Here is a 57,671-nt window from a genome sequence, read left to right as displayed (position 1 = left end):
AATGGATCGAACTGCTGGACCTTACTGTAGAGTATGGCAACAAGAATCCACTCTCGACCGATTATAATACCCAAGTCACAATGGTAGCGAGCGGAGAAGCCGCGATGATGCAGCAGGGCAACTGGACACAAGGACAGATCGACGGCATCGATCCTAATCTAAATCTGGGTATCCTACCGATGCCCATTGACGATACCCCCGAAGACAATGACAAGCTGTATGTAGGCGTGCCAAGCAATTGGGTGATCAATAAAAACTCCCCCGTTAAGGAGGAAGCCAAGGTCTTCCTGGATTGGCTGGTCACCTCCGAGACCGGGAAAAAGTATATCACTAAGGAATTCCAGTTCATCCCTGCGCTCGACAGCATTAAGGGCACCGAAGAAGATCTTGGAGCGCTGGGCGCCGAGGTGCTGGCTTATACCGATAAGAAACAAGCTCTGACCTGGAACTGGACCCGTCTGCCGAACGGGATGCCGCAGGAATTATCCAGCAGCATCCAAGGGTATCTCGGTGGCAAGCTGACCAAAGAAGGCATGCTGAAGGAATTCCAAGTCAACTGGGATAATCTCAGTGTGCAGTGAGTTACCTGCTCTGTACACGATCGTAAAGAAAAAGCCGCGCAGCGATGCACGGCTTTTTCTTTACGATCATATTCATTTGACTAGTTCGCACGCAGCATACTAATTTGTCTGGCAAGATACACTGGTGTATAGGGCATGTCATCTCGAAGCCAAGAAATAACCGTGCCAATTAGGGCTGCTGAACCGTACCAAACAGCAATGTCCTTCTGTATGGGCATCTTGGAATGCTCAGCAGCACCCTCCTTTTTCTCCTGGTGTGCAGAGATGATTTCCGCCATCAAGTTGAACAGACGGTCTGTAAAAATAGGGCTTCTTTTCGATGTGAGTATCACTTTATAGAATTTGGCATTTTCCGCAATATGCTTAAGCAGACTCTCTAGTATCCTCAAATTCTCTTCTTCAACCGATTCGTGATCGTTGTCATCGTTGTTGACCACTTGTAAAATGTCCTCCACCATTTCATCCGCCATCTTTTCCAACATATCCGGGAGATCCCGATAATGCAGATAAAAAGTAACACGATTGATTTTAGCCCGCTCTGCAATACGGTTTACTGATATTTTCTCAATATCCATTTCCTCAAGCAATTCAATCACAGCATCTCTAAGCAATTGACGTGTACGAAGTACCCGGGGATCTGTACGTTGCGTTGTGTTATTCATCTTACTCTCTCCAATCTTTAACTTTCATATCGTAAACTACAATTTTTAAATAATTGTTGTTTTTTAATGAGAAAACACTACAAATTTAAAACGAATGTAAACTATTTTACATTTTTTCGCAAATCGTTGCTTGATTACATGAAAATTTCATTTATAATCTAATTCATGCATTGTAAACTATACAACACACTGTAAATTTAGTCCATGATCAACGATTTGAAAGGATGGAGTGGAGTGAGTACAAAGACAGAAGTAACAAGCAGTTCCGTAAAAAAGGGACCCATCTTATTCATTATGATTTTGGGCGCCTTTCTTGCGACACTGAATCAGACAGTAATGAGCGTTGCCGTTCCCGAGTTAATGAATGATTTTAATATCTCGGCTGCTACCGCTCAGTGGCTGACAACAGGCTATATGCTGGTTAATGGTGTTCTAATCCCAATTACAGCTTATTTGATGCAACGGTTTACGACACGAGAGCTTTTTCAAGCTTCCATGTTTATATTTTTAGCTGGAACGATCGTCTCGGCTCTCGCAACTAACTTCCCTATTCTACTGACCGGGCGTATGATTCAAGCAGCTGGTGCTGGAATTATCATGCCACTGCTCACAAATGTTATCTTGACCCTGTTTCCTCCTGAAAAAAGAGGGGCCGCCATGGGGATGGTAGGGTTAGCTATTATTTTTGCACCCGCGATTGGACCTACTCTGGCCGGATATATTTTGGAACATTATTCTTGGGAGACTATGTTCTATGGCATGATTCCCTTGACCGTCATTGTAATCATATGTGGATTTATTTATTTGAGAAATGTATCGGAGCGCATCTATCCTAAGCTGGATATTGTTGGTGTAGTTCTTTCTACTATCGGTTTTGGCACCTTGCTGTATGGCTTCAGCCGTGCTGCAAGCGCAGGCTGGTCAAGCGCGGAAGTACTGTTGTCTCTGGGCCTCGGTGTCCTTTCCCTTGGCTTATTCGCTTGGAAGCAACTAGCTTCCCAAAACCCGCTGCTTGATCTTCGGGCCTTCAAATACAGTATGTTCTCCTTAACAACTGTCATCAGTATCGCAGTTACAATTGTGATGTATGCAGATATGATGCTGCTGCCTCTGTATCTGCAAAATGCCCGTGGCTTTACAGCGATGGAATCCGGCTTACTGCTGCTTCCTGGTGCGCTCATTATGGGTTTATTGATGCCGGTAACCGGAAAGCTGTTCGACCGGTTCGGGGCAAAGTGGCTCGCTATTATCGGATTACTGATTACAATTGCAACGACTCTAAGCTTTGTAAATTTAACGGACTCAACCAGTTACATGTATCTGGTATATATGTCAACTGGCCGCCGGATCGGTATGGCTCTGCTCCTTATGCCAATACAAACTTTAGGGCTAAATCAATTGCCCTCCAAGCTTAGTGCGCACGGTACAGCAATTTCGAATACCATTCGACAAGTGGCTGGCGCAGTGGGAACTTCCTTACTCGTCACCGTAATGACGAGCCGTACTACAACGCATATGAAGGATATGCTGGCCTCGGGCAGCACACAGAACGGAACACAAGAACATATGATTATGGAAGCTTCCATTCAAGGTATCAATGATTCCTATCTAGTTATTGTTGGTATCGGCATTCTTGGGCTGCTGCTCTCTTTCTTCATTAAACGTGTTGGGCAAGCGCCTGATCCGGAGCAAGAACCCGAAGTGAAGCTCAAAAAAATTATTGCTAAAGAAGCTTAATATATAGAAGCATTTAGCACTATTTAAAGCAACTTGCAAAAGAGATCAGCGATGTTAATCATTGCTGATCTCTTTTTAGTCTGACAACTACCCTGCTTACAAGCTCGGGCGGTTAAATACCCTGCATCCTGAATATAACCCCCACTCACATCTAAAAAATTGCCCATTGCGCAATTTTGCCCTTTGGGCAATAATATAAAAATAGAAAATAGAGCACAGAATGTCCTCTGTACTTAAGAAAGGAGATCGCATAGAACTTGAACCCCAAACAGACGCTGCGCGACAAAAAAAAAGAAGCTACGGCCTATGCCTTAGCCAAATCTGCCTTCGAGCTTGCGCTTGAACTAGGGATGGACGGCTTCATCGTCGACGACGTTGTACAGAAGGCTGGCTACTCCCGGCGGACCTTTGCCAACTACTTCTCGTGCAAAGAAGAGGCGGTAGCAGCATATTTTATCAGCAACTCTTCAAGAGAAGATAAAAGCATGTTATTCGATAACCTGCCACCAGATGCAACACCGCTAGATGCCTTGTACAAATTGTTCAAGCTGCAGTTTACTTCCGAGTTTCTGTATCAATTGCGGCAGTTCGTATCGCTGGCTAATCAGTATCAGTCACTGGAGCCTTATATTCTCAGCGTATTCCGCCGCCTGCAGATTGCCGCTCAGGAAGTGCTCGAACAGTTCACTCATGGACGTTATGCCGACGGGTATACACATCTTCTCGCAGGCGCCGTTTACGGAGCGTTCGTGCCGATTCTGGATGGACGTCTGAATGTCATGCTACCAGGTGAAGCGCAGGATGAACACTCCGATGCCATATCGTTCGATCAATATCTAAATTCCATGTTTACTTACTTACGCAAAGGCTTTTAATTTAGAGATACAAAGGAGAAACCATAATATGTCTACATTTCTGTACCAATTGGGCAAATCTGCATATACCAAGCCCTGGTATTTCCTTACCGTCTGGATTCTGATTCTCGGTGTCATAGGCGCCCTGCTTGGTGTCAATGGCATCCAGTCCAGCTCGGAAATGAAAATTGAAGGCACTGAATCGCAAAAAGTACTGGATATGCTGGTCAAGGAACTTCCAGCAGCTGCTGGCGGTCAGGCGAGCGTTGCCTTCACCGCGCCTGATGGAGAACGGCTAGATACGCCGGAGAGATCAGCACTGATTCTGAAGGCTATAAATGATGTCTACAGCATGGACTATATCATCAATCCTGCTGAACTGGCCGCGCAAGCCGCGGCGGCTGCGGGTCAAGCTGCAGAAGCAGACCCATCAGCAGCTGCCAGTGGCCAAACTGCCACTTCGGACCCTTCGGCGGCTGCGAGTCAGACAGATGCGGCGGTTCAGGCCGTTCCTTACGGGCCACTAATCGTTGATGGTGCTCCGGTTCCCGGCGTCATGCTGTCCGCCGACGGTAGCATCGCCCTGTTCCAATTCCAGTTCACTGTTCAGCAGACATCACTCCCCTCTTCTGTACCAGATAACGTGATTAAGGCTGTAACCGAAGTCGAGCAGGCAGGCTCCGGGATCACAGCCATTCCGAGTGATTCGCTCAAAAGCACACCGTCCATCGGATCTACGGAAGCGATCGGAGTAGCCGTCGCAGCAGTTGTGCTGTTTATTACACTCGGTTCGATTGTTGCAGCCGGACTGCCGCTGATCACCGCGCTCCTTGGCGTCGCGATTAGCGTCGGCGGTGCTTTTGCTCTTTCGAATATTGTGCACATGAATGACATTACACCCATTCTCGCAGTCATGATCGGTCTGGCCGTTGGTATCGACTACTCCTTATTTATCGTGAACCGGCAGCGGCGGTTAATTCTCGATGAGAATTTAAGTGCCAAGGAAGCAGCAAGCCGAGCGGTCGGCACCGCCGGCAGTGCAGTATTCTTCGCCGGACTGACTGTCATCATCGCCCTTTGCGGCATGTTGGTCATCGGCATCGGCTTCTTGTCAACCATGGCTCTCGTTGCTGCTGTCAGCGTGCTGATCACTGTTCTGTTGGCGCTTACCCTACTGCCTGCGCTGCTGGGTCTCGTCGGCGAACGGATCTGCACCGCCAAGGCACGTTCAAAGAACGTAGCTTCCGCGAACAAAGCCCGTCACGGGTTCTCACACCGCTGGGCGAACGCAACGGTAAAATACCGCTGGGCTATCATTGTTCTAGTGGTCTTGGTTCTTGGTACAGCGGCGATTCCAGTAACCAAAATGGAGCTAGGTATTCCGTCTGGCGCTTCGGCAAATCTGGACACTCCAGCACGCCAGAGCTATGACATCATCTCCAAGGGCTTCGGCGAAGGGTTCAACGGTCCGCTACTACTGGTGGCCCAACCAAACAACTCGTCCGACAAGATTTCCATGGAGACGCTTGGTAAGCTGGTTCAAGAGCTGCAAATGCATGATAACGTCACGCTGGTGTCCCCGATGGGTGTCAACGCGACCGGAGATATTGCTATTATCAGTCTAATCCCTAAAACCGGCCCTACAGATACAAAAACGAGAGATCTGGTACAGGATCTGCGCGATCCCGCTTCCAGCCTCGCATCATCAAATGATGTAACACTTGGTGTGACCGGCTTCACTGCGATCAACATCGATATGTCCTCCAAGCTATCCGATGCATTTCCCGTGTATATCGGCATCATCGTAATTCTATCCCTAATTATACTGCTGCTTGTTTTCCGGTCGGTCATCGTTCCGATCAAGGCGACGGTAGGCTTCATTCTCAGTGTGCTCGCTACTTTCGGTCTAACCACGGCCGTATACCAGTGGGGATGGCTGCACTCCCTGTTTGGTTTTGACACAGGAGGACCACTGCTCAGCTTTATGCCAATTCTGGTCACCGGCATTCTGTACGGACTGGCGATGGATTATCAGGTATTCCTCGTCAGCTCCATGCGTGAGGCTTACGTCCATGGACGTCGTGGCAACGACAGTGTCGTTCACGGCTACGATCTCGCCAGCCGCGTCGTACTTGCCGCAGGCGTAATCATGGTTTCCGTCTTCGCTGGCTTCATCTTCGCACCTGATGCGATGATCAAGCAGATCGGATTCGCACTGGCCTTCGGCATCCTGATCGATGCTTTCATCATCCGAATGACGCTCGTTCCGGCGGTAATGGCCGTCTTCGGAGACAAAGCCTGGTGGCTTCCGAAATGGCTAGACCGTCTGCTTCCGAACCTCGACGTCGAGGGCGATAAGCTGATCGCCATGCTCAATGCCAAGGGAGAAGGTAAGGACGGCCATTAAACCATCCTCACCAATCCTCAAATGCAATGTAATTTCCACTGAAGCCAGCTATTATTGAACGATAAACAAGAACAGCGATTCTCCAAGGATGGGAGAATCGCTGTTTTCTGTCGTTTACGGTTTTTTTGATACTTCTTGCAACCGCCTATAAAGACTTTCTCTCCAAGTTAAGCCTAAAGCTTCCAAATGCGGTACAAGATTACTGCCGCTTCAGCACGGGTAAGCGTGTCGTTTGGTGCAATTCTGTCGTTCTTACCGTTCACAACTCCGGCTTTGATCAACAATAATGCGCTGTCTTTCGCATAGCTGGAGATGCTTGCTTCATCCAGATAAGCATTTAAAGTTCCACTCGCCTTAACTTGCTTACCGGATGCCGCCAGAGCGCGAGTTGTCAGCACCATCATATCTTGACGGGAGAGATCACTGTTTGGTCTGAACGTATCATCTGCAAAACCTGTAACGATTCCCAGTTCCTTCGCAATGACCAGTTCATCATAATAATAATCCGTCTTTTGGACATCGCTGAACAATGCTGCACTTTTGCCCGTTCCCTTCAGTTCAAGCGCTCTCACGAGAAGAGCAATGAAATCCGCTCGCTTCATAGAATCTGCAGGTGAGAAGCTATTCACGCTCGTTCCTTGGATGACATCGCGAGCAGCCATAACATCTATGGCTTGTTTTGCCCAAGATACGTTCTGCAGGTCTCCGAAGTTTTTCTTTACAATGGTTACTGCATAAATGCTGAAGTGGGTCGTTTGAAATACAACCGTTTGGGTTGCAGCATCATATCGGCCGTTCGGAACCGGTACTACGTTGCCGTTATCATCGATGTACCAAACAACGATTAAATCCGGATTACTTAGCTCCTCCGCTGTCGGTGTGTAAGGAATGGATACTGTTACAGGCGCGTTATGGTTATTCCATGGAATGACTTTATCGCCTGATACTACGCTTAGATCAATAACCGGATGGCTGCCGATCAAATTGCGGTTAGCTGCACTCAGGCTGTCCGCAGAGACTTTACTTATGCGTATGGACACTTGCTCAGCAAGGTCTGTTAAGTCGGGCAGCATATTGCTTGGAATTTGGATTGTAGCATTTTCCGTCTTAAGCAATAGTTCAAAGTTTTCTTTCCCCATCAAGCTTTGGGTTGGCAATTGTATATCATACACTTTCGCATCCGTTTGCTTTGGTACTTCGATCACGATTTGTTTCTTGCCGTTTGCCGCTGCGGTAGCCTGTTCAAGCGCCTTTTTCATGTTGTCGCTGGAGATCGTACCTATGGCACGCTCTTTATCGGATTTCACCTCCAGTGTAATCGTAACAACACCATCTTTGTATGCAATGGCTACAGGCTGTGGAGTTGTTACTGCACTACCAGTGTTGCTGCTACCAGTTGGTTCATTGGTTGGCGCTGGTGTCGGTGTTGGTGTTGGTGTTGGTGTTGGTGTTGATGTTGGTGTTGGTGTTGGTTCCGTATCAGTTGCTTTCCCCTTGAGGGTAAGTACACCATAAACAGATGTGTCCATATATCCAGTGCCTGTCGTATCGTTCCAAGCCGCAACACTTTGACGTGAGCCGTCCTTAGCATCATTGATCTGTACATCGAAACCAAGCTTCTTATCGTTGTCCGGAGTTATCCCATGAAGCGGAATCTTTACTTCAACTGTGTAGTTTGTTCCGGAAATTTGAGTTGCTGATTCGAAGCCAGCTGCAATACTTGTCGGATTAAATGAGGTCTCGTTATCATAATTAACTCTATACTGCCCGTCATCACTTTGATAGAAGCTTGTTTTTGCATTGTTTTGATCCAAGAAAATTTCAACGGAATCTTGTTCATATTCATTGACACTGCTCTTGTTAAGCTGCGTATCGTTGACTTGGACTAAAAGATAAAGATTTTCATCATCCCAAAGTGCTTTTGCTACACCGTTTGCGCCTTGCCATGCCATCTGATAGCGATTAATCGGCATTGGGGCCGCATCGTTCCAAACGGCATCAACAACCCCGTCAATTACTGGTGTTGCATATTTAGCGGTTGACTGATTAGCATTTACACTTTCTGGTGTATGCTCTGCAATAAATTTATCTGGGTCGATTACACCATAATAAGCTGGTTTAGCCTGCAAGTTAGCATCAAACGGCAATGGATTATTTTCAGATCTCCAGCTTGTGCCATCATTAAGACCCCAGAAGGTCACGCGCGAAATATTTTTTGCATGATCCTTGTAAATTTTAAACAGCTGCGCATACAGATACCCCTGAGCATTCGCTTGCTGCTCGGTTAGCTTAGAGTCACTTCCGGCCATGATATCAAGCTCAGTGATGCTTACTTCTACACCCAAAGATATAAACTTCTCCAATGAAAGTTTCACATTTTCCGGGTTCGTGTTTATATTGTAGTGCGCCTGCATACCAATACCATCGACAAGAAGTTTGCCGGGGTGTTCCAACGCGTACTTATCGTTGATTTCTTTGACCATACTATAAATAGCTTGTGCTTTATTCTGATTATCATCATTGTAATCATTGTAATATAACTTAATGTTCCATTCAGGATGCGAGTCCAATACTTCTCTTGCCGCCAGGAACGCCTGCTCTACATAGTCTGTTCCGATGGCGCTTTTCCAAGGGGCTGTACGCAATGCGGCTTTCCAATCTGTTGGGTTAGATGGGTTATCGTTCATCGCTTCGTTAACAACGTCCCAAGAAATTACCTTGTCGCCGAAATGCTCCATAACGGTTTTGATATGGGTCCTCAGATTCTGGAGAGCTTCCTCCCGGCTTAATGGAGACTTGTTATTATTTACATCTGTTGTTGTATTCAACCAATCAGGAGTCTGCGCATGCCATACCAGTACGTGTCCATGCAGTTTAAGTCCTTCAGACAAAATTTTATCAACAAGCTTATCTTGCGCGGTAAAATCAAATACGCCTGGTGAAGAATAAGCCTGATCCGGCTTCATTGCGTTTTCTGCTGTAACGATATTATGATGCATCTTGAGAAGATCCAATCTAAGACCATCAAGATCTCCACCCGATATTGCGTTTCCAATCAGAAAATCATTTTTATAAGTATCCTTGATCGGGGCTAAGTCTTTTTCAATTTCAATCGTACCTGAACCTGTGTTTTCAAAACGGATATCGTCGATATAAAAAGAGGCTATTGCGTCAGAGCTTTCTACATAGATGGTTAGATATTCTTCACTAACTGAGCTATAACGATAGGTACCTTGTAACTGAACCCAGTCGTCATTATTACTGATGGTCTTTGAGGCAAGTGTATTATAGCTAGCACTCGTATTACCAACTTGTGTGGAAAGCTTAAGCTGTGAGCTTGCTGGCTCGATCAACTTAACCCAGAGTGAGATTTTATATTCTTGTCCCTTATCAACATTTTTCTCCACACGTAATGAAGGACCGTGCCATGTATCCGCTCTGCCCTCTACCTTCAAAGCGTATGAACCACCATCCGTATGATTCGCCTCGTTGGATACGGTCAGCGTTTCAGTACCTGCTCTACCTACAAAACCACCTGCTTTTTGATCCTCAAAAGTAACGGTGGTAAAAGGTAACGCCGGTTCTCTAGTTGGCTCTTCTGTAGTGACCTGTTCGGTAATTAATAGATCACCGATGTAGAATGAAACCTCTTTTCCGCTCGCATTTGATTGAATACGTAGTTTCGTATGTTTGCTCGTATCTACAATAAATTTCCCACTTAAGGTGATTGCTTTACCAGCTTCATAATTCGCGCTTGCAACAACGTCATAGCTGTCTATGCTTTGTAAATAAGCTTGGGCACCGCTAGGGATCGCTATATCAGCATCAACATAAACGGATGCGGTTACCGTATAAGTCTTACCGTTTACAAGCTTCATCCCACTGTAATCGAAATCAGCCGCATCCCAGTCATTAGCTCTGTTGCTAACGTATAATGCTGTGCCGTCCTCATTACCCGCAAAAACCTTGTTCGTGACTGTCGTCAAGCTTGCGTTCCCTGATTGTGTAGCAACTCCCTTACCATTCGAAAAGGATTCGTGATAAACGGTTACCGAAGTAGAAGGTGCTGTCGTATCAGGTGCAGGTCCACCAATCCAATTCGCAATGTCGGATAATGTTGTACCCATTTGTACGTAATAACGTCCACTAGCATGGTCCCCTTGATTCGGATAACCTACTTTAAAGGAGTACTTAATGCCATTCGCCGCAGCTGCAGCCTGAACATCGGAATTGAAGTTCCCATAAGGATAAGCCAAAAGAATAGGATCTTTATTCGTGATTTGTTTAAGATAATTATTGGCCTCAGCTAATTCTGCGGAAGCTTCCGCCTTTGTCATAGTCTTCCATACACCTTCTGCATGGTTAACCGTATGATTCTGGATACTGATATTCGGGTGGTTGGTTGCCAAATCTTGAAGTTGTGCTTGCGACATGCTATAACCTTTACCGATCCATCCAGTGACAATAAATGCAACCGCATTCATATCATATTGATCCAATACCGGAAGAGCTTTGGTAACAAAGTCAGGTGTCCCGTCATCGAAAGTGAGTAAAATCGGTTTGGCAGGAGCTGCCTCGACACCGGCTTTAATGTTCACATATTGATCCGCAGTCAATGTATTATAGCCGTTATCATAAAGATATTTCATAGTGCTCTTGAATTTATCTGCGCTTGTATCTGTCCATTCATTCGTCGCTGTATCGACAATACGATGATACAATAGTACAGGAATTTCAGATGTCGCTGCTTCCGTAACCGGAGCAAACAAACCTGACGGTATAAGTATCGCGATTGCGAGTAAGATCGAGATGACTTGTTTAAGCATTTTGTTCATTTGCAGCATTCCTCCTAATTTTGGTCTTTAACATTAGCGAATTGCCTACAATTCCTTGTAACAGCCCTCAATCCGGTCTAAAAATTACAAAATACGAAACAGCGTTACCCCTTTGCACTCATTGCAGAAACATCTTGTCTTGGTATTAATCACCCCCATTCTGTAAACGCTTACATCTATACTCACATTATTTTACCTTCCGATTCTATCCACTACTATACTGATACTAAAGGTGTTACCCCCCATAATCATAGGAAAACACACGCAAGATCCAGGAATTCCCTATGTCTTCCCATGTATTAAGACTTCTTCATAGGTAATCCAATACTATTCATTAAAAAGATTTCACAATATGGACGATTACGAATGATCTTTTTTTAGATATGCGCATACTAAGCTCCATATTTTGAAACTTGCGTCAAGTTGAATCGTAAGTTTGAAGATAGGTCCTGAAGTCTACTGATTTGACGAACTGATATACCATACTTGTGTAGAACACGCAGTTATGTGCACTTATGCAGTAAATCGAAGCTTATGAGACCTAAAAAAAGACACAGCACAGCGGAGAGGAGCTATCATTAGTGGAGTATTACCGCAAGAATGTAACAGACAGTTTACAGGAAGTGCAGAGTACAACTAACGGGCTTACGTCGGCAGAAGTCGACAAACGACTGGAACGTGATGGTTACAATGAATTAAAAGGAAAGAAAAAAGATCCCCTCTGGAAGCTTTTTCTTGAAAATTTCAAGGACCCTATGGTGGTCGTACTGCTTATTGCGGCCATTGTCCAGATTGTTATGGGTCAAGTTATGGAGTCGCTTATCATTTTCCTCGTGTTGATTCTCAATGCAGTTATAAGTGTCATCCAAACCCGTAAAGCGGAGAGTTCACTTGATGCCCTGCAGCAGATGTCGGCACCCGAGGCTAAAGTGTTGCGGGATGGAGCCTTAAAAACCGTCCCTGCCAGAGAGCTTGTTCGCGGTGACATCGTATTACTGGAGGCTGGAGATTTCGTACCTGCCGACGGCCGTATCATAGAATCTGGAAGCTTAAAGATCAATGAAGGCATGCTGACCGGAGAATCCGAAGCTGTAGAGAAGCATACGGATACCATCGCGAAGGAATCTCCACTCGGGGACCGTCGTAATATGGCGTTTAGCGGTTCTTTGGTTGTATATGGCCGTGGAACTCTTGTAGTGACAGGAACTGCACTGACAACCGAAATCGGCAAAATCGCTGAACTCATTGAGAGCGCCGAAGCCAAGCAGACGCCACTACAGCGTAAGCTCGAAACCTTTAGCAAGCAGCTGGGTGTAGCGATTATCGTGCTGTCCGTTTTGATCTTTGCCATCCAAGCCGGACGTGTTTGGCTGTCGAATGATACAGTGGATACCACGGAAGCCATTCTGAATGCCCTAATGTTTGCAGTCGCTGTGGCAGTCGCCGCTATTCCTGAAGCTCTATCCTCGATCGTAACGATTGTCTTATCCGTAGGTACGAATAAAATGGCTAAGCAACATGCGATTATTCGTAAGCTGCCAGCCGTCGAAGCACTTGGATCAACCAGTGTCATCTGTACGGACAAAACCGGTACTCTGACCCAAAATAAAATGACAGTTGTAGATTACTTTTTACCGGAAGGTGATCGTGATCAATTCAATCAAGAGCCCGAAGAATGGTCTGAGGAAGCCCGGCGCCTCCTACACATTGCCGTGCTTTGTAACGACTCTAACATTAATGAAGATGGTAAAGAACTAGGCGATCCAACTGAGGTGGCACTTATTGCCTTCAGTAACAGCATGAATAAAGATTACAAGGAAATACGCGATAATTTCCCTCGTGAAGCTGAACTTCCTTTTGACTCGGATCGCAAGCTAATGACGACCTTACACACTTTTAACGGACAAAAAGCAATGATTACTAAAGGCGGACCAGATGTACTCTTTAGTCTTTGTACGCATGTACTACTAAGTGGACAAGAAGTGCCGATGACACCGGAAGTTCTTGATCGTTTCATTGAAGCCAATGAGGAATTCTCCAGCAGAGCACTACGTGTACTTGCCTATGCCTACAAAACTGTACCAAATACAGTCACTGAAGTGGGTCTTGAGGATGAACAAAATCTGGTGCTCGTAGGCTTGACAGCTATGATTGATCCCCCTCGGGAAGCTGTCTATGGCGCGATCGCAGAATCCAAGAAGGCTGGAATTCGGACCATCATGATTACTGGTGATCATAAGACAACCGCACAAGCGATCGGACGCGATATCGGTCTTATGACCGAAAAAGAAATTGCCGTAACCGGTCAAGAGCTCGATGCCATGTCCGACGAAGAACTGGATAATAAGCTGGAGCAGATTGGTGTGTACGCCCGAGTCTCCCCAGAGAACAAGATCAGAATTGTCCGTGCATGGCAGCGAAAAGGCAAAATTACAGCCATGACCGGTGATGGTGTAAATGACGCGCCTGCATTGAAGCAAGCAGATATTGGTGTTGCCATGGGCAGTGGAACTGACGTTGCTAAAGATGCGGCTGCCATGATTTTGACCGATGATAATTTTGTATCCATTGTGAATGCTGTGTCTGTAGGCAGAACGGTATTCGACAATATCAAAAAAGCGATCGCCTATTTATTTTCAGGCAACCTGGGTGCGATTATCGCCATTCTGTTTGCCCTGATCTTCGACTGGATTAATCCCTTCACAGCGATTCAGCTTCTATTTATCAATCTGGCGAATGATTCACTGCCCGCCATTGCCCTTGGTATGGAGAAACCTGAACCTAACGTGATGAATAGAAATCCAAGAGAACTGAAGGAAGGTATATTTGCCGGAGGAATGATGCAGGCTATTATTACTCGTGGTCTACTTATAGGTATAGCCGTAATTATATCCCTGTATATCGGACTCCAGCATTCCCCTGATATGGGCGTGGCTATGGCATTTACAACCCTGATTCTGTCTCGTACACTTCAGACCTTTGCCGCTCGCTCGAACAGTCAAACAGCTATTGAAGCTGGGTTTTTCAGCAACAAATACGTCATCGGAGCCGTTTTGGTCTGCTTTGCCTTTTACGGGATTGCGGTTCTGCCAGGAGTTAGAGAAATCTTCTCGATTCCGGCTTCATTCGGAATGTCCGATTGGCTGATTGCAAGCGGTCTGGCACTCGGCGCCGTCATCCTAATGGAATTGACGAAGGTTATTCGTAGAGCGTTTACTCCTAAATCAGCTTCTTAATCACAATTGAACAAAAAATCAAAACAGCGATTCTCCAAGGATGGAGAATCGCTGTTCTTCTGTCATTTACAGATCTGATTCAAACATCCGTAATATGATCGAAATATCACGTAAATTTTAATATTTGACTATGTATTCACAACATTCATCCCCATGAACATTACATTTCACTTCCCGGACGGAAACTCGTTTCCCACGTATTTTGCTAAGTGCTCCTTCGATAATGGCCCCCTCTAGGTCACATACCATTTTCCCTTCCATAATAGGTAACCCTTCGCAGAAACAATCGTGTACTGCAATTGACATTCCCTTGTCATCTTCATGGGTTATTATTGGGATCCCTATCTTCATTTGTTCGAATAACCCGAATAGTTCATTAACTGAGGTAACACCAAACTCTTCCCCAATTTTCCTTCCTATGGTCAACGTTGTGCCCTTACCATTCATGGGTAACGCTTGGTATAATCCAATAAGTCTAATCGTTCTGAAAAGCTCTAAAGGTACAGCATCACCCAAATTTTCTCTCTTTATTTTTTTCATATCTGTAAAAGTAAAATGATCCATGCCCGTAGCCTCCAAATTCTTATGTAATTTATATTTCAAATTTAATTAATATATTGAGTATAAACGTATCCAATAAATGCTTTGTGATCCTACGCACTTCCTATCTCTAATGATTGGAAGAACAAGGGTTAAAAATCATTATTTTATATTCTGACACTTGACTGTTAGCGCTTCATCTACGATAATTACAACCTCACCCAAAAAACTGGGACTGGAAGAAAATTGATTTTGAAAAGAGGCGGTCGTTATTAGCTGGTTAAGTGATCTATATAAATTACAGAAGCGGGAGCTAAAAAAGGACATCGAACCCTCTTTAGTCAATGCCATCTTTCGGATGTATGATAGATTTCCCAGGATTGGACTTAAAGAGCGGATCGGCCAGCAAGATATGTCTCTGGATATCGCTGATGCTTATATTAATGGTAGAAACGCAATGATTGAAGCTGGAGTCGGCATCGGTAAGTCCTTTGCATACCTCATTCCCAGCCTGCTCATTAACCAAGTCTCAAGACAACCGATCATTATTGCAACATCCTCCATACAACTTTCAGAACAGATTCATAAAGATCTGAGATTCATCGGAAGCCGGCTCGGATTTACATTGGTTCGCTCCGTAGTCGGAAAAGGCATGGGGCAATATGCTTGCCGATACAGGGCAACAGACCTGTTACAACCTGATGATTCAAGCTCTCCTCTATCTACGCTTGCCCAGCGTATTGTAAATTATGACATTGATGAGAGAGCAGATATTAAGGGCGGAGTTAGTGATGCAGTATGGTCTAATGTTTGTGTGAATGATTGTAAATTTGAACGATGCCATTATAAAAGCACATGTTCATTTTACGAGATGAGAGCGAAGATTAACGCCGACGCCAGCGACATGGATTTTATTATCGTCAACCAGGACCTGCTCATCCGTGATTTGATCAAGAAAAAAGAAGGAACGAAGGGATTAATCACTGAACGGCCAGCTCTGATCGTAATTGATGAAGCTCATAATCTGGAAGCAAAGGTTAGAGATGCTAGAACGCTCGAGTTTACATACCGGGGAACCTGCCGTATTCTGGATGACACCTTACAGATTCTCTTCAAGCAATCCGCAGATAACGGCCTTTTGCCGCAATTTAAATTTTTGAAAAGATGCATGGGTCATATTTTCAAACAGGTAGAAACGGATTTGCTGCAAACAGCCAAGCAGGATAATGACCGGATAAAAGTGTCGGAAATCACAGGGATTCCGTTAAAGCGGGGGGCTCAGGTTTTGAAAGAGTTTAATCTCAGCTTATCCGTCTTAACTTCCAAGCATGAGCGAGAAATCGATAATCTTTTTGAAGCCATGAACGGACTTATAGATCTCTTTGATGTACTCGCCGGAGTCCAGGATAACTACCTGATTTGGGGAAGCAATACCCAGCGTGAGGCCACTATTAGTATCTGTCCTAAAGGCATAAGCCAGTTCCTAAGATATAGCTTATTTAACGGGAAAACATCTGTTATTTTAACGTCAGCAACCATGTGCCAGACCGGAGAAACACTAGAGGAACAATATGCATATCTGACGCAGTCGCTCGGTTACAAGGGAGATTATATGGAGCGCCAGGCTTCGCCGTTTGATTATGACAACCGCACCATGCTGTATATTGCTAAGGACATCCCTTACTACAACCATCAGAACAAGGTAGGTTATCTTGAAGCGGCATACAAGGAAATGCTGAGGCTCTGTAATTTAACGGACGGACGGACATTGGTTCTTTTTTCAGCGAAGGAAGATATGAAGTACATTCATAATAAGTTAAAATCCGAGAAGCTAGCATGGGCGGTGCATGTTCAAAGAGAAGGATCGTCTCAGGACGGGGTGATCGCTGAATTCCGTGGCAGTAAAGGCGTCCTTCTTAGTACCGGTGTATTCTGGGAAGGCGTGAATATCGAAGGTTCTGATTTGTCGCAGTTAATTATTTTCCGTCTGCCCTTCCCTGTTCCTTCCGATCCTGTCTATGAATATAAGGCATCTTTGACGAAGGATCCCTTAAATGACGTTTTTGTACCGGACATGCTGCTTCGGTTAAGACAAGGAACCGGGCGATTGATCCGTAGTGAGACTGACCTTGGTGTACTCAGCATACTTGATTCCCGTCTGTCTGCTGCTGCGAAAAAGGATTACCGGGATAAGGCATTGGAATCTTTACCATTTAAAAAGGTTACCGAGGATTTTAGAGTGCTGGAGAAGTTTGTAAAAGAAAAAGAGATACAACTTAGCGTTAAGTAGAACAGGCTGTACCGTCCTCTTAGGAACGCGTATTTTTGAATAGCGATACTGTGTATCGTTTGGAGGATCCTTTTCAGCATGAAAAATAATAAACAAGCCTGAAGAGCTTCTGTGCCAGGCTTGTTTATTTTTGCTGTATCAGCTCTCCGAAGCTGATGATCCATTTATCATACTTCATTCAATCATTCAAATTGTTCGTAGCCTCAAATGTGATAATCATTTACCCAAGGCAAAATAACCATCACGCTAGTACCTACCTGAACTTCTGAGTCTACCTTAATTTGTCCCCCATACATTTCTATTAATTGTTTACAAATTGATAATCCAATTCCTGTCCCTTTTTGCTTGGTTGTAAAGAAAGGGTCAAATATTCGATTTAGTTTATCCAGTGGAATTCCTTCTCCATTGTCTTTAAAAATAAGGATAACTTCGTTAGTCTCATTAGCGGTGCTAACTGTAATGTCTATTCTGCCTCTAAACGCTGTGAATGAATCGATACTATTTTTTAAAATGTTAAGGATTACCTGTTCTAGTTGAGAGGCGTTTCCATACGTCATTACTTTCTCTAGAGAATACTCCACGGAAAGAATAATATCATCACTAAGTATGAGTTGATTCACGATGTTATTAACTCTATGTATAACCTCGATAACGTTATATACTACGCCGGTATTTTTCGAACTATCTCCTTTTCGAGCCAGTACTAGGAAGTCCGTTACTAATCCGTTCAGAGCATCAATCTCTTTAATGGTTATATCCAGATACGCACGCAATTCATCCGCCTTGATCACCGGTTCATATAGCCTGTTATTTACAAGCTGGGCAAATCCTTTAATCGAAGCAAGCGGATTCCGTATTTCATGTGCCATACCAGCTGCCATTTGTCCCATAACAGCAATTTTTTGTTCATGCAAATTGTCAATCTGTTGATTTTTATTAGATAAATACCCCTTTGCAAAGCCCGTAAAACCGGTCCAGTTGCTTTCCATTAAACGATTATAAAAAAACAATCGAGTCGTAGAATCATCTTCCATCTCTTCAATGATCTTAAACATCATATTCTGAGCGATTAAGTTTAAATCCTTGCTCATTTCAAGTAAGATATCAAAATGATCACCGAATATTTCTGCTGTATAAATCCCTTGCTCCACCCCCTCTTTTTCTAGTAGGTTTAGGTATTGGTCGTAACCATAGGAATCCAAGAACAGTGCCTCTATCATACTCATTAATATCGTGCTGAATGTTGAATCTAACAATTCCTTATGCGTCTCTATAAACCAGGCGGATTCGATATTTTTCATAGTTATAGAATGATAATGCCTATCTAAAATAATTGGAACAGCTAGGGTTAATGACGAACGTAATGCATTTGCTCTATATGACATTTTCATCCTCCCTCTTTGTTGTTTTGTATTCAATATATATGTATATTTTCCTGCTTCAAAAGTAACAGTAAGTCACTATATTTCACAAAACCAATAGTTTTACTTAATTAATAATTATAAGCGCTATAAAAAATGCAACACCCCAAGCTATTCCGCCTGTAACGGAATGATTTGGGGTGTTGATTACTTGTATGATAAATCTATATAACCAAGGGGAGCTTGTTAGCCCCTACTTACCTTCAAAAGGCTAACCTTCCTCATACTAGTATAACTATGCAATTGAAACGATAATGTCTTTGTACTATCAAAAAAGCATTTGATCCAGGATCAAATGCTTTTTACGTTGCTCCTTGGTTATTCAAACAGATCATTCACGGAACGAATAGGCTTCACATCCATCGATTCCTTCGATGCGGCTAGATTCAAATACACTCCTACCCAGATGATTGCGCATAAAATGATATAAACCATCTCTTTAACCCCTCCCTTGCGTGGGTTTTATCAGCAATCTATTAATCGTCTCTGTACTCAAAAACATCAATGTTAGTAGGGCAAATACTATGAACCAGAGCATCGATGGAGCAATGAAAAATCCAAGTAGCGCAACCGCAGTAAGGAAACAACTGAACAATGTGATTCTACCCGTACCCAGACGCTCGACCATCCTTTTGCTGAACAGACTGGACACGATACCCGCCGAGCCAAGAGATGAACCAATCTCGGGCCAGATAACGGGCCATGCCGAGCCGAGTAAAGAGTCAGGAAGTCCTAGACTAATAAAAGCCAGATATATAATAATCAAAAACCAGGTAGACAAGCATGCTTCCCCCTCGTGATAAAAATGATTCGTTGCACGCGTAAAGAAATACATTTATACACTTAATAAATATACTTTATAAAGTCTATGTATGAAGTATGCAATATAAGCATTCCTTTGTCAAGCAACCCATTCAATGATCTGGAGCTGTATCATTAGTGTGCAGTGCATATCAGCAATTGGATCAATACTCATATTGATCACCTAAAAAAAGAGGCTTGTCCCATAAGTCATTCATCTCATGACTTATGGGACAACCTCTTAATGGAGCTCGACCAAATCCGGCTCCAATGACTTCAATGTCAACCAGCGCAGGCCGGCCTCGAAATCTTCTTGAAATGTATCTTGCATAACAATCTGTGGATAAATGGGCATTGGATGTCGAAGCTGATAAGCTTCCCAAGCAGATGTCCAGATTTCTAATTCCACCTTATCCTGATATATTACAATTTTGTCCGGAGCAAGAACAGCATTCAGGGTTTGGATAATCCGGCAGGTAGTATCGATGAACGTGTCCTTGCCCATCTCGAGACTCCAGTCAGGCATGTCGGGCAGGAATTTTATTTCCCCTGACATGCCCTGATTACCTTTAAGGATCTTTCCATTCAGATAGATACCCATGCCAGGTGGGTACCTGTTTGGAAAGTAAAGACCGAGCAAGTACTGTTCCTCTCCCTGGTTCATGCAATATCCGCTGATAGCTGCATTAACGTCATTTTCAACCAAGATAGGCAACTCAAATTGTTGCTCAATCTCTTGAATCATCCGTGAGCCAGTCAGCTCATGGTGGCTGCTGACTTTAATTTCACCGTTGACAACCTGTCCCGGAATGCCTATGCCAATAACCTTGATAGAAGGATACAAGGCTATAGAGTGTTCAATAATATCACAAAAAAATTGTCTTTCGAAGACTGGAATGATATGTTCATCCTTCGCCAGAATCTCGTTCTCCAAATTCACAACGGTGGCTGAAATCAGTACCTGTCCCTCTTTATCCTTCAGATAAATAACCAGCCCGAGGCTGAAGTTGTAATTGTAGCGATAAGTTTGTGCTGGCCTACCGCCGTTTGATGGTACAGTCAAGTCTTCGAACAGCTCACCTAACTCGTGCAGCTCCTTGACTAATGAGTTTACTGTTACGACGCTCAGTTTGGTCAGTGCTGCCAGCTGGGGTTTGGTGGCTGTATTTATACGTTTCATCACTTGACGAACGTTGTTAAGATTAATTTCCTTCATTAAGTTGGCGTTTGCTGTTCTCATAAGCCCCCCTGCTCGATGAACGTAGGGATCAATTCATCAGGTATTCCTTTTAAGTATGATTGTACCTTAATGTCGTCTAGTTTTCATCTTCGTATCTTAATACGATAGTGAAATATTAAATCTTGGGGTCCATCAAACTGAATTGCAAAGAATTGAACCTGGCTCGGATTAACAATAAGGACCTTTAATTATTAAGAAATAGAGCCAACAAATCTTAGCCGCTCTTCCATTAGTTCCATCATTCTCATCTTAATTCGTAATTACCCATTTTTGCCGATCAAGAGTAGGATCAAATTCGCTTAGAGACAATGTTGTTCCATCCGCTGATACTTCCAGCGCTTTCTTATGATGAGCAGAAATAATACTTACGGTACCATCATCATTTTTGTGAAAAATCCAACGCTGATTGTTATATCCGAGATAATGGTATAACTGAATTTTATTTTGCCCTGTGTCTAGATCAAGCGCCTGACCGGCTGTTGTACGAATGGAATAGGAACCTGCATCATCCCCCGTCGGCACGATCACCCACTTCTGATCCGTAGAATCATTCGCATCCTTCAGGGTAACAGCTTCACCATTTGCAAGATTTGCTGTATAGAGAGATTTGTGTAGTTTTGCATTTACTAGACTGGATGTGGTCAAGTTGGCAGGTGTTTCTCCGCTCACGTTAACGTTCTGATATGAAACATATCCACCAAATACATGTAATCCAAAGCGACCTTCTGCAAAAGTGCCATCCTGCAGGTCGATCACTTTCTGCCCGTCCACATAAACCACAATATGCGGGCCCTTCGCTTCGATTTTTACTTTATAGGTTTGACCCGGCTGAATGAACGTCGGAACTTTCGCCAGTATTTGACGCTCTTCAAAACGGCCTTCGATTTTATAAAAGAGACGTACGGACTTCATATTCGGATCCAGATTTAAGTAGTATCCGCTGCGTCCATCTTCGCTGGCGCGGAACAACATAGAGCCTGCTCCCCCGGATTTCCCTAACATCATATCTGCTTCATAAGTAAAGTCTCCAGCCTGCTTCGCTGCGATATAATTCGCGTCACTCAAGTAATTTCCACGAATTCCATTTTCACTAATGACCCAAGAGGCCGCAGAAAGATCTTTAGTCCATCCACCTAAGTTCGTATGAAATTCACCATCAGTTACCTTAACTAATACGCTTGTTGAAGTCTTCCCATTTGGGGTAGAGACAGTAATGATAGACTCGCCTTCTTTTTTTCCTACAATGGTTGCCTGTGAGTTATCCATCACGTTTAGTTCAACTATATCCTTGTTACTGGAATTCCATTTCAGCGGCTGTGCACCATTGCCTGTTCCATTCTCTACCATTGCCAAGAGTTTGTCGCTTTGCCCCTTGCTCAATTCCCGATCATTTGTATCCATCATTATCTTGGTAGCGGAATTGGACTCCTGATTCCATACAGAGCCTAACCGATTCACCTTCAGAGATACGACTTTTACGTTGCCTCCTTTGGTGTAAAAGCTCAAAGCTCTGCTAGCTGGATCCGGAAAAATGACATCAGAGAAAACAACTTTACCGTTGTTACCAAAAACCTCAAGAGAAGACTCGTCTACAAGGATACGCATCTTAACACGCTTATTCTCCGTTTGCATTGGCGCTTCATGTCTTGTATTAAATAAACTCGAAAAATCCGTCAAACCAGATGCAGACCGATCCACGAAAATCTTACTCTCACTAGGTTTATATCCAACTACCGTTTTCTGATTTCCACCTACACGAACGTTAAAGCCAAATTCATTGACCTGACTGCCTGCAGGATTTTCTACTTCAGCTTCAATCTCGTACGCACCAGAAGTAACGCCTTTCAGTAGGTTCTGAGAAGAAGGACTCACCACTTTATTAGCTGTAGAATACAGCTGACTACGTAACGATTCTAACTCCTTGATTGGGCTTTGGGCGAGCTGAATCCCATCTTTAGTCGTTACTAATGAGACTTCCCTTGGGATTGACAGTACGCCTTTCCAATTGGTAGTCGGGAAAGCAAATGGATAGTCCCAGTTTGTCATCCAAGCCATCATTACACTGCGATGATCTGGCGTGTTCGAAAAAGACATTGATGCATAGAATTCTTTTCCAAAATCAGTTCGCAATACTATGCCTGCCGGATTATCATTTACGAATTTACCTTCCGCTGTTAAATGACCCACAAAATATTCAGCATCTGATCCGCCTGTTTTTGAATTCGCTCCTGTACTAATCATCAGAACCCACTTCTTCTGTGATGTTCCGTCTACCGAAAGCTGAAGCAAATCCGGACATTCCCATACACCGCCGCGAACATAGTCCCCGTATCCCCAACTATCTGTCAGGGTCCAATCAAGTAGATTCGTTGAAGTAAAAAAACGAATATGATCTCCACCGGATACAACCATTACCCACCTGTTATTGTCGTTATCACGAATCACTTTCGGATCACGGAAATCCCAACCTCCAGGCTCATCTCCATTATCGCCGGGATTTCCAATAACAATTGGACGTTCCTTGGAATATTCCCAAGTACGACCTTGGTCCTTGCTGTATGCAAGACCGATGCGCTGATTCCCATTCGGGCCATCGGGATTATAGGAAGTGTAGTAGGCAATTAGCCCCTTACCTCCTGAATCCCCGAACAAGCCTGATGCATTCGTCAAATCTGCCACAGCCGATCCAGACCAGACATGTCCATGATCATTCCACGGTAGCGCAATCGGAAGCCGCTTCCAGTTCAGCATATCTTTACTGACAGAATGTGCCCATGTGCCTCCGTCCTGATGGAATAGATGATATTCTCCTTCGAAATAGACCAGTCCATTCGGATCACTTGCAGAACCACGAATTGGCGTATAGTGATATTGAGGACGATATTTTTCATTATAATAACTGCTAGCATCCGTCACATAAGTATCCTGGAAGTAAGCCGTTCCTTGTTTAACGACGATTCCTGCATATCCATCGGTGTAGGTTTTATCTGTTAGATCGATTGCAGCCGGGGTGTATCCGTCTAGGAAGACCTGAATTCTGTTTCCACTTGCCTTTATCTCTACGTGATGTTTTGCTCCGGTCTGACTTGGATAGGTATGCTGTGAACTTGCAATGTCTGTTCCGTTAGCTTTCGTCAAGCTTACACGGACCTGATTTCCTTCCTTCGTAAGGGCAGCTTCATATCCCTTTGTTCCATCAGCCGATGAACGAAAGGCGAGCGCTGCAACAGAATCAGGACGAAGAGATATATTTCCTTCATATACAAAATCAGCAGCTTTTTTGTTATAAATTTGCTGTGACTTACTCTGGTTTACTACCATTCCTTTTTTGCCGCTGATATTAGGCTGCCATTGTCCTTGATTTGTAACCACAGCACCTAGATTTCCTTTCAGATCACTTACGATTATGTTTTGGAACAAAACAGAACCATCCCATACATTGAGTCCTAGCTTACCTGTACGATACGCGTTATCCTGAACCTCAATTACAGGTTTATATGCATTGTCCCAATATACTTTCAGCGATGACCCCTCTGCTTTCACCTTGAGATGATAGATTTCGCCTACCTTGACTGTAACTTTTCGCTCCTCTTTTAATTTCCCTTCACCACCACTTGCGTCTTGTAAACGAATCATACCTGCATTCGGTACGATTTGGAGCATGTAGGAACCCCAGCCATCTTCATTAGAACGGAACAATAAGGTCGCGTCAGCTTGCATATCCTTGATCATGACGTCAGCTTCATAGATAAAATCCTCTGACACCGTTTCGGAGATTGCCATTACATTTTCTTTTGGATCGGAAGACAGTAAGATTCCTTCAGGAGTATCCACCAAGTTACCTTTTCCTTTTATTTGCCAACCTGTCAAATTCGTATTTGTATTGGTTACGCTTTCAAAAATAGAAAGTCCCTCCTTAGCTCGTTTGCTTACCTCCAGTTCAGCGAGCGCAGCCCATCCAGTCCCGGGATTTGCTACATAAATGCCTGCTGAAGTCATTACAAGTCCTGTTGCCATAAGAAAGCATATTGCGACTTTTCCTTTATTTTTCATCTTCTTTGCCCTCTTTTTCTATCATTAATATTGAAAAACAAGAAGGAGGCCAATTCATTACTGCACTGACCTCCTCTATATATTCTTTTACAATTGAGCAGAAATCTGACTTTCCAGTGCTGTGAGTCCAAGAGCCAGAGCACCGCATAATCCCGCCTGTTGGCCTAGTCCTGGTGGAACGATATACTCATCTATGTGTTCCAAAATAGTACTTGAGCTGACATAGCCGTTCAGGTTCTGAAGCACAGCCTGACGGATCAGTGGAAACAATTGTGACTGCTGCATAACACCACCACCCAGAATGATTTTCTGAGGAGAGTTAAGCAATATAGCACCCGTAATCGACTGTGCAATATAAAATGCTTCCATTTCCCATGCAAGGTGATCCATAGGAAGTTCATGGCCCTTCTTCCCCCACCTTGCTTCAATAGCAGGACCTGCCGCCATCCCTTCTAGGCAGTCCCCATGATAGGGACATCCCCCTGGGAATACATCGTCAGGATGGCGTCTCGTAAGAACATGACCCCCTTCAGGATGCACAAGACCATGTATGAGTTTACCTTCTGAATACACTCCCACACCAACACCCGTGCCAACTGTATAGTACAAACAGCTGGATAACCCTTGGGCAGCGCCCCATTTGGCTTCACCAAATGCCGCTGCATTGACATCCGTGTCCCATCCAAAAGGAACCGAAAAATTTCTTTTCAAAGTGCCCAGCATATCGTAATTTCCCCACCCTGGCTTTGGTGTTGTTGTAACGTAACCATACGCCCTGCTATCTGTGTGAATATCAATCGGACCAAACGATCCAATTCCGATAGCTTCTACTTGCTTGCCTTGAAAATATTGAATAACTTTAGGCAACGTCACCTCAGGATGTTCTGTTGGGAAACTAATCTGATCTTCAATTTCCCCATTTTCATTCCCAATGCCACATATAAACTTCGTCCCGCCAGCTTCAATCGCTCCTATACGCATATACATGACTCCTCTCGATGACTAATTCTTGTCTTGCTCAGCAGAGGAAGTAAGCTCATAGATATCCAGGGAAATCAGCAAGTCATTCTCATTTTCTGCAAACACAGCTATACCTTTAGATTCTAGTCCAGGGAATATAAGATCCGTAATCACTGCCTGACCACCATTACTGAACGCCTCAACTGAAGAGCGATCCACAAAAATACGGAGATCATTTGACTCATCAAGCGCTTCGAGCTTGGCTGAATGATGTCCTACGAAATGTTCGTGGAAATCATGCTGACCTGAAGCCATCCGATCTACATAAAGCTCCTCTGTCTCACCGTTAATACCGATTATTGTTTGACTATCCGCACCTACTCTTACTTTGAAGCCTACAGATTTACCTCGAGTGAACTCAGCTATAATCTCATAAGATTCCAAGTGAATCTCCTTAAGAAGAGTATTGATTTCTTGCACCGTTGCAGCTTTCACAGAAAGGACTTGTACACGAGCAGATTCCAACTCTTGTACCGGCTTCTGCACAAGAAAGATCTCCCCTTGTCTTGATTCGAGTTGAAGCTCCCTTGCAATCGTCATCGCGCCGCGGAATTCTTCTGCCGGCGTCTTGTTAGCATACATCCAGTTGCTCATCCAGCCGATAAATAGTCGTCTTCCATCTTCAGCCGGTATATCAGACCAGCTTACACCTGCATAATTATCTCTTCCATAATCAATCCAGCGAACTTTTATCGAATCTTCATCTGGCGTGAACACTTCTCCATCAAAATCCCCTGTGAAATACTGAGTTCTTGACCCTTCCACAAAAGCGGGATCCGCACCGATGCTCACAAGCATCACCCATTTCGTGTTCGAATGATCGCCATCAATAGCAAGTGGGAACAAGTCTGGGCATTCCCATACCCCGTCATGAGAACCGATTCCGTTACCAAATTCGCTGGCATATGTCCAGTTAATTAGATCAGGAGAATGATATAAACACACCGTTTGACCACAAGCTACAACCATCACCCATTGATTCGTATCTTTATTCCAAATTACTTTCGGGTCACGGAAATCAATGAATGTATCATGTTCAAGCACCGGGTTTCCATCATATTTCGTCCAGGTTCTTCCGTTATCCTTACTATAAGCCAAGCTTTGACGCTGAATGGCTGGCTTGCCTTCCGGCATATCCAAATGGTGTGTAAAAATCGCTACTAGACCTGGTTTATCTTCAAAAAATCCAGTCGTATTATTCCAGTCAACTACGGCACTGCCGGAAAAAATCATACCTAATTCATCTGGAGCAAGAGCGATAGGCAGCTCCTCCCATGTAACAAGATCCTTGCTGACCGCATGGCCCCAGTGCATAGCGCCCATAGTCATTCCACCTGGATGGTGCTGAAAAAACAAATGATATTCATCCTCAAAATAAACCATTCCGTTTGGATCATTCATCCACTTTTCCTTAGGGGAAAAATGATACACTCCTCGGTAATTTTGTTTCGCAATCGTAGACATTATTGTTTTCTCCTTTACTCCCGTTCTAAGATCATCTCTCTTTATATAGATGAAGGTCGTGTGTAGCAGTGTAACTGCATGGAACACGGCCTTCATCCCACAATAGTAATCATTTGTTATTGGGTTGCTCTATCATATCCGCCTTGTTTAATTTCAAGCCATTCTTGCAAGCCCAGACGATCCAATTCTTTCAGATATTCATCCCACTGCGCTTCGATTTTACCGTTTTGGTACCATTCCGTGCGCATTCTAAGCACGTAGGCAAAAAGATCTGTTTCAATTGTCGTAAGGCGATCAAGCTCTTGAATGGAGTGGAATACACTCGGCATTACGTTTTCTGCTTTCATTTTTGGCGCCATGATGTTCTTGATAATATCCATTCTGCCTTTGGCATCATCCGGCATGGTTGTGTATTTGCCATAATAGGAATCAAGGATAGCTAAGGGTCCACCGACACTTGTTTTCTCACGTAGTTCTACAGGAGCTGCACCCTCCAGCGGCAAATGTTTCAGCATTCCTTTTTCTTTATCAAATTCGAAAATATTCTGCTGTTTTTCATCTCCATACGTCCCCCAGTTGTTCTGTACAGATTGAATCGGATCGAAGAGTTGATCAACCCATTTCGCTGTCGTTTCCAAGTTCTTATTGGCGCTTGTGACAACCATCTTACCTCTTCCCAAACCAAGCGCGTTCGTTCTTGTTACGTTAACTTCACCATCGGGTCCAGCAAGTGGAGGCATAACTTCGTAGCTGTCATTATCTCCGGTGATGTTGGCCTTATCCCATGAGAAGTAAAGTCCGTATTTCTGATCCTTTCCTTTTGCAAGGTAAGTACTCCAGTCTTGTGTGTAGGCTTCAATATCAATGAGTCCTTCTTTATACAGCTCGTTAATAAAAGAAACTGCTTCCTTGTAGTCTTCTTGTGCCGCCGTAAATATCACTTTCCCATCATTGCTCACAACCGCATGGTCAGGGTTCTCACCCAATCCAAACGAAGCAAATAGGAATGCCAGATCTTCTGCTCCTGGCTTGTTAATAAAGGACAATGGAATTTCGTCAGCCTTACCGTTGCCATTTGGATCTTTTGTCTTGAATGCAATTAATACTTCCTTTAATTCTTCTGTTGTTTTAGGCATATCAAGGCCAAGCTTCTTAAGCCATTCCACATTGATCCAAGGCATACTATCTACCGCCTGGATTCTTTCTTTACCGCTACCCAGCTCTTCAATCCATGGAAAGGCATAAATATTGCCATCTGGTGCCGTAATCATACTCTTATATTCTGGTGTTTCTTCCAGCACCTTTTTGAAGTTTGGCATATTGTTCTCGATGAGATCATTCAGCGGAACGATGGCACCATCTTTAGCAAGCTTGAGCAGCTCATAGTCACTATAGTCCGCATTAAAAATTGCATCAGGAAGATCACCACTTGCCACAGCCAAGTTTCTTTTTTCAACAAATACGTCTTTCGTGAAATTCTTCCAATTAATATGAACATTCGTCTTTTCTTCAAGACGTTTATTAATCAGCTTTTCATTTGGATCCGTTGGTGCAAGTGGAGAGCTTTGCGTAATAAAGTTCAAAGTTACTTTACCGCTGGCGTCCTGTTCTTTACTAGCTGCACTTCCCCCTCCTCCTCCACCGCATGCACTAAGGAACATAAGTGAAGCAAGTACAGTTACAGAAGCTGCTTTCGTCGAAACTCTTGATTTCTTAATTCTTTTCATAGGGTATGACCTCCAAATTAGATATGAATGAATTAACCTTTATCTATGCGCAGCCTGTTTCCTACTTAAGGGAACCGACCATAACACCTTTTTCAAAGTACTTCTGGAAGAACGGATACATAACAATGAGTGGCAAACTGGAAACAACGATGGCAGCATACTTGATGATTTCAGACAATCGTTTCATTTCCGCCATGGCGAGTTGATCGCTGATCATGCCCGGATCTACCTGATTCTGGATCAAGATGGAACGCAACACGAGCTGCAGTGGATGAAGATTAGGATTATCTAAATAGATCATAGCGTCAAAGTAGGAATTCCACTGGCCAACAAAGGCATAAAGAGCGAGCACAAAAACAATCGGTTTGGAGAGCGGTAATACGACACTGAAGAAAATCCGCATCTCCGAAGCTCCATCTACATTAGCGGCTTCCTTCATTTCATTCGGTACTCCTTTGAAGAAAGTTCTAGAGAGAATGATGTTCCATACATTGACTGCTCCTGGAATGATCACCGCCCATACTGTATCAAGCAGACCAAGATTCTTAACGAGCAGGTATGTAGGTATAAGCCCACCCCCAAAGAACATGGTGATAATAAACAATGTCATGAAGAACCCTTTTCCTTTGAGCCTGTCATCAGACAGTGCGTACCCTGCACAGATTGAGACGAGAACGGTAAGCATAGCAAATGAAACAGAGTATAAAACAGAGTTTCCAAAACCTCGGATCATGGCCGGATTAGAAAGAATTTTTTTATACCCTTCTAATGACCAGTCCGTAAGGTTGAATGATAATCCTTTACTGAGCAGAACTGATGGATCCATAAAAGATGCAATCACTACATAAATCAAAGGAAGTACAATGATAAGTACGGCCAGTGTCAGGAAGATCGCGTTCAGCACGACGATAAAGCGATCTAATCCGGAATGTTTAATAGGCATAGCTTGTTGCTCCTTTCTTAGTAAAGACCTTCACCCTCATTCAGTTTCTTCACGGTGAAGTTAACTGTGAGGAGCAAGACGATGTTGATGATAGAGTTAAACAATCCTACTGCGGCTGAATAGGCATAATCGCCCGACTGCAAACCAATTTTATAAACGTAAGTCGGAATGATTTCTGAGGTTGGTAAGTTCATCGCCGTTTGCATGAGATAGGCTTTTTCGAAGCCAATGGACATAATCCCACCAGCTGCAAGGATAAATACGATAGCCATAATTGGACGAATGGTTGGCAGATCGATATGGCGTATTCTTTGTAGAAGATTAGCGCCATCGAGATTGGCTGCATTATGTAACTCAGGATCGACATTAGCAAGCGCTGCTACATAAATAATGGATGCCCAACCGGCTCCGGTCCAAATATCAGATAAAATGTAAATCGAACGGAAGTACTCGGGACGAGACATGAACATAATTGGTTCACCTGTAAGCCAGGTAAAAAACTGGTTAATCGGTCCCGTTGGGGACAAGAAGATAAACAACATCCCGACCACAACGACAACAGAAATAAAGTTAGGTGCATACAAGAACAATTGAATGTTCTTTTTGACGCCTGCACGGCGAATTTGATTCAACATTAAGGCAAGCAGGATCGGAATTGGAAAACTCAGAATTAATCCGAAGAAACTTAATTTAAGCGTATTCAAAAAGATTACTTCGAAATTGGGAGAAGAAAGGAATTTCTCGAAGTTGTACAAACCTACCCATTCACTCCCCATAATCCCTTTGATTGGGCTGAAATCTTTAAAGGCTATAATCGCACCATACATAGGACCGTATTTAAAAATAAGGGTCAGAATCACAGCTGGTGCGAGCAAAACATAAAGAAAGTAGTGCTTCTTTAAATAATCCATTAAGGAACTCTTATGTCGCGTCACCGTTATTCCGTGTTCGGCTTCTATTGGGTTATGCAATGCCTTTACCTCCGTTCTTATCAATGTTTACATCTTGATGCAGTAAGGGCTTTCAATCTCACTTATGTCCTGCTGCTTTTACAATTTACCAAACACTTAATCGTTCGTCAACACATTTTGTAAAAATATTTATGTGCATATGACAAATTATTCTGTTCATAAATGACGTATACTATTTTACATAATTACAAATACAGCCAAATTAAATAAGGATATATACTTTAATCTTATGATTTTCTCTAAAATATAAAAACAAAGCTATTTTTTTGCACATATGAAACCTAATAAAATGTAAACTAAATTGTTCATTTGTAAATATCATGTTGCTATTTTTAGCAAACTAATATACATTAAAGAGAGTTGGAATAATGGCAAATAGTACACTATTTGTGGCGAATATTAAGAACAAGAATATAGAGGTGAATTACATAGGTGGCCAGAGAAAAAGTAACCATACAAGATATCGCGGATGCTTTAGGAATCTCCAGAAATACAGCTTCTAAAGCCCTAAATGGAACGAACGGTATACCTGATGAAACCAGAAACAAAGTAATTAAGAAAGCAATAGAGTTAAAATATAAACAATTTGCTTTTATGGACACCGAGAGTGTTCAATCCAGAAACTCTGGAAACATCGCTTTATTGACAGAAAACTTACCTAACACTTCCCATTTTGGCTCGAAACTGATCAGTGGCATGGAAAAAAGAATCAGTGCAGAGGGGTATAATTTATCCATGCACATTATTAGAGACATTGATCAAGAGTCCCTGTCTCTTCCAAATAATTTTGATGTCTCCAATGTAGACGGAATTATTTGTATTGAGTTGTTCAATTCGGAATATAGTAAGTTGATTACAAGTCTAGGTATTCCAACTATTTTCATCGACTGCTCTGCAGATGTCTGTTACCCTGAATTCCAAGCAGATGTACTTCTCATGGAGAACGAACACAGCACATACCAACTTACCAAAAAGTTAATTAAGGGCGGCTACAAATCACTGGGGTTCATCGGGGACTATAATCACTGTAGGAGTTTTAATGAAAGATGGGTGGGCTTTAATCGCGCACTAATAGAATCCGGGATTCAGCTTGATCTCACACAATGCATTCTCGATGACGATCAACTATTTTTCTCAAGTCCAGAGTGGGCAGATACTAGACTAAGTCAAATAAATGAGCTCCCTTCTGCTTTCGTGTGTGCTAACGATTATATTGCGGTTACCTTTATGAAGTCACTCAAAAATGTGCTTTCCATTCCTAACGACATCGTCATTTGTGGTTTTGATAACGGTCCTGAATCAAGCATTGTAGAACCCCATCTTACTACGGTTCATATTTATAGTAATGAGATGGGTGTCAAAGCAGCCGAAATGCTACTTTCCCGAATTCATGATCCGAAGCAACCCTATCAGGTTTCTCATATTTATACCAAACTCATCATAAGAGACTCTACACCTAATATCAGTTGATGAATTCATAATTTTGAGATAAAAAAATAACCTATGAAAATGAAGCAAAGAACCCAAGCGATTTAAAATTCAATCGCTTGGGTTCTTTATGTTTGTTAGACTACAAGAATGACTGTCTACTCCCTTTATTGGGACGATAGCTCTTAATGGCATTAATCAAGCCGATGCACGATGTGATGTCAACAAAGAGGGCGTCTCTTATTCGTTGTTCCCCATCGTGCTGATGTCGATGACGAACCGGTAACGGACATCTGAAGCAAGCACACGCTCCCAGGCTTCATCAATCCGGTCAGCAGAAATGACCTCGATTTCAGATGCAATATTATGTTCAGCGCAGAAATCAAGCATTTCCTGCGTTTCACGAATTCCGCCAATCATCGATCCGGCAAACGAGCGGCGGTGGCCGATCAGCGAGAATACGTTTACTGCTAAAGGATCAGCAGGCGCACCGACATTGACTAATGTACCATCCAGCGCCAGGAGCGAAAGATAGGCATCGATATTAATCTGCGCGCTTACAGTATTTACGATTAGATCGAACGAACCGGCAAGCTGTTTAAATGTCTCCGGATCGCTAGTGGCATAATAATGATCCGCCCCTAATTGCAATCCGTCTTCCTTCTTCTTCAGGGACTGTGATAAAACAGTAACCTCAGCCCCCATGGCATGAGCGATCTTCACAGCCATGTGTCCAAGTCCGCCAAGACCCACCACAGCTACTTTTTTACCAGGAGCGGCTCCCCAATGACGCAGTGGTGAATAGGTGGTGATTCCTGCACACAGAAGCGGTGCAGCGGCGTCAAGCGGAATACTGTCAGGGATCCGAACCACAAAATCCTCGGTTACGACGATATGAGTGGAGTAGCCGCCTTGCGTATACTGCCCGTACCGGTCGATAGCTCCATAGGTGCCCGTATTTCCACTCAGGCAATACTGCTCCTCTCCTTTATGGCAATTACTGCACTCTCCACAGGAGTCAACCATACAACCTACCCCTACCCGGTCGCCCACTGAGTACTTTGTGACTTCAGAACCAATCTGGCTGACAATTCCGGCGATCTCATGTCCCGGAACGAGTGGATAGTTGACCGGTCCCCACTCCCCGCGGGCAGTATGAATGTCCGAGTGGCAAATACCAGCGTATTTAATCTCAATAAGAACATCGTGCGGCTGCAGTTCTCGGCGTTCGATTGTGGTTAACTTAAATGGACCTTCCTGACTGAATGTAGCGCGTGCATTAACTTTTATCATAGTGAAACCTCTCTTCTGGTTAATAATAAAATCTAAAACGTCAGCTTTACAAAACATATGTTATTACTTAAAGTTAACTCTAAGTCAAGCACAAAATATATTTGAGATTGGAGATAGATGATGAAGACATACTCCATAAGTGAAGTTGCAGAGTCCTTTAACATGACACCACATACCCTACGTTACTATGACAAGGAAGGTCTTTTCCCTTCTATAGAAAGAACCTCCGGCGGTAAACGTATATTCAAACAATCCGATATGGACGCTTTAAAGGTAATTGAATGCCTGAAGTCATCCGGGATGCCAATTAAAGAAATAAAACATTTCATTGAGTGGTGCTCTGAGGGGGATTCCACCTTACAGCAAAGATATGACATGTTTCTGGAGCGGAAAGCTTCCGTAGAAGCGCAGATGGAAGAATTGAAAAAAACGATGGAAGTCATAGAACACAAATGCTTCTACTACAAGACTGCCTTGGATAGTGGTACGGAAGATATCCATAAAAATAATAAAATAAAAAGTTCATCCGCTCATTAGGAATGGACCTTCAAATTACAGTAAAGGCGGGGCAGATTGATCTGCCCCGCCTTTCTTCAATTCATTTTTTTAATTGGTACGCCTTTTTGCCAGAAGCTTCTCCGTAAAATTCACATCAAAAAAATGAATGATGGGTCCCAGACCAAGTGCTGACACCAAAGTTCCTAAGCCTACAATGCCTCCTGCCAGGAAACAAATCAGAGCACAAAGAGCATCCGTAAACATCCGGTGCCAAAAATAAGATATTTTAGGGAAGTTCTCTCTCATAATCAGGGACAAGCTGTCGTAGGGAGCTACTCCCACCTTCGATGTCTGATACAGGGATACCCCAAAACTGCATACCACCACGCCAATTGCTACGATAACCACACGCTGCCATAACAACTGAGGTTCGCCGAACAGAGATAGCCAATTATTATGAAAGAAAGTAGCAATATATCCTAAAAGAATTGCGTTTACGAAAGTCCCGACTCCAATAAACTTTCGTCCTGTTATGAATTCGATTACAAACAATACCAGGTTCAGTAAGATCAAAAAATTCGCATATGTTATACCGACGCTCTCTGCAAGTGCCATTGCCATACCGCTGAAGGGATCATTCCCCATACCGGACAGCTTGAAAATACTAATTCCCATGCCCAGAAATACATTGCCGATAATCATAATAAGCAATCGTTTTTTATCGACGTTATGAATATATCCCCTCATATTGTCCATCCTATTTTCATATTAAAAATGCAACTTACAATAACGACGTCATTATATCATATTTTCTTGATTTGGATTGGAAAGAAATACAAAGACTACACAGAAAGGAGACGATTAAATGAAGGACGACAAGAAAGCTCCGCTTGATGGACGCGGCCCGGGTGTTGATCCCATAACCGAACCCGATTCAAGCCTGGCTGGCGATATGGGAGCAACAGGTAAGCTGGAAGAAATCGTGGGTGCTTTACAGGGCGACGAACCAGAGATCACAGCTCCCGGCATTTCTCCTGATAAACAAAAAAATACAGAAACAACGGACTGAACATTGTTTGAAGGGAACATTCCAGGAAAGAGGCTGTCCGATATTATTACAGCTAATGAGGTATCCCGTTTTATAATATTCCAGGATCCGGGATACTTTGTTATCTAATCACCTTTCCTAAAAAAACAAAGCAACTTATCCGCAGACAAGTCGCCTTTTAATACTTTAATGTCAACAGATCTACTTTATGACTTTAAGCTCACCGCTTCTAACATTATCAATTCCAACTCTTCCTGTGACAACAGCATCAAACACCATGACTGACCAACTTCTTTTGAGACAATATCATCATTGTCAAAATTGTAAAAACCTAATGACTGTAAATGCTTATACTACTTGTTCACATATGATTTGTTCAACCTGCAAACTTGGATTTTTAAAAACAGGCAATATTTTTTCCAAATACCAAGTGAAGTCGATAATATCAATATCACTTTCAACTACAATTTTATTCCTATATATTGATAAACTGAAAACCATCTCATTCGTATTAAATATAAGAAAATCGCATCCGGCTTTAGAATCTCTTCATAACAATTGAATTCCAATAGTTTCACATAACCAATTGAAATCATCATCACCTATCGGTAGAAATGTAACAATCCCCTTACTATCGACGTAATCCCAACCTTCATTTACAAAGTGCTGAATTAAATTGGGTACTGATAAAATTGCACGACTACGCTCGCTTAAAAAACCTCCAACCCCGTATATGCGGCTTCGGAAGTTATTCATTGACGCTGCATTTCGCAGTTACTCTAAGTACAGAATCCCAAAATCACAGCTTCTATGAAAATCTGGTTTGTTCGAATGAACTTTGCTCCATGTTCCAAAATGCGGATAGGTCGTATCGTCGCCGCACTTGTAAAAGTTACCTCTTATCCTTTTTCCCGGTACTGCCCGAAAATCCGAAAAATAAGATTGTACCCAAGCCCATGAGATCGAAAAGCTTAATTCCCAATACACTTCTCCTTTATCATTGATTTGATCCGTGGTGCATAGGACGTGGAAAAGTGCCGGATTGATAGTGATTGGGAAGCGATCATACCGATCCGCTCCTATCTGCAAGAGAATTGCGCCATTCGCATTAAATTCGAAATTCATATAGCGCTGGTCCGAATCAGGAGTAGGCTGAAAAAAGAACTCGATGCAGCTATCCTTATACACGGGATCATTCATGTTTCTATATGTTCGTATTGGATTCTTTTCATAAACCTTAAACTGAAGCTTCAGATCCTCCTGACTGTAATTTAATCTTGCTGTAACGACCGGGTTATACCCTTTAAGCCATTGATACTGCTTGATGATCTGGACTTCTTCTGTATCTGAACCATCCGTCTGTTTTGTCAGGCGGGAAATTACTAAGGTTTCTAATTTTCTTTCCATGGTTCATTCCCTTCTGTTCGGAATCCCACTGGGGCTAACACAGCAAAACACCCCCATTAATTAACTTGATTATTTAGACCCGCGATTCTCCGGTTTTCCAATACGCAGTTTCGATCCCCGAGATTTCGCACGGCCGTCTGCCGTTACCTGTATTGGAGGATGAAGGAGACCGCCCGCTCTATATCCCTCTCAGGCTCTCCTGCAAGGTGGCGAAGGAGGCGTCAAAATCTACCTTCCCCTCGCCCAACGGAACCTCCTGGAATATGACTTCGGAGCTTACAAGCTCTGCAATCCGTTGATGATCCAGCGGCTGATATCCGATGGCACCGTACACATCCCTTGGATCGACCGGCTGATGTCGGATGCTGTCCTTCAACATGGATGTGGACGATATAGTCCTTCAGCAGGTGTATACCATACACCGGGTCATCCCCTGTTACCATCACCATGTTGGTCCACTCTTATTTCACGCAAGGTAACGTAATTCCTTCATGGATTGCCCGGTCGGCCAGGAGAGCGATATCCATCGCCCGGCATGCATCCTCCATTGTCGGTATAGCGGGCAAGTTGTTCTCCAGCATGGACAGGAAATAGTCCAGTTGGGCACCCGTAGGCTTCACGGAGAAGTCCATATTGATCTGCCGAACCGTTCCTTTCCGGTGGTCTTCGACCTCAACCAGATTTCCCAGATGCTGATCCTCTCGCGGTCGATCGTTCTTGTAGATGATGCGGATCCGGCCTGCCGGTCCGATGAATTCCTTCCGGTTATCAGTCGGAAGCCCCTTACCCCACCCCGTCTCAAAGTAACCGATGGAGCCGTCCGACAGACGGAGGGTCATGAGTCCGTAATTGTAAGTGTACGGCGGGACTTCTTCATAGAGACGCTGCCCTATCCCGTTGACGCTTACCACTTCCGCCCCTGTAGCCCAACGCATCACATCGATATAATGGACGCCGCAATCCACGATCGGCGAGACGTCCCGGAGCAGGGACAATTGGGAAGCCCAATTTTTGGAGGGCTTCAATTGGGATAACCGGATGACCAAGGGGAAGCCGATAGCGCCCTCCCGGATCATCTTCATAACCGCCTGGTACGTGGTGTTATGGCGAAGGATGTGACCGATCAGGACCTTGGTTTTGGCTCCACGGGCCAGCTTCATGAATTCCTGTGTTTCCCGTGCATTACCCGCCATCGGCTTCTCGCATAGGATATGCTTCCCTGCAGCGAGACAATCTTTTGCGATCTCCAGATGGGATGACGGGTACGTGGCGATAATGACCAGATCCACATCGTCACGCTCGATCAAGACCCGGTAATCCGTGCTCCAACACTCGGCTCCGTATTGGCTTGCCACTAAGGAGGCCCTGTCCCGGTTCCAATCCGCCACGCCGATCAACCGGACCCGCTCCTGTCGTAATATCGCGTCCAAGTGGAGAGAGCCCATATAACCGCAGCCTATCACGACCGCCCCGTACCTTTTCATGATGCATCCATCCTATCCTTCTCACTCGCGGAGGTTATTTTATGTTAATCCAAGCTCCTTGTTGGGAGAATCCGAAGTCTCCCTACTGCGTCTAGTCTTCTTGGGCATTGATGACTTACCATTCTTCATGCATATCCTTCTCTTACATTTGTATTATACCGGATTACTACAGAATAACTTTTATCTAGTTATGATACCTTGTTACCTTTATTATATAAGAATGATGGAGAGTTTTATTTAGCTAAGAAAGTTACTTTTTGCACGATTCCGTTATTCCGTCTAATACTATGTAAGGGAGCTGTCCCGCTATGCCCCCCCTCTCCAACGCTGGTCCGCAAGCCAGTCCCCTTCCAGGAATGAACTCCCTCCATCCATTACGCGCATTTCTAGAGGGTCGCACCTCGCTTGTTCCCGAGAAGGAGGCTGTACGATTTCGAGTTGCTCTATGATATGCCATTGCGATGGAGGAGCGAACCTACACGGCGTTACCCGGGCAGCCTATCGTTCTGCTTTCCGGCGTCTACCACCGGAAGGCAAAGGAGGCTGATCCGACCACCAAACTGATCGGGATCATGGTGAATTGCAGTAGGTAGAAGCGCAGAACTTAAAATCTTGCGGTACGTGAGTACCGTACGGGTTCGCCCCCCCGCCAGTATCCAATCCAAATCGCCCAACGACAACCTCTTTTTCCCTATCATCCAGAATATCAAGATTACGATAAATCTTGCTCTTCTCAATCTTCAGATCGACCTCTTTAATGACATCATCAGCCTCGGAGCCAAGGATATCGATCAGCGTGATTTCATTTCCTTCCTTGTCTGTCCCAATTGGATCGTACAGAGATACGTCTTTCCGTGTTTTCTTCAAGGATCTAAGGTACATCAGGATTTCATTTTCAATACAACGAGCCGCAAATGTGGCCAGTTTTGTCCCTTTGTTCGGGCGATAGCTCTCGATGGCTTTGATCAAGCCAATGGTGCCGATGGAGATCAGATCCTCCATGTCTTCTCCGGTGTTATCAAATTTCTTGAGGTTATGGACACGATATGATGTAAAAAACATACCAAATACGATCGTTTCCAATTTTCCAGGAACACAAACATCGGTGCAATTGTCTCATTCATACGTTAAGTTCCTATTCGTTTTTTCTCAATTTCATCTGTGCTATATTCTTGGACAATTTGTCCTTCAGCTTAGCAATATCCTGCGTAAGATTCATCATTTATATAAACGCTTCTTTTATCTTATAGCTTAGTAAAGAACAGCAAAGTGCAATTTGTGTTCACTCAAGTCTGGATGCATTATTTAATATATATTTCCATAATTAACTTGTTAAATGACCAGCACAGTGTTATTTATGTTCGGTGAAAATAACGTATTAGACTGGATTCGTTGATTTAACGCGGTTTTTGAAATGAAAAATCGTCAACTTTTGAAAAATGAGTTTTAGACTGATCCATTATTAGAAGCAGCGGCGGACCAAGATTTGATAAATAAAGTCTTAGACTGCCGCTGTTGTCGTTCAACAAACGTTCCCCGTTAGTTGAACAAGAAAAAAGAAAAAACAAGTCACATCAATTGAAGTTCAAGAAGATCCAAATTATCGCGAACGAGGATCATTTTGTCCTTATATTCCCAATGGTCGATCAAGTTAGGCAGCTTCGTCAGATTGTAGTCTTTATTCCATGCCAACAAGTTGTGGATGCCTTCGAGCGTCTCTCGCTTCTTGTTTGGGACGATGTCCGCAATACGCTCTTCATAACGCTCCCAGATCCGTTCCTCCTGAACGGACAACGGCGTCATCAGTACGACGATCTTATCTACAGCATCAAAACTTGGCGCTACCCACGACCTGTATACGCCGTCTTTGATCCATGAATCGAGACCGGTGATTTCTCTGAGTCGGCGGTTACGCTCATCCTCCGGTGCCTTTACGCCATACTCGTTCGATTGATGATCCCAGAAAATATTGTCTAGATCGTAATGCGGGATATGGAGTTTATCGCTCAATAACTCCGCGATGTAGGATTTACCGCTTCCTGATTGTATTCGTGGAAGCACCTATGCTGAGAGTATTTCGTCGTATTATTTAAACTATCCTGCTCGTTAGCTGAACAAAGGCAGCCGATCCACTGATCGATTGCCTTTGTGTCGTTATTGAGCTATCGTGTCCCGTTAGCGTGATGATGACCTAGCCTGAGAATACTTTATCAAACACATCTTGAAGGAATATCGCTTAAACGGTCTAAATGCACCTAAAAAACAGTCTAGATAAGAGAATAAACTGTTTTTTTGATGAAGAGGCATCGGCGTATGCCCATTATGTTCGCAGGAAATTGTTATCCCAACACTAACTCAAAACGAGCAAAAATATCTTCTTCATACCACATCGTGAAATTAGTTCCCCATGTTGTGTTCAATAGTGTAAACGTAAATTTATTGTTGTCTTGATGGTATTTATTGTTATAACTTAGATTGTTATTTGTTCCGATTCCCAAAAGAGGGGCATCAATAGGTTTAATATTGATTTTTTTATCGCTGCCATCGTAAATTAACTCTTCAATCATGTGTTGCAACTTATTTCCGTGACCTACCACTTCAAAAGGTGAAATAACGGTATCAATTTTACGAATCTTAGTTAAGTACGGCGAATTCAAACGTGGTGTAATGTCAAAAGAATAAATTTCCGGATAACGAATTGCATCTTTATCCTTTAATAATAGTGCAATTTCAACTTTATCTCCAAATTGATATTTAACCTTTACAACTCTTGGAGCACCATACTCCTCCACAGCTCTTTGGCTATACTTTAAAGTTGCAATAATCGAATCATTTTCCATAACTAATTTCACAACATGTGGTGTGAAATTTTCATTCAATTGAATTCGTTTTTGAATTTCCATTCCTGGCTTTAAGAAGTCAATTGCCCACCAATTATGTTGTAATTCACGCAAATAGTTGTAACGTAGGTTATCATAGTCATTTTGCCCAGCAATTGTATAGTTCAGAACCCCGAGTTTGTTGTCCTGATCAAAGTAAAGTGTTCCATCCTTTTCTAAGTGGTTAATTGAACCATCGCTAGCAAACATAACTTGATACCCGTTTACCGAAATCAATTCTTCCAAACCACATTCAATACCTTGGTTTTCAAAGATATGATATGGAACTTCGATAAGTTTTTTAATGTTATTTTGATCTTTAGGCTCCAAACAAGCTATTGCACGATCAACGTTCTTCCGTTGTTCTTTCCATGAAGACTCATAAAATTTGTACGAACGATCAGTCCACTCATTATAAGTGAATTGCATTTCGCCAACAGTTGCATCTTTAACAATTCCATAAGAGTAAGTTAAATCAAGATCCGTAATTTGGTCTAAACTACGCGCTCGTTGGAAGTCTTTCTTTTCATAATTCATATAGTCACTGAAATAGCGTTTGATATCCATTCCCCAAGTATGCTCTGGAACTAACATCGCATAGAAGTTAGCATCATCATTTTCTATTTTGTTATCAAACATGTAATTAGTTAAAATCCGATAATCACGAATGATTTTCGGATCAGACATCATTCCATGAATCCATGTGTCCCCAATCTCCTCTGTAATAACTGGCAGTTGGTCACGTACTTCCCAAATTTCATTTGCAAACTGATCCATTGAAGTCAATTCAAGCTCATAGTCTGGATACTCATTCGCCATTTTTGACAAAAAGACGTTTATTTTCTCTTTTGTTCCTGGACCACTATTATCATGAGTATGCATAAACGCCAGCTTGTTATCTATGCAATCAATTCCGATTACGCCACCATAGTCGTCTGAATAAGAGACAATTATCTCACTTTCGCCATTCTTCCATAGAAATGTATCTGGAACTTCTGGAATTGAGCTCGAGCCATTTACACCAATGTGTAGGAATTTAATTCCTTGACGATATAACTCATCAACAATCCCGATAGTATGTCCTGGGACGTCAGTCATCTTTGCGCTTGTTGTTTTGTATCCATAACGAGCATCTAACTTCTTTGAGATTGAAGTCATGTAATGTAAAGTTTGAGGTGTCATAGTTTCAGATTCAAACGTACACGGGATTGCGTGCCAGCGAATGTAACCTTTCTTTATGGCGTCATCTAGCTTTTTACAAGCTTCTTCATCCATGTTTTTGAAGTAATATTCAATAATAAAGCTACCTGTTGTCCAAACAAAGTCTTTGCCCTCTTTTCTTAAGTCTTCAGCTAAAGTGATTGCGTTTTGAATGTAATCATGGCAATACTTGTGCAAGACATTTTCTGCTAAATCGGTAAAACCAATGTCAAAATGAGTTTTGTTTACCACATAGATTTTTTTCATTTCTATAATCACGCCTTTCTTAGTCATAATACGTCGTGAAATAATTGATTTCAGGCTTTTACTCCACTTTTGTTTCTACAAGGTTCGGCCATTCCAATTTGGACTCTGAATCATGATCTCTCATAAAAAACCTCTTAATAATCCCAGGCTGTCGAGACTTTCTCGACAGCCTGAGGACATCATTGAATGATGTCCTCTTCGACGTGGGTTATGAGCTATCAAATATGTGGATTAAAATCAAATGCGACCCAAACGTATGCAATCTGCAATAATACCAAGGGTAAGCTTATGTTCCTTCTCGAAACGCTCTTTCTTTAATGATTCGAACAGCTTTTACTTCAGCTTTAATCGAAAATTCTGCTATGTTCTAACATAGGCCTTGATTGTCCCCATTTTTTTTCCTACGCTATTACCATGAGGGCGTATCGAATAGCTGCCAACCATTGCAGGAATGATAAATGTTTCAGCATAATGAACTATAAATGGCTCAAAGGCATTTGTAGGGCTTTCGACTATAGCTTCCTCCCCCTCTATTAGATTGAGAACATTGACACCGCCATCAGTGTTATGGATGACTGGTCCTGAGAACCAATGTCTTCTAGTTTCAATAAACTGCCTGTCGTGTAAGCCTGTCTTTTCTTCGATCCATCCATCGCCTTCACCTATTTGTTCTAGACAATTGATTATATTTTCACTGACCCACTTCTCGTCTCTTTCCCATTGAATAGAATTGATTCCGTGTTCAAGATGGACAGGTCTTGGTATCCCATCCATCCCCAACCGTCCCCAATCCCATAATTTAAACGTGAAGTAATTGGGTGTTGCACTTATTTCTAATACCAAGGAATCTTTACCCTGCGAATGAATAGTACCTGCTGGTATTAAAAAATGGTCATGCTTTTTAGCTGGAAATTGATTAATATACTTTTGGTCGTCAAATTTACTGCCTTCATCATATGATTGTTTTAAATCTTGAATCATTTCATTGGAATTTATATCATCCTTGACACCCAAATAAACGATAGCATCTTCTTTTGCATCAACGATGTAATAGCTTTCATCTTGCGTATAATGCACCCCAAACGTTTGTTGCGCATAATCAACCAATGGATGAACCTGTAAACTAAGATTTCCGCCCCCAAAAGTATCTAAAAAGTTAAATCGAATCGGGAACTCCGCGCCAAAACGTCCATATACCTTTTCACCCAAAAGATCAACTGGATGTCTAAAAACAGCATTAATAGCTGGGACTTCAATTTTTACGTCCCCGTATCTTAAAAAAAGACTATTTTCTTCTGGTACACCATTAAAGCTCCAAGCATAGTTTTCAACTGACGGATCAAGACCAAGCTTTTCTTTCATCCATTGCCCTCCCCATACTCCAGGGGCAAAGTAAGGAATCACTCTAAAAGGCTGGCTGACTGTTTGCTTTAATCCAGCTAAGTAGGTTGCCCCCTCTACCAGCTTTGGTTCATTGCTGCAGTTCGTATCTAATAGATAATCTATTTTTTCAAACAACTTCCTTTTATGTCTGTCCGCAACTGGCCATTCAAAGAAATAGCCTCTTTTAATCTTTCTAACCGCATCCTCATTATGGTTGTCTGCTCTCCAATTTGAAATTTCATTATTACTATATCTTTTTTGGATTTCCCACCTTGCCAAATCAGCATATATGAGAATATCAGGATCACATACAAGAGTAGCACCAGAACCATAAATAATGATTAAACCGCTATCAATGTTACTAATAGCACTTCTAGCCTCTTCCAAACGTTCATCATCTAAAAAATCCCCGAAATTATGAAGCGATATCTTCCCAAATACTCTATCCGTTGTTAGATGAAATTTAATCATATCCGTTACTTTATCGCTAGAATAATATAAATCATCTGCAAAAATTGTATAGGCAGGTTCCATTACTGAAACAAGATTAGCTTTTAGTTCTTCCATTCTTACGCCAGGATAACAATCGACGGTAACGATAGTCTTTTGCTTTCCTAGTCTGATTATTGCCCGATTAAGCTCATTCTTAATGTTTCCGTAATCTTGCCAAGCATGATCATTTGAATTGGATACTAGTATCTCTGGGTACATATTAAAATTAGCCATTATTTTATTCCTTCCTTCTAATAGATTGCTTTAATAGATTTGCTACACCTTTAAATGTACTCAGTGAGGTTTCTTCAGAACATTCAATGTTTACCGTTTTGTTCTCAAGCGTTTCATAAACCCCATTCATAAACAAATCTTTACTTTTTGTAATTTGACCGCCAAGAATGATCGCATCTGGTTTAAAACTTTTTATATATGGATTTAAAGCTTTTCCTATATATTCTCCAAACATTCGGAATGCCATCTTTGCCCTCTGGTCTTCATTTTTGCCCATAGCGGCTAATGTTTCCACTTCGTTGTCTGATGTACTAAGGCCTAATTCATTCGCCAGTTTTAAGATACCTCTTTTAGAAATATAGTCATCGACTATGGATTGCTTAAATGGTTGATTATAGATCCATCCATTTTCCGGTACATCTTGTCTGTCTTTTACCAATTTCCCATTTTCCATAAATGCCGATCCTGCCCCCGTACCAATCGTTAAAAAGATGGATTTGTTGTAACCTCCAGCCTTGCCGGATACATATTCTCCTAAAGCAAACAGGCTAGCATCATTATCAAAAACAATCTGAAACTCATTACTTGTCTTTGAATGAAAAGAACTTTCTTGTTTAAGACGATTTATTAATAGATCACGAAGGTTCACTTCGTATATCTCTTCAAATTTATCGATACCTTTGATGTAACTTATCCCGCTTTCATAATCAAATGGACCTGGAAATGCATAGCCAACTCCAGTTATTTCGAAGTCTTTATCCAAAATTCCATTTGTTTGCTGCTTAATGATGAACACCAAATGTTCAATGATACCTTCTTTAGTCTCTTTTGATTTCGAGGGGAAGATGGCATACGAGTTAGGAACTATTTCCCCATCGTCGTTTAAAACAGCTGATTTTATAAACAATCCTCCGACATCAAATGCGATCGAATATTTATTCATTACAACTCTTCACATCCCTTTTTGGCAAAATACCCTTTTTATATTGGATCATTCAATATTTAATTTTAGTATAAATCTTGTTCTCTCCTTAATCTTTTGAGAAACCAGTCATATTTTTATAAAATCGAGACATTCGTGATACACTCGTGGAGAAATATGCTACTATCAAAGCGGGAACATTAATGTGGTTCATCATTATTTTGAAAGGGGAAGACAGCCATGGAATGGACTGATTTGTTTATAGATGGTTCAATTGCTCTTAATCAGGAATCTATTCAAGTCAACGGAAGTGATGTTTCCATTCTAATTCACTATTGGGGTGCTCAACCCGATCATTACAATAACAAGCCACATCAACATTCTTATTTTGAACTGTGTTATATTGTCAACGGTGAAGGTGAGTATATGGATGATGGACATTCATTTCATATAACGAGTGGGTCCCTTTTCCTTTCCCGCCCCTTCGTTAAACACCAAATTTTAAGCGAAACTGGATTGGAAATTATTTTTGTTGGATTTGAAATTATAAAAACAAAATCAACAAAGAAATTAATAGAACTTTTCACTAATCTAGAAAAAACGAAAAAATTCATTATTAATAACGCTAGCCAATCTCCCGTTGTAAAACTATGGACTTCGATCCTCGTTATGGCCTGTGATTTTTACCTATTGTTCAACGACTGCTTTCAAGGCTTATGTTCTTCTTTCTATTCAAGTATTGTTGGTTTATTTAATGAACAACAAATTAAATACAAAAAGAATAAAGAAATTCGTATTTATTCGTCCTTAGTATATCAAGCGAAGCTATACATCCATGACAACCTATCTCAATCATTGAAAATGAGCGATGTAGCGGATTTTATTCACATTTCAGAAAGACACTTATCACGTATTTTCCAGGATGAATTAGGCCAATCGTTTTCAAATTATATTAAAAGAGAGAGAATGAGAAAAGCCAGCATCCTCCTCTCAGATACCGACCTTACCCTCAAAGAAATTTCAGAAATGTCAGGTTTTAAAACAGTTCACTATTTTACCACTGTCTTTTCAGCAGAAATGGGAATGCCACCTGGGGAGTTCAAGAGAAAGCTCAACCAACAAACGCTATTAGTACCAGAATATACTGAGACTTATTTACAGAGCGCTTCTATAAACTGATCAAGAATCTGAATAGCGTTTTTTTGTTTTCAACCAGCAAATCAAAGCACTTTGGGGATATACGTATTCGACTTGTTTTATATATTAATCTTATGAAAAAATCGACAAGTGGTAGTGTGCCCTTCAAGTAGACACTCAAAAAAAACCGATGTTATCATGAGGAACGAGTGAAACTTGGAGGGGTGTTAGGTATTGATGATTTTGCTATCCTTGAAGGTCATACCTGCAATACGGGGTTGCATGATTTGCGTGGTGACTCTTTGCTGGACATCATTCTAGGCAGGACATCGAAAGAATTACTTGCTTATTATGAGAATCATCCTGCGATGGGTCTGCTTAATCCGGTTGCCGTAGTTATGGATTTAGCGCATTTTTCCCGCAGTAGGGGCAACTTGGAAGCACGATCATGGGAGTCACCTTCAGAAATATTGAATCGTTCGCTTCATTTGGAATGAGTTTACTTACACGAAACTATGGTAGACCTAAAAATAATTTCGGAGCCAAGGATATCTATGAGCGTGATTTCGTTACCCTCTTTGTCCGTTCCAATCGGATCGTGCAGAAATACATCTTTACGTGTTTTCTTGAGCGAACGCAGGTGCATCAGAATTTCGTTTTCGATACAACGGGCAGCAAAAGTGGCTAGCATTGTCCCTTTGTTCGGGCGATAACTTTCGATAGCTTTAATCAGGCCGATGGTGCCGATGGAGATCAGAACCTCCATATCTTCCCCAGTATTATCGAATTTTTTGAGGTTGTGGACACGATGTGATGTCAAAAAAAATAAACCAATTACAGCTTTACTATTATCAATAACAATTAATTGATCAATCAACTCTAAGTGAGATTATTCATACTTGTTAAATTGCGTCTAACAATATCCTCGGTTTCAATATGATAGCCACCGTTTTTCACACGTAGAGCAATACATTCAATATTTAGCCGAACATCTGCTAGTCCCACATAAAACACAATAATTTCAAAGCCTTATTCCTTTGTATCCCTCATCTGCCTTATAACGTTACCACCCGCTAAAGTGGTTTCCACAATGAAATCCCACTTATTCCAGATATACTACCTGGCTATTCTTATGGCTTCTTTCCCAGCAGATAATTTACTCTTTTCAGGATGCCCATTATTGATCTTGCGGGCTAGTGCATCTGGAATCATCAGTGATTCTGCTTTATGCCATTCTCCCATATAGAAATCTTCCACTTTCATGAAATGAAAAACATAATATTCTCCGTTAATTATTAGCTGTTCCTCTTCTTTTTGATTTCGTGAAATTCAAGGTTTTTGATGATGCAGCCGGATGATGATACTCAATATCCTACGGACCCTAAAACCTATCATATAACGTTATCCATTTAACAAAATAATTTACACATACATTACACGTAATAATTAAAAATGCCTTTTTCTCCTTTTTATAAACTCAAAATATATTAAATTCATAATATTTATTGACTGAAACAAATGCAAGTGTTATATTTCCTAACATTAAATAATAAAATACATAAAGGAAAAGGAGATTACGCACATGAATAAGTTCAAACGTCTACGTGAAACAAAAAGAGATCATTCTGGTTCCACCCGATCTGAATATTCACCAGCAAAAAAAAATTGGAGTAAAAAGCAATTTATAGCTACTTCAATTGTGTTATCTGTTATTGCTACGAGTATAATTCCGTTCCAAACAGCTGACGCTTTAACTAGAGTTACTTCAGAAAGTGGCACAGTATGGGAGATTCACGATGTTTTTGCTCCTAGCTTAGACACAGGAAGTTTACGTACAGTTGGTGCTACACAAGTACAAGGTTTCGGCAATATCTTTGTTAAAGTGTCCTCGCCTTCAGCTCCACTGATGAATGGTCAAATGATGCGTGGGTTTGACTTGAAATACGATGGCGTTAATAAGTTTACTTCGGCTCAATCTGTAAATCTAGGAAATGTAACTGTAACACGTGAGGTGTATGTGGATACTATTCATAATCGAACGAGATTCTTTGATACATTCACTAATAAAAATGATGTCGCTATAAAAGTTGATGTATCATTCGGTGGCTCTTTAGGATATGGTACAACAACAAATGCTTCAGTAGTTAAGGCAACCTACTCAGGCGATCTAAAGGTAACAACAGATGATTCATGGATTGTTGTAGATAGCAGTGCCAGAAACAATAAGCCGCTAGGCGTTGCAGTGGGATCTCCAAAGCCGTTTGATAATGGATTAACAGGTCTAGGTAATCAGCAACAGGATCCATTCACAATACCATTAGCTGAGTATGGAAATGAAGCGAATTTCTATGGGTTCATTAATTCACTAAATATTGGGCCGGGCGAATCGAAGTCCCTAGTAAATTATGTACAAGTTGGAGAAGCTGGTGAAGAAGGGTTGAAAAATCTGGTTGCTATGCTAGATGGACTTAATAGTCTGCTGGATGTAACAGGATTAACAAACGCACAAATTCGTTCAATTAGCAACTGGGATACATCTGCTATAGAGGGACTTGATACTGGAGATCATCTGGATATTCCAAATGCTCCTGCGGCCAAAGAATTAATAACTTCATCGCCGTATGATGTAAAGAATAAATCAATTGCAGAAATGCAGAAGGATATGATTAATGGTAAAACTTCTTCTGTACAAATTACTCAAGCCTATTTAGATAGAATTAAGGTATACGATGAGGGACAATTGGGATTCCATGCATTCCTGCATGTATCTGAAACTGCTCTTAACCAAGCAAAAGCTGCTGACGATGCCCGTGCACAAGGTGTAAAAGGTGATTTATTGGGTATTCCAATTGCGATAAAAGATATTTATGACACAAAGGATATGCCTACTACAGGTGGCAGTAAAGCTCTTGAAGGCTGGCAGCCTGATTCCGATGCATTCCAAGTGAAAAAGCTGCGGGAAGCTGGAGCTGTAATTATTGGTAAAGTAAATACTTCTGAGTTTGCTAACAGCGGAAGCTTTAGTGAGAGCGGCTGGCAGCAAACATGGAATGCACTCTATCCATCAAAAACATCTTTTGGCTCAAGCGGCGGGTCTGCAGTATCTGTTGCAGCTGATTTTGCAGCAGCAGCAATGGGATCGCAAACAGGGGTATCTCTCTATGCACCAACTACAGGCGCTAGCTTAAAAAGCTTCCGGGGTACAGACGGTATGGCAAGTACTACAGGAGTACTTCCACTCACTTGGGGACAAGATTATGCAGGTCCCATTGCTAAAACAGTAACTGACCTAGCTATTATATTGAATACTACAACGGGTACGGACCCACAAGATATTTTCACAGTCACTGCTGATGCAGATCATAAGCGTCCAGTGGATTGGAAGGAATCTCTGGATGCTAATGCATTGAAAGGAAAGAAAATTGGATATATCCCTGCATCCTTTGTATCTGCATATGCTGATGATGATACTGGACGGGCAGTGATGGATAAGTTCTCAGAGCTTCAAGCAGCGGGGGCGACAATGGTTGAAATGTCAGCTGTACCATCAGGCCCTAGTCGTCCTTCAGGTATTAATGGATCTACTGAAGGTTGGGCACGTTATATTGAGCTTCATAGGGACTTCCCTTATATTGATGGAGCAAGTGTACTAGCTTCAGATAAGGTGCTTATCTATAATCAAAGAGGATATAGTACTCCAACTCGTATGACTGAACAAGCTGTACAAGATTACATTAAGTATAGAACAGACTATAAGGAAGTTATTAAAAACTGGATGGACGCGAATGGCGTTGATGCTGTTGTTTATGCAGGTTTTATTAGTGACGTATATAACAATGACGCATCAGCTTCTCAATTAAGTTCTGACCGTAACACGGGCGTATTAACCTCTAATGTGGGTCTCCCTACGGTAGTTGTTCCTGTAGGAACGAATGACAGCGGATATTCTATTTCTATGCAACTGGTTGGTAGAGCATGGGACGATGCAAAAATTTTAGGCATGGGCTACGCTCTTGAGCAACAAAGTCAAGCTAGACTACTTACAACATTTGCTCCAGCACTTCAATATGTTTCAAACTCTACTAATCCTAATCCAAACACAGATAATGGACCAACCAATCCAAATACTGGAGGAGGTACACCTCCAGCAGTAACAACGCCTATAGAAACAACGGCACCTGCAGAAACAATAACACCAGCAGATAAGCCGAAAGTTGTTAGTTTTGTAGATACAATGAATCATTGGGCAAAAGCAAGCATTGACGCACTAATTGCTAAGGGATTATTGACCGGTTATTCCGATGGAACATTCCGTCCAAATTCAGGTTTGACTCGTGCCGAAGCAATTAAAGTAATTGCAACTTACATGGGACTTGAAGGACAAGAAAGTAACTTTATAGATGTATCTCCAACTCATTGGGCGAATAAGTTTATTGGTGCAGCTGCTGGATCAGGCTTGATGAACGGATATAGTGACGGAAGATTCCGTCCAGATGAGAAGATTAGTCGTGGTGAATTAGCGGCACTAATCACTCGAGCTTTTAAGCTAACAGGTACTGGAAACACATCATTCAAAGATGTTACAAGAAATGCATGGTATTATGATTCCATTGATGCACTCGCATCCAATAATATTATTACAGGATACGCAGACAGTACATTTAAGCCTGAAAAAGATACTACTAGAGCAGAGTTTGCAGCAATTGTTTCCAGATTACTAGGAACTATTAATTAAAAGAAATTCAATTAAAAATGACAGAGTACTGGAGTAACCGCGTTTACAGGAAGGGCCATCCCGAAAGGGATGGCCTTATAACTTGCCGTTACAGATAGTGCGATGAACCGTATCATAAGTAGGGCGAACCCTATCCACACAAAAAACGACTCATCCGTAGACAAGTCGCTTTTCAAGTTTTATTATTAATGGATTATTACTGTGTAATTGTCATCAGTCTTACCGCTTCGCCTTATAAAACTCATGATACAGCTTCATGAGTGCCCTCTTCTCAATCCGCGAAACATAACTCCGCGAAATCCCAAGCTCCTTGGCAATTTCCCGCTGCGTTCGCTCTTCCCCGCCTGTATCCAATCCAAAACGACCCACCACAACTTCCTTCTCCCGGTCATCCAGAATATCAAGGTTGCGATATATCTTGCTCTTCTCAATCTTAAGATCGACCTCTTTAATGACATCATCAGCCTCGGAGCCAAGGATATCGATCAAAGTAATTTCATTACCTTCCTTGTCTGTCCCAATCGGATCGTGCAGAGATACATCTTTACGAGTCTTCTTCAACGATCTAAGATGCATCAGAATTTCGTTTTCGATACATTGGGCAGCAAAAGTGGCTAGCTTTGTGCCTTTGTTCGGGCGATAGCTCTCGATGGCTTTAATCAGGCCGATCGTGCCGATGGAGATGAGATCCTCCATGTCTTCCTCAGTATTATCGAATTTTTTGACGTTGTGGACACGATACGATGTAATACTAGAAATGGACAGAATTATGCATGTCTCTGGGCAAGCAAACAATTAAATAGCCACGTGGAGTTCTTACGCTCCTATGTGGCCTTACACTTAACTATCTTGAATTTCCTTCTTCAATTACAATATTTCTACTACTATCTTCCCAATCATATATTTTTCCAAACATTACCTCCATTCCGCAAGTTGTACAACTAAATAGATATCTTGATTGTATTGAATTTTCTTCTCCCTTACTAATATCACAAATAGTTACTCTAATTTGGGAGTGATCCCAGTCTGATTGACTACAACAGTTACAAACCAGTTCCTTTCCCCATATTTTAATAGTAGCCATGTTACCTCCTAAAAACTAATATTCTTAGCCGATTGATCTTAATAATACTGTATAAAAGTGAGGTTTGGTATTTGCACTCTCGTATGTCATAAGCCAATTATCAACATTTCTTTTAACCTCATCTGTAATATTACAACGAAAAAGTCCCTTAACTACAGAGAAAAACTCAGGGCATCTTTCACCGCCTTTTCGTCCCCCTGCTGCGTCACTTTCTCTTGACGTACCCCGGTACGCCTGCGAAAAAGTTTCTGGCTTGGAACTAAATTCGGCAAAATCTGCTCCTTTAGGAGTTCTAAGACACACCCTAATCGAACTTTCGCGGGATTCCTGCACCGTAGAGAACTGGACTCGTCTCATCTCTTGGTATTGAACCACTCTACAAGAATCGCAGCCGTATCATGGGGCTGAAATACCGGAAAATAATGACCATAGGGTACATCTACGCATTTAACCTGTGGATCGATTTCCTCAGGATAGTGGTAATCCTCATCTTCCTTGCCCCAGACCACTACTGTGCTCTTCGCCTGATCAGCTTTACTCCACGTCCCCATCGATAACTTGTCTTGGACTCCTTTGACCTTCCCGGTATGAATCCAGCGTAACAAATCGGTATGCGCACCCGCAATGCGTGGAGATTGCATACTGGACCTCACCTTTTCTGCAAATCTTCTAATTACACGGTGATCCGTGTCACGGTTTGATTGAAGCATACGATTCCAGCCAGCTTCGGATCGCCCGGCCAGAAGGGTACGCACGAAACCTCTTGGCATACGGGAAGCCATACGCAGAGCTTTCTGGTTAGAGTTATGACCTGCGGGCTGCAATAAACCAAGCTGAATATCGGTGCGTCCGCTCCTGATTGCCGCCGTAGCTGCAATTGCGCCCCCAACAGAGTGACCGATCAGCTTCATCGGGCCTTCCAACTCGCGAAGTGCGGTGAGTAGTTCATGCACCTGGCCTTCAAACGCTTCACTCTTCTGATGAACAGGTGACCGACCGAATCCGGCCAGATCGACAAGCCATACCGGGTTTCCTGTCAGTTCCCGAATCCGTTCTCCCAAAGGTAACATCTCATCGGCACAACTAAGCAAACCATGTACGATGATCCACGGCTCTCCTTCACCATCCCAACCAAGTGCAGCCAAATTTCCGATCCGTGATCGAGTACAACCGGCTGGATAAGTCCCAGATAATGCATGACGGAGACGATAATCCAAGTCGGCTGTCACAAATGGAAGCTGTTCCCTGATATCAGGCCAGGATTGTCCCATACGTGTGAACAGAGCCTCCGTCTCTTCCACCGGAAATGTTCTGTTGGTAATAAAAGAAACCGATTCTGCTGGAACACCGCTGATCCGCGTACCGCCTGATTTCATCGCCCATTGAATCCATGTCAGTGGTACAGCCCATTTGGGCTTTGGAACATCCATTTGCTGTGACAGAAGATGCAGTAATTCCTTCATGCTAGGACTATCTTCTTTGCGCGCCAAAAGTGGATACGTTCCTCCCACTGGAGCTGTTTCTTTGGATAAAAAGACAAGGGTCTTTGCAACCACATCATTCTCCACAAGCGGCAACCAATACGATGAACCTCCCGGTACAACAGGCATGAATCGTTTCTGAATCGCCTGAATGAGCAGTCCGATACCACCCGTTTGCTCGGTTTCACCCGTGGGTCGCGGTCCCACGACTGTACTTGGATTGACAACAGACAACGGATACTGATTCGCCTCTGCATGTTCACGGATATACAGATCAGCGTGAAATTTCATTTCTTCATATGCACTTTCATGATTTTCTAGTTTGTTGACCTGAATGTGCTCCCCTTTTTCGTTCCGTTGTCCATACGGGCTCATAAATCCAACAATATGGATAAAGTGTCTCAGTCCGCGTGTACGATGGATCTCGCCAGCCAGTTCCGCCACTTCCTTCGCGCCGTTCATAAAAATTTGTTCTGCTTCTTTACGCTCCAGAGTAACATCCATCGTGCCGCCAGCATGAATGATGACGTCTGCTTCGAGAACAAGCTGCCGATCAGTCAATACAAGGCCGAGACCTGGTTTGGACAAATCGCCGTGGATAAATGTAATTCGGTCGAAGTTCTTCACTCCGTAAGCTTGCAGCACAACTCTGGCTCTTGGTTCGGAGCGAACAAGCAACAACAATTTTGTGTCCCCAGCCGCGAGTTGTTTTACTGTTTCCTTACCGATAAAGCCTGTACTGCCTGTCATGAAAATGATTACTGGTTCAATTGCCCTCTTGTTAATAACCTGCTTTATGTCCCTAGTGTGCTCCGTATTTGTTTCACGAGTAGTATGAACATTCATTGTGTATTCGCCCATTTTAGTACTATAAAGTACTAATAATATTCAAAAAAAGAGCTTCGTTTACCGAAGCATCTGACAAAAAGTACGTGCTGATTGTTCAATAATTCCTGTATCACGCGCGGTCTCCGCAAGCACAAGGGAACCTTCCATTGCCGCAATAAATAATGCTGCTGCTGGCCCCGGCTCGATTCCTTTACGAAACTCCCCGCCATCCAGCCCCTGTTGGAACAATTTCTCCATCATCGGCTGCAACTCACGAAAGAAACGGGATATGCTTTCTTTTACTTCCGGTGCACTGGCTGGTGTCTGCATATACAGTGTAATAAACGGACAACTTCCTTCATAATCCCGACCCTCTATGCCTGCAGACAGTAACGCCATAAACGAATAGATGCGTTCAGTTACCTCTCGTTCACGCTGACTGAGCAGCAGGTAAAGATCTGATTCATACTGGGCGATCCAGTACTGCACCACAGCCTGAAGTAATTCCTCCTTGTTTTTAAAATGGTAATAAATATTCGACTTGGATACTCCGCTAACCCGTACTACCTCATCCATACTAACGTAGCTGTACCCCTGACGCAGAAATAACTGTGCAGCCACTTCAACTGCCTTGGTCCGGTTAACCGGATTGGAACTCTTAGATTTAGAAGATCCATTGTTCAATTTTATATTTGTCATATATAGAACTATATAGTACTAATCAAATAAAAACAAGTTTTTTTGTAAATCAAAAGATCCTCTTTCACCTCAACTCCCTCCTACTTGTCCGCATATAGTATTAACGCTGTGTTAAAAACGTCATGGAATTATTAAACCGCTTCTGGTTATCCACATTCCAGAGATATTCACGAGGTTATTGGATCTGATCGGCAGATTCATCCTCTTTAATCAAAGCGACTAGGGCGTGTTAGTGACTCAAAAATATATTTTCATTATATCCATATTATTACCACATCATTTCAACTCTTGTAGATATAAGTCTAGCAACAATTATTACTACTTTTTTTTGCTATCGATCATTTTAGAGTTATCTATCTAGAAGCTTATTCCTACATTCAAAACATATATATATTAAATCTATGCATCATTTAAAGTATTCTTCTGAACACCACTTTATTTTTATTTCGCTACTTTTTTCATGAATTTTTATTAACTGGTTTAAAACAAAAATTTGTTGAACTATATCTTGAGCTATAAAAAACTGTCTCTTAAAATAATTAAGTTGCTTCTGATATGGACCTTGATGCTTTTCATTGTTCTCATATACATGTAACAATTGAATATGGAGATCATATATTTCTTTGTATGTCATAAAACAACCCTCAGCAGTTACAAAGTTAATTTTCTGAATATGCTTTTTTATGTTCATTTATCCCAACGACTTGAATTAACAAAAAAGCAACTCCCCTGTTGGCAAGTCGCTTTTAAAACACTGTATAGTGAATCTTTAGTTATTATCTAAGACCCTACCGCTTAGCCTTATAAAACTCATGATACAGCTTCATCAGCGCCCTTTTTTCTATTCTCGAAACATAACTTCGCGAGATCCCTAACTCCTTAGCAATCTCCCTCTGTGTCCTCTCTTCTCCACCTGTATCCAATCCAAACCGCCCCACGACAACTTCCTTTTCACGATCATCCAGTATATCGAGATTACGATAAATCTTACTCTTCTCGATCTTAAGATCCACTTCTTTAATGACATCATCCGCTTCTGAGCCAAGGATATCGATTAGCGTGATTTCATTACCCTCTTTGTCTGTCCCAATCGGATCGTGCAGGGACACGTCTTTCCGCGTTTTCTTCAATGATCTTAAATGCATCAGAATTTCGTTTTCGATACATCGGGCAGCAAAAGTGGCTAGCTTTGTGCCTTTGTTCGGGCGATAGCTCTCGATGGCTTTAATCAGGCCGATCGTGCCGATGGAGATCAGATCCTCCATGTCTTCCCCAGTATTATCGAATTTTTTGAGGTTATGGACACGATACGATGTAAGCTCCCCTTTGTTTTTAAAAGTTCACACTCGGAAAATCACTTTACGTCTGCTGGTAATTCACAGTTAAGTTCAGGCAAGCTTCGCACAAATGTATAATTAAAGTCACTCACTGCCCTCGACCTGTTCCATCCATTTACGCAATAAACTTCATCGTCACCAAACAGCAGAGGTACACAAGATATTCCGCATGATCCAGGCCGGATGTCCTCCAATCTGTGTCGCATGAGCCTCAAGCGTCCAATACGCATTTTCAAAGGCATGATGATGAATTGGAGTGTTCTTACTCGATCAGCGATTGGCCTGTTATCAGGTGAGGCACTGACTGCTTAATCCGCATTCGACTATGATACTTGTCCGCATCTGGATTTCTCGATAACATCATATGAGAAAGAGCGCGGCGATATAAGCTGCAGTTGAATAAAACTATAAAATGTGTTTTAAAATTGAATAAGTATCATAATCCCCGGATTGTATACTTGCAAGAGATCGGAGTCGTTGTGCTAAATTTTTCGTGGTTGTTTTTGAACAACTTAACATATAAATGAGGCCAAAAGACAGGAAATGAGAATGATGGGTCAATTCTTGAATTCTTTCAGGGTGATATGCAATCTTTTGGAGTTTCGCCATTATTTCTAATAATAATTCCCGTTTTTTTTCGAACGAAACGAACTTTTTCTTTAAATCATCTTCATCAGTTCCAAACGAATACCTTATTAAAGAAATAAAAATATTTTTAAGTACAATACTTTCATTAAATATACCAAAATGAAACGGTGTACATGAAATACGAATATAGACTGCATTCGGTGGGGTCTCAATTCGAGTAAAGGGTTTACAATTTCCGTTTACCATTGCTCTATAATCACAGTCTGAGTCAAATAAATCTAAGGGGCCATCGCGTAAAGCGGACTCCATTCGGTAAGCTTGTAGTTGGCTATCAATAAATGCCCCTCCTAAATCAAGTAGTAGCTTCCCGATATGTCCAGATCGAGCAACCCGTGTAAGAGACTTAATTTTACTCTCTAATATGATGACATAATTTTCAACTAAACAGATACCGTCTGATTCCGC

General features: G+C 42.4%; 37 protein-coding genes and 5 pseudogenes (2 of these 42 running past the window's edge). 12 read left to right on the top strand and 30 right to left on the bottom strand.

From position 1 onward, the window contains the following. A protein-coding gene (locus MKY19_RS07285) for an ABC transporter substrate-binding protein (RefSeq protein ID WP_339269600.1) crosses the window boundary here: on the top strand, positions 1 to 581 show its final stretch. It extends 685 nt beyond the left edge of the window; 581 of the gene's 1,266 nt are visible here — the last part of the coding sequence; its start codon lies beyond the left edge, outside the window; it ends in the stop codon at positions 579 to 581. Between the two features lie 80 nt (positions 582 to 661). Here MKY19_RS07285 and MKY19_RS07280 read toward each other — a convergent pair whose 3' ends face one another. After that, positions 662 to 1,243 (bottom strand): TetR/AcrR family transcriptional regulator, encoded by a 582-nt coding sequence (locus MKY19_RS07280; protein ID WP_042185894.1) that lies wholly within the window; start codon positions 1,241 to 1,243, stop codon positions 662 to 664. Between the two features lie 294 nt (positions 1,244 to 1,537). Here MKY19_RS07280 and MKY19_RS07275 point away from each other — a divergent pair, with 294 nt between their 5' ends. The 3 genes from MKY19_RS07275 (at position 1,538) to MKY19_RS07265 (ending at position 6,241) form a co-directional block, all read left to right on the top strand. Next, entirely contained in the window at positions 1,538 to 2,980 is a 1,443-nt protein-coding gene (locus MKY19_RS07275) for a DHA2 family efflux MFS transporter permease subunit (RefSeq protein WP_339804208.1), read from the top strand. A 257-nt stretch (positions 2,981 to 3,237) separates the two neighbouring features. Then, the gene (locus tag MKY19_RS07270; RefSeq protein WP_042185890.1) at positions 3,238 to 3,855 is read left to right on the top strand and encodes a TetR/AcrR family transcriptional regulator; all 618 of its coding nucleotides are present in this window, start codon (positions 3,238 to 3,240) and stop codon (positions 3,853 to 3,855) included. 28 nt (positions 3,856 to 3,883) lie between these two features. Next, positions 3,884 to 6,241 carry an MMPL family transporter gene (locus MKY19_RS07265; protein WP_339801640.1) on the top strand — a complete coding sequence of 786 codons (2,358 nt, stop codon included), beginning with the start codon at positions 3,884 to 3,886 and terminating at the stop codon, positions 6,239 to 6,241. A 173-nt stretch (positions 6,242 to 6,414) separates the two neighbouring features. Here the strand turns inward: MKY19_RS07265 and MKY19_RS07260 are convergent, their stop codons facing one another. Continuing rightward, positions 6,415 to 11,076, bottom strand: a complete 4,662-nt coding sequence (locus tag MKY19_RS07260; RefSeq protein ID WP_339801637.1) for an endo-1,4-beta-xylanase — start codon at positions 11,074 to 11,076, stop codon at positions 6,415 to 6,417. Between the two features lie 581 nt (positions 11,077 to 11,657). On the opposite strand from MKY19_RS07260, the gene MKY19_RS07255 reads away from it, so the two are divergent. After that, on the top strand, positions 11,658 to 14,312 hold the full coding sequence (locus MKY19_RS07255) for a cation-translocating P-type ATPase (protein WP_339269592.1): 2,655 nt from the start codon (positions 11,658 to 11,660) through the stop codon (positions 14,310 to 14,312). A 117-nt stretch (positions 14,313 to 14,429) separates the two neighbouring features. Here MKY19_RS07255 and MKY19_RS07250 read toward each other — a convergent pair whose 3' ends face one another. After that, positions 14,430 to 14,876: a V4R domain-containing protein gene (locus MKY19_RS07250; protein ID WP_042185883.1), complete on the bottom strand. Its 447-nt coding sequence runs from the start codon at positions 14,874 to 14,876 to the stop codon at positions 14,430 to 14,432. A gap of 334 nt (positions 14,877 to 15,210) precedes the next feature. Here MKY19_RS07250 and MKY19_RS07245 point away from each other — a divergent pair, with 334 nt between their 5' ends. After that, a complete protein-coding gene (locus MKY19_RS07245) occupies positions 15,211 to 17,142 on the top strand; it encodes an ATP-dependent DNA helicase (RefSeq protein WP_339801632.1) in 1,932 nt (643 codons plus the stop codon). A gap of 203 nt (positions 17,143 to 17,345) precedes the next feature. Here the strand turns inward: MKY19_RS07245 and MKY19_RS07240 are convergent, their stop codons facing one another. The 9 genes and pseudogenes from MKY19_RS07240 to MKY19_RS07200 all read right to left on the bottom strand — a co-directional run bounded on the left by MKY19_RS07240 (position 17,346) and on the right by MKY19_RS07200 (position 30,722). Continuing rightward, the gene (locus MKY19_RS07240; RefSeq protein ID WP_339801629.1) at positions 17,346 to 18,527 is read right to left on the bottom strand and encodes an ATP-binding protein; all 1,182 of its coding nucleotides are present in this window, start codon (positions 18,525 to 18,527) and stop codon (positions 17,346 to 17,348) included. A gap of 547 nt (positions 18,528 to 19,074) precedes the next feature. Further along, positions 19,075 to 19,344, bottom strand: a pseudogene (locus tag MKY19_RS07235) (MFS transporter); the annotation flags it as partial. Between the two features lie 261 nt (positions 19,345 to 19,605). Continuing rightward, positions 19,606 to 20,604, bottom strand: a complete 999-nt coding sequence (locus MKY19_RS07230) for an ROK family protein (RefSeq protein ID WP_339801626.1) — start codon at positions 20,602 to 20,604, stop codon at positions 19,606 to 19,608. Between the two features lie 249 nt (positions 20,605 to 20,853). Continuing rightward, complete coding sequence (locus tag MKY19_RS07225) at positions 20,854 to 24,657, bottom strand: GH32 C-terminal domain-containing protein (protein WP_339801623.1); 3,804 nt, start codon at positions 24,655 to 24,657, stop codon at positions 20,854 to 20,856. Between the two features lie 87 nt (positions 24,658 to 24,744). Then, on the bottom strand, positions 24,745 to 25,638 hold the full coding sequence (locus MKY19_RS07220) for an ROK family protein (RefSeq protein ID WP_339245972.1): 894 nt from the start codon (positions 25,636 to 25,638) through the stop codon (positions 24,745 to 24,747). Positions 25,639 to 25,659: 21 nt separating this feature from the next. After that, complete coding sequence (locus tag MKY19_RS07215; RefSeq protein ID WP_339801620.1) at positions 25,660 to 27,141, bottom strand: glycoside hydrolase family 32 protein; 1,482 nt, start codon at positions 27,139 to 27,141, stop codon at positions 25,660 to 25,662. 116 nt (positions 27,142 to 27,257) lie between these two features. After that, positions 27,258 to 28,868 (bottom strand): ABC transporter substrate-binding protein, encoded by a 1,611-nt coding sequence (locus MKY19_RS07210; RefSeq protein ID WP_339801617.1) that lies wholly within the window; start codon positions 28,866 to 28,868, stop codon positions 27,258 to 27,260. A gap of 61 nt (positions 28,869 to 28,929) precedes the next feature. Next, complete coding sequence (locus MKY19_RS07205) at positions 28,930 to 29,811, bottom strand: carbohydrate ABC transporter permease (protein WP_339801614.1); 882 nt, start codon at positions 29,809 to 29,811, stop codon at positions 28,930 to 28,932. A gap of 17 nt (positions 29,812 to 29,828) precedes the next feature. After that, positions 29,829 to 30,722 carry an ABC transporter permease subunit gene (locus MKY19_RS07200; protein ID WP_339804205.1) on the bottom strand — a complete coding sequence of 298 codons (894 nt, stop codon included), beginning with the start codon at positions 30,720 to 30,722 and terminating at the stop codon, positions 29,829 to 29,831. A gap of 492 nt (positions 30,723 to 31,214) precedes the next feature. Here MKY19_RS07200 and MKY19_RS07195 point away from each other — a divergent pair, with 492 nt between their 5' ends. Next, positions 31,215 to 32,252 carry a LacI family DNA-binding transcriptional regulator gene (locus tag MKY19_RS07195; RefSeq protein WP_339801611.1) on the top strand — a complete coding sequence of 346 codons (1,038 nt, stop codon included), beginning with the start codon at positions 31,215 to 31,217 and terminating at the stop codon, positions 32,250 to 32,252. Positions 32,253 to 32,450: 198 nt separating this feature from the next. Here MKY19_RS07195 and MKY19_RS07190 read toward each other — a convergent pair whose 3' ends face one another. Further along, complete coding sequence (locus tag MKY19_RS07190; RefSeq protein WP_042185859.1) at positions 32,451 to 33,503, bottom strand: NAD(P)-dependent alcohol dehydrogenase; 1,053 nt, start codon at positions 33,501 to 33,503, stop codon at positions 32,451 to 32,453. A 120-nt stretch (positions 33,504 to 33,623) separates the two neighbouring features. Here MKY19_RS07190 and MKY19_RS07185 point away from each other — a divergent pair, with 120 nt between their 5' ends. Further along, entirely contained in the window at positions 33,624 to 34,040 is a 417-nt protein-coding gene (locus tag MKY19_RS07185; RefSeq protein WP_042185857.1) for a MerR family transcriptional regulator, read from the top strand. Between the two features lie 69 nt (positions 34,041 to 34,109). On the opposite strand, the gene MKY19_RS07180 is transcribed toward MKY19_RS07185, so the two are convergent. Next, entirely contained in the window at positions 34,110 to 34,748 is a 639-nt protein-coding gene (locus MKY19_RS07180; protein ID WP_149647832.1) for a hypothetical protein, read from the bottom strand. 118 nt (positions 34,749 to 34,866) lie between these two features. On the opposite strand from MKY19_RS07180, the gene MKY19_RS07175 reads away from it, so the two are divergent. Next, positions 34,867 to 35,070, top strand: a complete 204-nt coding sequence (locus tag MKY19_RS07175) for a hypothetical protein (protein WP_076284369.1) — start codon at positions 34,867 to 34,869, stop codon at positions 35,068 to 35,070. 753 nt (positions 35,071 to 35,823) lie between these two features. Here MKY19_RS07175 and MKY19_RS07170 read toward each other — a convergent pair. The 8 genes and pseudogenes from MKY19_RS07170 to MKY19_RS07135 all read right to left on the bottom strand — a co-directional run bounded on the left by MKY19_RS07170 (position 35,824) and on the right by MKY19_RS07135 (position 45,338). Next, entirely contained in the window at positions 35,824 to 36,456 is a 633-nt protein-coding gene (locus MKY19_RS07170; protein ID WP_339801604.1) for a carbohydrate-binding family 9-like protein, read from the bottom strand. A 143-nt stretch (positions 36,457 to 36,599) separates the two neighbouring features. Further along, positions 36,600 to 36,908 (bottom strand): annotated as a pseudogene (locus MKY19_RS07165) (sugar phosphate isomerase/epimerase); the annotation flags it as partial. A 9-nt stretch (positions 36,909 to 36,917) separates the two neighbouring features. After that, positions 36,918 to 37,901, bottom strand: a complete 984-nt coding sequence (locus tag MKY19_RS07160) for a Gfo/Idh/MocA family oxidoreductase (RefSeq protein ID WP_339804203.1) — start codon at positions 37,899 to 37,901, stop codon at positions 36,918 to 36,920. Between the two features lie 684 nt (positions 37,902 to 38,585). After that, positions 38,586 to 38,972: pseudogene (locus MKY19_RS07155) on the bottom strand (sigma-70 family RNA polymerase sigma factor); the annotation flags it as partial. 537 nt (positions 38,973 to 39,509) lie between these two features. Further along, positions 39,510 to 39,950, bottom strand: a complete 441-nt coding sequence (locus MKY19_RS07150) for a hypothetical protein (protein ID WP_339801601.1) — start codon at positions 39,948 to 39,950, stop codon at positions 39,510 to 39,512. A gap of 329 nt (positions 39,951 to 40,279) precedes the next feature. Beyond that, the gene (locus MKY19_RS07145; RefSeq protein ID WP_339801598.1) at positions 40,280 to 42,313 is read right to left on the bottom strand and encodes a DUF5054 domain-containing protein; all 2,034 of its coding nucleotides are present in this window, start codon (positions 42,311 to 42,313) and stop codon (positions 40,280 to 40,282) included. A gap of 333 nt (positions 42,314 to 42,646) precedes the next feature. Continuing rightward, a complete protein-coding gene (locus MKY19_RS07140; protein ID WP_339801594.1) occupies positions 42,647 to 44,395 on the bottom strand; it encodes a class I mannose-6-phosphate isomerase in 1,749 nt (582 codons plus the stop codon). A 4-nt stretch (positions 44,396 to 44,399) separates the two neighbouring features. Further along, positions 44,400 to 45,338: an ROK family protein gene (locus MKY19_RS07135; RefSeq protein WP_339269562.1), complete on the bottom strand. Its 939-nt coding sequence runs from the start codon at positions 45,336 to 45,338 to the stop codon at positions 44,400 to 44,402. A 219-nt stretch (positions 45,339 to 45,557) separates the two neighbouring features. On the opposite strand from MKY19_RS07135, the gene MKY19_RS07130 reads away from it, so the two are divergent. Together MKY19_RS07130 and MKY19_RS07125 are read left to right on the top strand one after the other, a co-directional pair. Next, complete coding sequence (locus tag MKY19_RS07130; RefSeq protein ID WP_339801590.1) at positions 45,558 to 46,496, top strand: AraC family transcriptional regulator; 939 nt, start codon at positions 45,558 to 45,560, stop codon at positions 46,494 to 46,496. 167 nt (positions 46,497 to 46,663) lie between these two features. Then, positions 46,664 to 46,951, top strand: a complete 288-nt coding sequence (locus MKY19_RS07125) for a transposase (protein ID WP_076298193.1) — start codon at positions 46,664 to 46,666, stop codon at positions 46,949 to 46,951. A gap of 38 nt (positions 46,952 to 46,989) precedes the next feature. Here MKY19_RS07125 and MKY19_RS07120 read toward each other — a convergent pair. Both MKY19_RS07120 and MKY19_RS07115 read right to left on the bottom strand, forming a co-directional pair. After that, positions 46,990 to 47,247: pseudogene (locus tag MKY19_RS07120) on the bottom strand (sigma factor); the annotation flags it as partial. Between the two features lie 323 nt (positions 47,248 to 47,570). Further along, on the bottom strand, positions 47,571 to 47,717 hold the full coding sequence (locus tag MKY19_RS07115; RefSeq protein ID WP_339801587.1) for a hypothetical protein: 147 nt from the start codon (positions 47,715 to 47,717) through the stop codon (positions 47,571 to 47,573). Positions 47,718 to 48,036: 319 nt separating this feature from the next. Here MKY19_RS07115 and MKY19_RS07110 point away from each other — a divergent pair, with 319 nt between their 5' ends. Beyond that, on the top strand, positions 48,037 to 51,189 hold the full coding sequence (locus tag MKY19_RS07110; RefSeq protein WP_339801584.1) for an amidase family protein: 3,153 nt from the start codon (positions 48,037 to 48,039) through the stop codon (positions 51,187 to 51,189). Positions 51,190 to 51,408: 219 nt separating this feature from the next. Here the strand turns inward: MKY19_RS07110 and sigK (MKY19_RS07105) are convergent, their stop codons facing one another. The 6 genes and pseudogenes from sigK (MKY19_RS07105) to MKY19_RS07080 all read right to left on the bottom strand — a co-directional run. Then, positions 51,409 to 51,960 carry an RNA polymerase sporulation sigma factor SigK gene (sigK, locus tag MKY19_RS07105; protein WP_339271529.1) on the bottom strand — a complete coding sequence of 184 codons (552 nt, stop codon included), beginning with the start codon at positions 51,958 to 51,960 and terminating at the stop codon, positions 51,409 to 51,411. Between the two features lie 73 nt (positions 51,961 to 52,033). Then, positions 52,034 to 52,273, bottom strand: coding sequence for a hypothetical protein (locus tag MKY19_RS07100; protein WP_339801581.1), 240 nt, complete (start codon positions 52,271 to 52,273; stop codon positions 52,034 to 52,036). Positions 52,274 to 52,626: 353 nt separating this feature from the next. Continuing rightward, a complete protein-coding gene (locus MKY19_RS07095; protein WP_339801578.1) occupies positions 52,627 to 54,504 on the bottom strand; it encodes an alpha/beta fold hydrolase in 1,878 nt (625 codons plus the stop codon). 156 nt (positions 54,505 to 54,660) lie between these two features. Continuing rightward, positions 54,661 to 55,281, bottom strand: a complete 621-nt coding sequence (locus tag MKY19_RS07090) for a TetR/AcrR family transcriptional regulator (protein ID WP_339801575.1) — start codon at positions 55,279 to 55,281, stop codon at positions 54,661 to 54,663. 788 nt (positions 55,282 to 56,069) lie between these two features. Next, positions 56,070 to 56,576 (bottom strand): annotated as a pseudogene (gene sigK / locus MKY19_RS07085) (RNA polymerase sporulation sigma factor SigK); the annotation flags it as partial. 447 nt (positions 56,577 to 57,023) lie between these two features. Further along, positions 57,024 to 57,671, bottom strand: partial view of a hypothetical protein gene (locus tag MKY19_RS07080; protein WP_339801573.1) — the 3' end only. The gene runs 1,452 nt beyond the window's last position; only the last 648 of its 2,100 coding nucleotides appear in the window; the start codon falls outside the window, past its right edge; the stop codon is at positions 57,024 to 57,026.

The sequence above is a fragment of the Paenibacillus sp. FSL R5-0744 genome, from assembly GCF_037972555.1.
Lineage (GTDB): Bacteria > Bacillota > Bacilli > Paenibacillales > Paenibacillaceae > Paenibacillus_AQ.
This window is presented reverse-complemented; position numbering and strand designations above follow the sequence as displayed.

Coding starts and splice junctions, on each gene's coding strand:
- MKY19_RS07280 (WP_042185894.1), bottom strand. CDS start 1,243: ATGAATAACACAACGCAACGTACAGATCCCCGGGTACTTCGTACACGT.
- MKY19_RS07275 (WP_339804208.1), top strand. CDS start 1,538: ATGATTTTGGGCGCCTTTCTTGCGACACTGAATCAGACAGTAATGAGC.
- MKY19_RS07265 (WP_339801640.1), top strand. CDS start 3,884: ATGTCTACATTTCTGTACCAATTGGGCAAATCTGCATATACCAAGCCC.
- MKY19_RS07260 (WP_339801637.1), bottom strand. CDS start 11,076: ATGAACAAAATGCTTAAACAAGTCATCTCGATCTTACTCGCAATCGCG.
- MKY19_RS07250 (WP_042185883.1), bottom strand. CDS start 14,876: ATGGATCATTTTACTTTTACAGATATGAAAAAAATAAAGAGAGAAAAT.
- MKY19_RS07245 (WP_339801632.1), top strand. CDS start 15,211: ATGTATGATAGATTTCCCAGGATTGGACTTAAAGAGCGGATCGGCCAG.
- MKY19_RS07240 (WP_339801629.1), bottom strand. CDS start 18,527: ATGTCATATAGAGCAAATGCATTACGTTCGTCATTAACCCTAGCTGTT.
- MKY19_RS07230 (WP_339801626.1), bottom strand. CDS start 20,604: ATGAGAACAGCAAACGCCAACTTAATGAAGGAAATTAATCTTAACAAC.
- MKY19_RS07225 (WP_339801623.1), bottom strand. CDS start 24,657: ATGAAAAATAAAGGAAAAGTCGCAATATGCTTTCTTATGGCAACAGGA.
- MKY19_RS07220 (WP_339245972.1), bottom strand. CDS start 25,638: ATGCGTATAGGAGCGATTGAAGCTGGCGGGACGAAGTTTATATGTGGC.
- MKY19_RS07215 (WP_339801620.1), bottom strand. CDS start 27,141: ATGTCTACGATTGCGAAACAAAATTACCGAGGAGTGTATCATTTTTCC.
- MKY19_RS07210 (WP_339801617.1), bottom strand. CDS start 28,868: ATGAAAAGAATTAAGAAATCAAGAGTTTCGACGAAAGCAGCTTCTGTA.
- MKY19_RS07205 (WP_339801614.1), bottom strand. CDS start 29,811: ATGCCTATTAAACATTCCGGATTAGATCGCTTTATCGTCGTGCTGAAC.
- MKY19_RS07200 (WP_339804205.1), bottom strand. CDS start 30,722: ATGGATTATTTAAAGAAGCACTACTTTCTTTATGTTTTGCTCGCACCA.
- MKY19_RS07190 (WP_042185859.1), bottom strand. CDS start 33,503: ATGATAAAAGTTAATGCACGCGCTACATTCAGTCAGGAAGGTCCATTT.
- MKY19_RS07185 (WP_042185857.1), top strand. CDS start 33,624: ATGAAGACATACTCCATAAGTGAAGTTGCAGAGTCCTTTAACATGACA.
- MKY19_RS07180 (WP_149647832.1), bottom strand. CDS start 34,748: ATGAGGGGATATATTCATAACGTCGATAAAAAACGATTGCTTATTATG.
- MKY19_RS07175 (WP_076284369.1), top strand. CDS start 34,867: ATGAAGGACGACAAGAAAGCTCCGCTTGATGGACGCGGCCCGGGTGTT.
- MKY19_RS07170 (WP_339801604.1), bottom strand. CDS start 36,456: ATGGAAAGAAAATTAGAAACCTTAGTAATTTCCCGCCTGACAAAACAG.
- MKY19_RS07160 (WP_339804203.1), bottom strand. CDS start 37,901: ATGGGCTCTCTCCACTTGGACGCGATATTACGACAGGAGCGGGTCCGG.
- MKY19_RS07145 (WP_339801598.1), bottom strand. CDS start 42,313: ATGACTAAGAAAGGCGTGATTATAGAAATGAAAAAAATCTATGTGGTA.
- MKY19_RS07140 (WP_339801594.1), bottom strand. CDS start 44,395: ATGGCTAATTTTAATATGTACCCAGAGATACTAGTATCCAATTCAAAT.
- MKY19_RS07135 (WP_339269562.1), bottom strand. CDS start 45,338: ATGAATAAATATTCGATCGCATTTGATGTCGGAGGATTGTTTATAAAA.
- MKY19_RS07130 (WP_339801590.1), top strand. CDS start 45,558: ATGGAATGGACTGATTTGTTTATAGATGGTTCAATTGCTCTTAATCAG.
- MKY19_RS07115 (WP_339801587.1), bottom strand. CDS start 47,717: ATGAAAGTGGAAGATTTCTATATGGGAGAATGGCATAAAGCAGAATCA.
- MKY19_RS07110 (WP_339801584.1), top strand. CDS start 48,037: ATGAATAAGTTCAAACGTCTACGTGAAACAAAAAGAGATCATTCTGGT.
- MKY19_RS07100 (WP_339801581.1), bottom strand. CDS start 52,273: ATGGCTACTATTAAAATATGGGGAAAGGAACTGGTTTGTAACTGTTGT.
- MKY19_RS07095 (WP_339801578.1), bottom strand. CDS start 54,504: ATGACAGGCAGTACAGGCTTTATCGGTAAGGAAACAGTAAAACAACTC.
- MKY19_RS07090 (WP_339801575.1), bottom strand. CDS start 55,281: ATGACAAATATAAAATTGAACAATGGATCTTCTAAATCTAAGAGTTCC.